This is a genomic window from Streptomyces sp. NBC_00322 (genome assembly GCF_036147535.1).
GTDB lineage: Bacteria > Actinomycetota > Actinomycetes > Streptomycetales > Streptomycetaceae > Streptomyces.
This window is the reverse complement of sequence record NZ_CP108019.1, coordinates 7,958,510-8,016,180: the sequence shown is the minus strand read 5'-3', so window position 1 is coordinate 8,016,180 and position 57,671 is coordinate 7,958,510. Positions and strand designations below refer to the sequence as shown.

Genomic DNA, 57,671 nt, shown 5'->3' with positions numbered 1-57,671 from the left:
TCTGCTGCTCTGACCGCGAGGCCGCTCAGCGCGGGATCCCGCGGCTCCCGCCGGGAAACAGGAGCCGCGGGACGTCCGGGCGGGGGACGGCTGAGGCGAGGAACGTCTCAGGCAAGGTCCTGTCCCCCCTACGGATTGAGGGCCGCGATGTCGGCCGCGTGCCGGAAGACATCGACGAGCATGGGCAGGGTCAGCCGCCCCGTGAAGGTGTTCTGCCGGCTCGGGTGGTAGCAGCCGAGCAGGTGCAGTTCCCGTCCGGTCCTGGCGCTGGGCAGCGTCACCAGGGCACCGTGCCCGAACACCGGGCGGGGCCGCGGCAGTTGCCACCCCGCATGACTCAGCACCGGCAGCACCGCCTGCCAGCCGAAGGCTCCCAGGACGACCACTGCGCGCAGGGAAGGGCTCAGCAGCTCCAGCTCTCTCGCCAGCCACGGCCGGCAGGTGTCCCGTTCACCGGGCGTGGGCTTGTTCTGCGGCGGAGCGCAGTGGACAGGTGCGGTGAGCCGCACGCCGTGCAGTTCCAGGCCGTCGCCGCGGTGTGTGGAGGTCGGCTGGGACGCGAGACCCACGGCATGGAGCGCCTTGACGAGAATGTCGCCGGAGGCGTCCCCGGTGAACATCCGGCCCGTGCGGTTGCCGCCGTGCGCCGCGGGCGCGAGACCGACCACCGCCACCGCCGCGTCCGGCGGACCGAAGCCCGGGACCGGCCTGCCCCAGTACTCCCATTCCTGGAAGGCCCGGCGCTTGGTGACGGCGACGTCCTCGCGCCAGGCCACCAGCCTCGGGCACGCACGGCACTGGGTCGCGGCCGCGTCCAGCTCGGCGAGTCCGCGGCAGCCCGGTGCACGGCGCGCGGGGAAGTCGCGGTCATCGGGGTGCGGCGGACCTGCGGTTTCATGCGTTCCCATGAGGTCACGCTAGTGCGGGTGCGGTGCGCCTGCGGCGGGCCTTGTCCCCACCCCGCCCCTTCCTCAACTGGGGGCAAGCCCTCGGACCCCCGTACGGGGGCTCCGTCCCGGACCCCCGCGCCTGAAGCGCCGGCGGGGCTGAGTGTGCGGCCGAACCGCAAATGTCACAGCGGGAAGGGGCGGGGTGGGGAACAGCCCGCCGCAGGCGCACCGCCCGTCCTCCACCGCGTGGGTCGATCGGCCGCTCGCCCCGGCCGTCATCCTCCGGACGGGCCGTCAACCGCCTTGCGCACATCCGGCCCGGCTTCCTCCACCGGTGCCTCCGCCGCTGCCGGGTCCAGGATCCGCGTCAGGAAGTTCCTGGTCCGCTCGTGCTGCGGATCGCCCACGACCTGCTCCGCCGGACCCTGTTCGACGATCACGCCGTCGTCCATGAACACGACCCGGTCGGCGACCTCGCGGGCGAAGCTCATCTCGTGCGTGACGACCATCATCGTCATGCCTTCGGCGGCCAGCAGCCGCATCACCGAGAGCACATCGCCGACCAGCTCGGGGTCGAGCGCCGAGGTCGGCTCGTCGAAGAGCATCACCTCCGGGCCCATCGACAGTGCCCGTGCGATCGCCACCCGCTGCTGCTGCCCGCCGGACAGCTGCGCCGGAAAGGCCTCGGCCTTGTCGGCGAGCCCCACCCGGTCCAGGTTCTCCTTGGCCACGGCGGCGGCCCGCGCCTTGTCCCGGCCCAGCACACGGCGCTGCGGCAGCGTGAGGTTCTCGGTCACATTCACGTGCGGGAACAGGTTGAACTGCTGGAAGACCATGCCGATACGGCGACGTACCGCGTCGATGTCCACATCGAGGTCGGTGACTTCCGTGCCACCGACGAAGACCTTGCCGGAGGTGGGCTCTTCCAACAGGTTCACACAGCGCAGCAGCGTCGACTTGCCCGAGCCCGAAGGGCCGATGACACACACGACCTCGCCCCGGGCAATCTCCAGGTCGATGCCGCGGAGCACTTCGTTGTCCCCGAACGACTTGTGCAGGCCCCGGATCTCGATCTCCGCGCGGCCCTCACCCATGCTGTCCACCGTCTCCGTCTTCTGTGACATCTGGATTCCTCACCTGGCCTTCTCGGCGCGCGCTTCCAAGCGGCGCACCACGAAGCTCAGCGGCACGGTCACGAGGAGGTAGCAGAGCCCGGCGACCAGGATCGGGGTGGAGTTGGCGGTCTGGCTGGCCAGGTCCCTGCCGAACTTGGTCAGCTCCCGCTCCTCCAGCGTGACGCCGAGGAACAGCACCAGCGAGGAGTCCTTGAACAGCAGGACGAGCTCGTTGGTCAGCGGCGGGATAACGATGCGGAAGGCCTGCGGGATGATCACCGACACCATGGCCCGGGCGTGCGAGAACCCCAGCGATCGGGCGGCCTCCATCTGCCCCTTGGGCACCGCCTGGATGCCCGCCCGAATCGTTTCTGCCATATAGGCCGCGGCGACCAGTCCGAGACCGAGCGCGACCTTGCCGTACGTACCGCCGGGAATCTGCGTCCCGGGGAACGCGAGCGGCACCGCCACGCCCACGAAGATGAAGATCAGCAGGGCGGGCAGGCCCCGGAAGAACTCGATGTAGACGGTGGCGACCCACCGGTAGGGAGCGACCGATGAGAGCCGCATCAGCGCCACGATCAGGCCGAGTACCAGACCGAAGGCGAACCCGGAGACCGTGTAGACCACCGTGTTGCGCAGCGCGGTGGTGATGATGTCCGGGAAGAGCTCCTTGGCCAGGTCCTTCTGCGCGAACTGGTTCTGCAGCCGGTCCCAGTCGGCCAGGAAGCCGATCGCGACTATCGCCGCGACGAATACGGCGTACTGGATGCCCTGCGATATGCGGCGCCGCTGGCGCCTGGTCAGCCGAGAGGTCACGACGTGGCCTGGGGCAGCGGCCCGATCCACTGCTCGTACAGCTTCTTGTACGTGCCGTCCGCGCGGGCGTCCGTGATCGCCTTGTTGATGGCGTCGAGGAGCTTCTTGTTGCCCTTCTTCACCGATATGCCGTACTGCTCACCGGTCGAGATGTTGTCCCCGAGGACGAACTCGGCGGCGTTGGCCTTGTCCTTGAGCCAGCCCTGGACAACCGGGTAGTCGATGACGACGGCGTCGACCTGGCCGGTGCGCAGTCCGTTGAGGACCGCGTCCGAGCTCTCGAAGGCGACCGGGTTGAAGCCCTGGTCCTTGGCGTAGCTCTCGCCGGTGGTCTCCGCCTGCGCGCCGAGCTTCTTGTTCTTGGCCTTGATGTCCGCCAGGGACTTCACGCCGCTCTTCTTGCTCGCGAGCAGCGCCTGCGTGGCGTCGAAGTACGGGACCGAGAAGTCCACGTTCTTCTTGCGCTCGGCGGTGATCGTCATGCCCGCGGCGGCCAGGTCGCACTCGCCGGAGTTGAGGAAGGCGCCGGTCTTGAAGTTCTCGAACGGCGTGTCCAGGATCTTCTGCTCGACCTTGAGGTTCTTCGCCACCAGGTCGATCAGGGACACGTCGAAGCCGACGACTTTGCCGTTCTGTTCGAACTGGAACGGCGGGTACGGCAGGTGGGTGCAGGTGGTCAGCTGTCCCTTGTGCACCACGGGGACGCCGCCCGCCGCCTCACCCGCTCCGTCGCCATTGGAGGAACAGCCAACGGCGAGGAACATCCCCGCCGCAACAGCTCCGGCGGTGGCGCGGGCACGGATACCGGTGCGGTGACTGCGCGATCCGCTGGCCGTCCAGAACACGGGTTGACCTCCATAGGTGCGTGGTGGGCGGCCGTCATGGCGGGCCGCCCGTCGGAGATCGTAAGGCACGGGACGCGTGGGGTCAGGTGCCTGTCCACGATGTGTACCACCATGTGGGACGGCGTGGCGCGGGAGGTCCTGTCCAGCCCGATGTGCCGGACAGGACCTAAGTGACCTGGATGATCAGCTCGGGACGGTCCCACATCACGGCGGGCGGATTCGCCGGCACGGTGCCGATCCGCCGCGCGCCCACGCTGAGGTAGAAGCCTTCGGCGGGCGGGTGCGAGACGATGCGCACGGCTGAGATGCCGGCATCACGCGCCTCACCGATCATGTGCTCGATGAGCAGGCGGCCGACGCCGAGTCCCTGGGCGGCATCGGCGACGAACATCAGGTCCAGCTCCGCGGGGCCAAGGAGGAGAGCGTAGAAACCGAGCACCCTGTCCTCGGCGCCGAGTGCCACGAAGACCTCGTGGGTCTCGATGTAGTCGGGACCCACCCGGTATCCGGCGATCATCGGGGCGTACGGGCCCTCATAGGCGCGGGAGTCGCGTACGAGCCTGGTGAGCCGCTTGGCGTCGCGGACGGTGGCTCGTCTGATCCGTCCAGCCTCCGCGCGGGCCCCGCGGGCGGCACCGGTCATATACGAACTCATGCAGAGAGTATTACCTGCCACTACCGACAGCGGCAGGCCTGCATATGTTGCCCCCGCCTGACGGGGGACATTTCCGGGCGCTTGTCCACCGTGAGCGGTAGCGCGAGTTGGCCCCGTGGAGTGACGCCGCGCCCTCACGCGCTTCCTAGGCTCCCCCTTCATAAGGCCGTCGCCCCATGCGCGGCCAACGGGAGAAGGGACCTCCTCAATGCCCCGAGTCCGTCATGCCGCCGTCGCCGGCGCTCTGGTGCTCTCACTGGCCGGCACCGGGACGGCGTTAGCCGCTCCGCAGCACGGTGCCGCCGCCCCCGCGCCCGCGTCCTCGGACGCCAAGGGGGTTCGGCTCACCCTGCCGCGCCCGACCGGGCCGTACGCCGTAGGACGCGAAACCCTGCACCTCGTCGACACGTCCCGCACCGACCACTGGGTGCCCGAGGCGGGCGCCCGTGAGCTGATGGTGTCGATGTACTACCCGGCGCGGCCGGGTACCGGCACGCAAGCCCCGTACATGACCACGGAGTCGGCCCGGCTCCTGCTGGAGTACCAGGACCTCGACAAGCTCGTCCCCGCCGAGGTTCTCAGCGGCACCCGCACCCACTCGGCCAACGGCGCGCGGCCCGCGCACGGCCGCTTCCCGCTGGTGGTCCTCTCTCCCGGCTTCACCGCTCCGCGCACGACGATCAGCGCCCTCGCGGAGGAGCTGACCAGCCGCGGCTATGTCGTCGCCACCGTCGATCATGCCTACGAAGCGGTGGGAGTGTCCTTCCCCGGCGGCCGGACCCTGCCCTGCACGGCATGTGAACTCGCCCATGACGAGGCCGATCACGAAGCCATCGCCGACGGACGGGCCAAGGATCTCTCCTTCGTACTGGACAGATTGACGGGACGTCACCCGGCCTGGCGGTATGCACGCCTGATCGACCCGAAGCGGATCGGGATGGGCGGGCACTCCATCGGGGGCGCGAGCACCGCCTCGACGATGGCCCTCGACCGGCGGATCCGCGCCGGGGTGAACATGGACGGCGGCTTCGCCGGCGCGCCCACCGCGGCCGGGCTGGGCGGACGTCCCTTCATGCTGCTCGGCACGGAGGCGGGTCACAGCCCGGGCGGCAGCAGCGACCCCACCTGGGACCGGGCCTGGCGCCGTCTCGACGGCTGGAAGCGCTGGGTGACGGTCGCCGGTTCCGGCCACTTCGCCTTCACCGATCTGCCGGTGCTCGGCGCGCAGTTGGGGCTCAGCGATCCGGCGGAGCCGCTGCCGGGGCAGCGCGCGGGCGAGATCACCCTCGGCTATGTGGGCGCCTTCTACGACCTGCATCTTCGGGGCATCCGCCAGCCGCTGCTCGACGGGCCTTCGCCGCAGAACCCGGAAGTGAAGCTGCACAACCCCTGATCTGCTGCGGGGGGACTCAGCCGTGGACGGGGTACGACGCCTGGAAGGTCAGGCGCGCGTCGGCGCCTTCGCCGATGCGCGCCAGGATCTCGTCGAGTTCCATGAACTCCTCCCAGACCGGCCGACCGCTCACCGCGGCCAGCCGGCCGTCGACCCCGTGGTCGAGCAGGAGTTGACGGCCTGCCTTCTCGTGGTCCGAGCCCGAGCCGCCGAGTTCGGCGACGTACAGGGTCTGCCCACATCATGGGTGGCCGCGCGGGCGCGCAGCAGCGGATCGGCGGTGGTCACCCCCTCACGCCGCGCGCCAGTACCCCAGGGCGTTGACGCGGTCCTTGGGCAGCCCAAGGTCCTTGCGTACGTGGGTGGTCAGCGCCCGGGTCGTCGCGGTGTCGCAGGCGATCCATACGTACGCGCCCGCCGTGTCGTCGAGCAATCCGGGTAGTGCTGCCTTCACCTCGTCGACGAGGTGGGCGCCCGCGTCTCGGCGCGGGACCCGGTGGAGCTCGTGGTGCGCCGGGTCCAGGCGCAGCGGCAGGTCCTTGTCCGAATCGTGCGTCGTCTCGAACCAGATCGTCGCCGGTACTCGCGGCAGCGCGTCGAGCAGGGAGTTGATCGCGGGGAGCGAGGCGGGGTCGCCGATGACGAAGAGCCGGGCCGGCAGCGGGTCGGGGGCGGTGAATCCGGTGCCCTGGAGGGTGGCCTCGATCGTGTCACCGGGCTGAGCCTTGCGCGCCCAGTCGCTGGCGCAGCCGTCGTGGAGTGCGAACTCCAGGCTGAAGGTCCCCGCGGCCGGGTCCGCGTCGACCAGGGTGTAAGCGCGCTGATGCGGCTTGCCGCCGTCGTCGAACCAGATACGGACCCACATGGTGGGGTGTACGCCGCTCAGCGCGAGCATGCCGCCGTCGGTGAAGTTCACCCTGCGGAAGTGGTCGGTGACCTCCTCGGCGCCGGTCACGGTGAACTCGAAGTCCTTGCCGCGCATCAGTTTGAGGACGACGCCCTCCCAGCCATGCCCCACAGCGGTCTCCTCCCCTGGGCCCGGGATTGTCACCCGAACAACCGTGCTTTAGGTTAGGCCAGCCTAACCTAAAGAGTCGGGGAAACAGAGTGAGCACAAGGATCTACCGGGACGCCTGGGGAATCCCGCATCTGCGGGCGGACAGCGCGAGCGAACTCGCCTTCGCCCAGGGGCGCAATGTCGCGCTGGACCGGGCCTGGCAGATCGAGGTCGAGCGGCACCGGTCACAGGGAACCACCGCCGCGTTCCTGGGCCGGGACGCCGTCGGCTGGGACAGCTTCGCCCGCCGGGCGCGGCTCGACGACACCGCCCGGCGCTGCTTCGGCAGCCTCGACGGGGACACCGCCTCGTGGATCACGCGGTACGTGGACGGGGTCAATGCCGGTCTCGACGAGGGCGCTCGCCGGGCTCCCCAGTTCGCGGCCGCAGGACTGGCCCCCGGACACTGGCGCCCCTGGACGCCGCTGGGGATCTGGCTCACCACCCACATTCTCTTCGCGGGCTTCCCCACCAAGCTGTGGCGCGAGGAGGTCGCCCGCGCCCTCGGCGACGAGGCGATCGAGCTGTTCGCCACCGACGGGAACGGCACATCGGGGAGCAACGGCTGGCTCGTCACCGGCGAGCGCACGGCCGGCGGGGCGCCGTTGATCGCGGGCGACCCGCACCGGTTCATCGAGGACCCGGGGCTCTATCAGCAGATCCATCTGGCCTGCCCGGAGTTCGACGTGGTGGGTCTTGCCGTGCCCGGCGTCCCCGGAGTCGCGCACTTCGGGCACACCGGGAGCGTGGCCTGGGCGATCACCAATGCCATGGCCGACTACCAGGACCTCTACCGGGAGCGGCTGCGAAGACGTGGCGCGGACGTGGAGGCGCTCGGCCCCGACGGCTGGTGTCCTGCTTCCGCGCACCGGGAGACCGTCGACGTGGCGGGCGGTGACCCGGTCGAGGTCGAGGTGATCGAGACCGCGCGCGGGCCGGTCGTGATCGGCGGCCCCGACGAGGATGTGGCGATCAGCCTGCGCGTTCCCCCTCGGGTGAGCGGGGACCTCGGCTTCGGCGCGCTTCCCGCGCTGCTGCGCGCGCGGACGGTCGCCGATGTGGACCGGGCCTTCGACCACTGGTCGGAGCCCGTCAATATCGTCCAGGCGGCGGACACCGCGGGCGGACTGCTGCACCGAGTCGCCGGCGAGGTGCCCCTGCGGCACCCGGACAACCGGCTGCGTGTCGTGCCCGCCTGGAAGGCCGCGCACACATGGCGCGGCCGGAGCGAACCGCCGCCCCGCGAGACCGTGGAAGGCGTCGCGGTGATGGCGAACCAGCGAGGTCTGGCCGGGTCGCTCGGTGTCGAGTTCGCGCCACCGCACCGGGCCGAACGCATACGGGCCCTGCTCGAGGAGTCTCACACCTGGACCGCCAAGGGCATCGCCACCGTCCACATGGACACTCGACTCGCCTCCGCCAAGCCCCTGTTGGAGCTGATCGCCACGCTCGGCGGGCTGAGCGCGGACGCCGCGGTGCTACGGGACCAACTGCTGGGCTGGGACCTCCGGATGGACGCGGACAGCGTGGACGCGACCACCTATGCGGAGGTGCGGTCCGCGGTGGTACGGCGCATCGCGGAGCATCCGGCACTGGGGGAACTCGCCGCACGGGTCGAGTCCGCGCCGTATCCCGAGCTGTTCCGGCCCTGGCTGGCGCTCGTCCCCCGCGTCGCCTTCGCACTGGAGGGGCTGCTGACGACCGCTGCACTGCCCGGCCTGAACCGCGCGAATGTCGTACGCGCCGCACTGGAGGAGGTCGCGGGCACGGTCCGTACGCCCACGCCCTGGGGTGAGCGGCACCGGCTCGCACCATGGCAGGCACTGCCCGACGCGGAGGCGGGCGCCGAGCCCGAGGTGTGGCCGGGGCTGTCCGGCGACCATGACTGCGTGCTGTCCACGTCGAGCGTACCGGGCATCACCGACCACAGCGTGCGAGGACCGGCTGCGCGCTATGTGTGGGACCTGGGGCGCCGCGACGACAGCCTCTGGGTGGTCCCCTTCGGCGCGTCCGGGATACCCGGCGACACCCATCACCGCGACCAGCTGCCGCTGTGGCTGCGCGGCGAACTCGCCCCCGTCGTCACCGACTGGAACCGACTCACCGAGGAGAGCCATGACGTCTGAATCCACCGCGCAGTCCCCCGCCCGCCAGGACGGCGCCCGGCCCCGCGAAGCCGTGTTCGAGCAGGTCGTCGACGGCTTCGGAACCGTACGCGTCGTCCCGGTGGATCCCGCCGCCGACGCCCGTCTGATCCACGGCTGGGTCACCGAGGAACGCGCCCGCTACTGGGGGATGACCGACCACAGCCGCGAGCAGGTGCTGGAGGTATACGAATACCTGGACTCGCTCACCACCCACCATGCCTTTCTCGTGGAGCGGGACGGTGAGCCGGTCGCGCTCTTCCAGACGTACGAACCGGACGCCGACCCCGTCGGCGAGTGCTACGACGTGCGGCCCGGCGACTTCGGCGTCCACCTCCTGATCGGCCCCGCGAACGGCGTCCCCCAGCGAGGCTTCACCGGCAAGCTGCTTGGCGCGTTCATCGCCTACGTACTCGCCGACCCGGCACACCGGCGGATCGTCGTCGAGCCGGACGCCCGCAACACGAAGGCCATCGAGCGTATGGTGCGGGCCGGTTTCGTGCTCGGACCCGAGATCGACAAGCCGGAGAAGCGGGCCCGGCTGGCCTTTCTCAGCCGCGACGCGATGGCGCCCCGCCGCTGAGCGTCCGGGCCGTCAGCCGGTCCGGTCGAGGAAGTCGGCAACCAACTCGGCGAACTCGTCCGGGCCGACGACCCGGGTGCCCAGCTGCTCGGCCTTCTCCCGCTTGGACCCCGCGTTTTCACCGGCGACAAGCAGTGAAGTGCGCTTGGAGACGCTGGAGGAGGACTTGCCGCCGGCCCGCTCGACGAGTTCGTTCATCTGGTTGCGGGAGAGCTTCTCCAGGACGCCCGTCATCGCGCCCGTGACCACGACGGTCATCCCTGCCAGCGGGCCCGCGTCCGCGGCGGCCGACTCGTCCCCGTCCTCCTCGGCCTCGACCGGCGGGGTCGCACCGGGCTCGGTCATATTGACGCCCGCCGCGGCCAGCCGGTCGATGAGCGGTCCCAGCTCGGCGAGTTCGGCCACCACCATCGTGGCCTTCTCCACGCCGATGCCGTCGACCCGCTGCAGGGCCTCGGCATCGGCGGCTCGTATGTGCTCCATCGTGGCGAAGTGGCGCGCGATGCGGCGCGACATCGATCGGCCGGTGCCGCGGACGCCGAGCGCGCAGAAGACCCGGGACAGCGGCCTCTCCTTCGCCGCCCCGATGGCGGCCAGGAGATTTTCGGTGCTGGTCTCCCCCATCCTCTCCAGACCGAGCAGTTGCTCCCTGGTGAGCGAGAACAGACCGGCGAAGTCGCTGACCAGGCCCGCCTCGACGAGCTGGACGACGCGCGTCGTACCGAGGCCCTCGATGTCGAGCTGGTCGTGCCCCGCGGCGTACGAGACGGAGGCCACCAGCCGGCAGTCACGTCCTCGCACACACCGCCAGCGCTGCTCGGAGGTGTCGATCTCCGAGCCGCACTGCGGGCACGCCTCGGGGAAATCGATCGGCTGCTCGTCCCCCGTACGCAGATGGGCGACCGGCGCCTCGATACGAGGGATGATGTCGCCCGCCTTGTAGACCATCACGCGGTCACCGATGCGCAGATCGCGGCGGGTGATGTCGGCGGGGTTGTGGAGGGTGGCATAGGTGACGGTCGATCCGTCGATCTCCACCGGCTCCAGGACGGCGCGGGGCGCGATGATGCCGGTGCGACCGACATTCCACTCCACACCGAGCAGGGTGGTCACCTTCTCCACGGCGGGCAGCTTGTACGCGATGGCCCATCTCGGAGCACGCGAACCGGAACCCGCCGCGGCCTGGTCGGCGGCAAGGTCGGCCTTGATGACGATGCCGTCAATACCGAACGGCAACTGAGGGCGCAGTGCACCTATCTCACCGACGCGCGCCTGAATCTCCTCGACGGTGCTCAGGGTGCGAGGCGCGACGGCGGTGGTCTCGGCGGTGTGCACACCGAGGCCTGCGGCATACGTCATGAGAGCGCTGTGCGGCCACTCCCCCAACTGCTCGGCGAGGCCGTCGTCGGAGTCGGCGAGCGACAGCGCGCCGTAGCCGAAGAACGTCATCTCGACCCGGTACTCGCGGTCCTTGGCGCGCAGCGTGCCCGCCGCGCCGTTGCGCGGGTTGGCGAAGGGGGCTCCGCCGTGCTCGGTGCGCGCCGTGTTGGCCTGCTCGAACTGCTCGTTGGTCATGAGCACTTCGCCGCGCACCTCCAGGGTGACCGGCTCTGCCAGCCGGTCCGGCAGGCCGGTGATGGTGCCGATCGCATGCGAGACGTCCTCGCCCGCGCTGCCGTCACCCCGGGTGATGAGCCGGACGAGCCGCCCGTGCTCGTAGCGAGCGGCTATCGCCAGGCCGTCCAGCTTGGGCTCGACACTCCACTGCTCGACCGGCCGGCCGATCCGGCGCTCCAGCGAGGCGGCCCACGACTGCAGCTGCTCGGCGGAGAAGACATTGTCCAGGGACAGCATCGGCACCGTGTGCGGCACATCCCCCACGGCCGCGCCTCCGGCCACCTTCCCGGTCGGCGACCGGTCCGCCGTCTCGTACGGATGCGCCTGCTCGTAGGCGGCGATGCCGCGCACCAGACGGTCGTACGCATCGTCGTCGAGGGTGCTCTCGCCCGTCGCGTAGTACGCGGCGGCGGCCTTCGTCGCGGTCTCGACCGCCTCGGCGTAGGCAGCGGAGTCTTCGAGAGTCGCGGCAACGGCATGCGCGGGAGTTGAAGTCGTCATGGCTCTCATACTGCCGCCCACCACTGACAACGGCCCCGGCCCGCGCTCCCGCGCCCGGCCGCCTACTCACCTCGGCCGCCTACTCCGAGCCGATCGGCGTCCCCTGATGAAAGTACAGCCGCCAGCCCTCGGAGTTCCTGCGCCACAGGGAGCTGCGGCGGGCCCGGCGACCGCTCTCGTCGGACACGTACGTCACCTGAACGAGCCCGGGAGCCAGCAGCGTGCCATGCAGGTCGCTGACGGCGACGGGCTTCACCGGCTCGCCCGGAACCGGTGTCGTCGCGCGCAGAATCGTCGTGCGGTCCCAGCGCTGCCCCGATGCCCCGAACTCGAAGAACTCCGGATCGAGCAGCTCCAGGACCTCCTCCGGCGAGGCTCGCACCACCGGATCGAGCAGATGCAGTTCCCCCTCGACCGCCGCGTCGACCGATTGTTCCGCCTCGTCATACATGGCGCGAGCCTTGTCCCGTCAGCGGTGTCCGTCAAGCGCAAAGCGGGGCACGGCGGGCAGTGTCACCTCGAAGGCGTACGACGCCGTCGCCGACCCACCCGGGCGGCCATTGGCATATGGCAAAGGCACCACCGTATCGAGTGTTGCCAAATCCCTTACGGGCCATCGCTCCCTGTGCAACAGTCGTAACCGGTCCATTTGTTGAGACCTGGCTGTGGCCGCGCCTGTATCGGAGTACGACATGCCGTCCCATGTGTTCGCGGACCGTCCCGCCCCGCAGCCGCCCGAGCGCGGCACCGTCGACGCGCTGATCACTCGGACGCGCCGGCTGCGCGGCGACGTGGACGCCGTCCGCCGGGACGCCGCGACGGACGAGGACGACCCGCAGGGTCGCTGGCAGCGTGCACTGTGTGACCTGGCCGTTCATCATCTCGACGATCTCGGCGCGCACCTGGGACAGCTCAAGGAAGGCCTGCCGCAGGAGCCGCTCGACGCCTTCGAGGACGAGCTCGCCGAGTACGAGGCGGACAACGCCCGGAGCACCGGATCGCTCCTGAGCCGGGTCGGCAGCGCAGAATGGAATCTCCTCACGGACGAGGTGAGCTGGTCCGACGAGCTGTACCAGATCCTCGGACGCTCCCCGCAGAGCGGCCCCATGTCTCTGGACGAGCTGCCCTCCATCGTCTTCGCGGAGGACCAGGGCCTGCTCACCGCGCTGGTGACGGACTGTCTGGTGGACGGCCGGCCCATCGACGGCGAGTTCCGTATGGTGCGCACCGACGGCCGGGTCCGCACCGTCCACATGATGGGCGAGCCCGTACTCGACTCCGACGGATCGACCGCCGCCATGTGGGCGGTGCTGCGGGACGTCAGCGAATTGCGCCGCAGCCAGCGCGCGGTCCGCGAGACCCGCGATTCCCTTCAGCGCCGGCAGCACTTCGCACAGACGGAGCACCGGCTCGCGGTCGAGCTCCAGGAGGCCGTACTTCCGCCCTGGCGGGGATCCTTACAGTTCCCGCTCGGCGGCGACGGGCCGACCGCACTGGATGTCGCAGCGCACTATCTGCCGTCCGCCAACAGCGCGTTGATCGGCGGAGACTGGTACGACGCGCTCCAACTGCCCTGCGGTGAGTCGCTGTTGAGCGTCGGCGACCTGACCGGCCACGGCGTGACCGCGACATCGGCGATGGCGATGCTGCTGGGCGCCCTGCGCGGAATGGCCGTTGCGGGGATCAGGCCCGGACCGCTCATGGCGCATCTCAACCAGCTTCTGGAGACCTCGGTGCAGCCCGCCCTGGGCAGTGCGGTGTGCTGCCGCTACAACCCGGTGAGCCGGACCCTGTCCTGGGCGCAGGCGGGGCACCCCGCCCCGCTGCTGTTCCGCAACGGGACGGGGCGCGCCCTGACGCCGCCCGACGGGGTGCTGCTCGGTGCGACGTCCGGCGCCGAGTACGAGCAGGCCGAAGTGCGGCTGCTCCCCGGCGATCTGCTCATCCTGCACACCGACGGCCTGACGCGCAGGAACGCTGCCGAGGAGGGCGACACGGACCGGCTGCTCGCGCTGGCACCGCGGTTCGCCGAGGCGCGCGACGCTCAGGAGTGCGTACGGACGGTCGTCGAGACATTCGGTGAGGACGGCCGTGAGCACGACGCCTGCGTGATGGTCGCGAGGATCGGCGCGTAGGAGACCCGCGTATGCAGGCCCGCAAGTGGGTCAGTAGAGGTCAGTAGTGGGGTCGGGTCCTGGGGCGCGAACCGCGCTGGACTTGACTAGATTTCCGCGCTCCTCGACTTCTTCGAGGGGCTGTTGGGCAGGGCCAGCTGGATCTCCTCGCGCAGATCCTGGATCCTCGGATAGCCGGAGTAGTGTCCGGTCAGCCGGTACATCTCCCGCAGCCTGTCCCACGTCCGGTGCGAGGAGGTCTCCCCCATCGAGACGAGTGCCAGCCTTGCGTAGCGGTCGGCCTGTTCGGGGTCGTCGGCGATGAAGCACGCCGAGGCCAGTGAGATGTAGTCGAAGATCTTCGAGCGCTGACGGCCGCCCTCGCGCAGCTCCAGCGCCATTTTGGCGTGGTTCTGCGCGGTGGCCGCGGCGGACGGGTCGTGTTCGGCGAGGGTGCGGTACGCCAGTGCCTGCATGCCGTGCAGATCCGCCTCGTCGAACATCTGCATCCAACTGGGCGGCGGCACATCACTCTTGTCGGAGACGAAGAGATCCTCCGCCTCACCGAGCGTGCGGCGCATGGCCTGGCCGCGGCCCATGGACGCCTGTGCCCAGGCCTCGATGGTGTGCAGCATCGCCTGGGTGCGCGGCAGGACCTGTTCGCCCGAGCCGGACTTGGCGAGCTTCATCAGGTCCAGGGCATCGTCGGGACGGCCCAGATGGACCATCTGCCGGGCAGCCCTGGAGAGCGCTTCGCCGGCGCGCGGGCGGTCCCCGCCCTCGCGTGCCGCGTGGGCGGCGATGACGAAGTACTTCTGGGCGGTGGGTTCGAGGCCGACGTCGTGGGACATCCAGCCGGCGAGTACGGCGAGGTTGGCGGCGACGCCCCACAGGCGCCGCTGGAGATGGTCGGGGTGGCGGTAGGCGAGCATGCCGCCCACTTCGTTGAGCTGCCCCACTACTGCCTTGCGCTGGAGCCCGCCGCCGCGGGCGGCGTCCCAGGCGCGGAACACTTCGACGGAACGCTCCAGTGCCTCGATCTCCTGCGACCCGATGGGGGCGGCCTCATAGCGGTCGAACCCAGCGGGGTCGGCGTGCAGGGGATGGTCGGTACGGGGAGCGTCCTGGACGAGTGCGGGGTCGGTGTGCAGCCAGTCGTGCATGGCGCTGCTGAGTGCTGAGCCTGCGGCGAGCGCGGCGCCCGCACCCACCAAGCCGCGTCGGTTGAGCATGAGGTCCATTCCCGTGAATTCGGTGAGGACCGCCGCCGTCCGTTCGGGCGCCCACGGAAGGCCGTCAGGGTTGCCTGCTCCCTGGACGGTCCGCCGTCTACCCGCTCGCCCGACTCGTACGAACCCGAGGTCCTCGATGGTCACGACACGACCGAGTCGCTCGGTGAACAGAGCTGCCAGCACTCGTGGCACGGGATCGCGCGGGGTCTCCCCCATGTCGATCCAACGCCGCACCCGTGAGGTGTCGGTCGCCAGCTGGGGGTGGCCCATGGCCGCCGCCTGCCGGTTCACGAGTCTCGCGAGTTCGCCCTTGGACCAGCCGGCCAGGCCGAACAGGTCGCAGAGGCGGGTGTTGGGTTCTCCGGTCACGTCAAGCCCCCAGGTTCTCGGCTGAGTTGACACTAACCCTCTGTCATAGGGCTGGCGACTATTCGCCAGGGTTCGCCAGGGTGCGCCAGATGGTGTGCCACCCGCGGCGGGGTGTGACGTAGGAACGCGCCACCTCGGCTCGGCAGCCGGAGGCATTCCCCAGGGTGTTGCCCGGCTGCCGGGGCGGGGCCGCGTACGTAACTTGTCGGCACACGAAGGGATCTGTCACCCCATGTACACAGCATCGTCCTCCGTGTCCGCCCCTCACCGGCCTCAGCGGACCGCTGTCCCGGCCGTCGGCACCGGGCCGTATCTCGACCCGACCCACGCCGGCCGGGCTCGACGGCCGGCGGGAGCCGTCGGCCAACCCCTCAGCGGGAGAATCGACTTGTCCGGCCCTCAGGGCGCACAGCTGCGCATGGCTGTCGCGTCGGTGCACCGGATCTGCCCGGAGTTCCATCCGGTGCAGGTGCTGCGCCGCAGCGGACGTTCCGTACTGATCGTCGGCACCACCGGACGGACGACGGCGGTCGCCAAGTGCTTACTGGACCACTCGCCCGTCTGGGCCGAGCGGCTCCGCCACGAAATAGCTGCATATCGCGCCTTCGTCCGGCACCGCCCACCAGTGCGGGTTCCGCGGCTCATCGCAGCGGATCCCGACAACTGCACACTGGTGATCGAGCGGATGCCGGGCCGGGCGGCGGCCCTTGCACGGCATCCGGCCGAGGCTCCGCCCCGTGCCGATGTACGGGCCGCCCTCGGCGCGATCGCGCGACTCAACTCCTGGCGCCCGCCGGCCGGGATGTTCGACACCCCGCTCGACTATGCGGCGCGCATCTCGCGCTACCACGAGCTGGGGCTGTTCACCGACCGCGACCTCGGGGACCTGCAGAAACTGCTGCACGGTCTGGCGCACGCCGGCGGACGGCAGGGCATGGGCCAGTTCTGTCACGGCGACGCTCTGCTCTCCAACATCCTGCTGTCGCCCACGGGTCCGGTGCTGGTCGACTGGGAGCACACCGGCTGGTATCTGCCCGGCTACGACCTGGCGACGCTGTGGTCGGTGCTGGGGGACGCGCCGGTGGCGCGCCGTCAGATCAGTCAGCTGGCACAGCAGGCGGGACCGGCCGCGCGGGACGCGTTCCTGGTGAATCTGATGATGGTGCTGACCCGGGAGATCCGTACCTACGAGACGGCCGTGCAGCGGACGATGCGGGACGCGCCGCCTGCGGGCGCCGCCCAGGTTCCGCCCGGCGGACTGTCGGCCGGTGAGGAACAGCGGCTGCTGCTGCGGCGGCTGCACGACGACTGCGCAATGGCCCGTCGGGCCGTGCGTGCGGCGGTCGGCACTCGCTGACCGACCGCCACAGAGGGGGAAGCGCGCTGCGCGTCCAGTGCCGACACACTGGGCGCGCAGCGCGCTGTGCTGCCCGATCCCGAAAGCATTCGGTACACCCGAACATGCCTTCCACATACGGACATTGGTCCACGCCACTGACGCACCGCAGGCCCGGGGCCCCGTCCCCTGGAAACTCGGCGACACGCGTGTTGACGTGCGAAATCCTTACCGCGAGCCAAGATTGACGGATCGTCCGGGAGTCGATACCCCTGTAGACGAACCCGACCCGGCAGGCTCGTCGCGCACCATCCGTCCCTGGAGGCCGCCTTGCAAGGATCCGCCCCCGTACGAGGAAGAAGCGTTAGCCGGCGCATGCTGAGAGCGGGGGGCGCGGTGGCGTCCGCCGCCCTGCTGCTGCCACTGGTCTCGGCCGGCCCTTCGGCCACCGCCGAACAGCGCGCCGGCCACACCCTGCAGAGCGACTTCGCCGCAGCCGCCGCGAAGTACCGGGTGCCGCAGAGCGTGCTGCTCGGCGTCTCGTATCTACAGTCCCGCTGGGACACGCACGGCGGCGCCGCGAGCGTCACGGGCGGCTACGGGCCGATGCACCTGACGGATGCCAGGACCGCGCTGGCCGAGGCGCCGCACCACTCGCACGGAGGCGAGGACGCGCGTGGCGACGACGCCCGACCGGCGCCGACGACCGCCGGGGCGGAGCTTCCGGAGGTGTCCGAACTCCCGGCCCGGCTAGGCCCTGTCCGGTCGATCAGGCCGGATCAGGGAGCGGGGTCTGGCGATGGGGGCTCCCTGGACCGCGCGGCAGAGCTGTCGGGGTACTCCGCCGAGCAGCTTCGGGACAATCCTGCCGCCAATGTGAGCGGTGGCGCGGCCCTGCTCGCGGACGCGCAGAAGAAGCTGGGCCGCCCGCTGAGCGAGGACCCGGCCCACTGGTACGGCGCCGTGGCACGTTTCTCCGGCGCCGACGACATCGCGACCGCGACGACGTACGCCAACGACGTGTTCGACCTGATCCGCACCGGCGAGTCACGGATCACGGACAGCGGTCAGCGGGTCGTGCTCGCGGCCGACCCGGCTGTGGCCACCGATCCGGCTCAGGCGGCACTCCTCGGGTTGCGGACGGCGGACGCGCGGAAGACGGAGTGTCCGCGGACGGTGGCCTGCGAGTGGATTCCCGCGCCGTACGAGGAGTTCGGCGACAACGACTACGGCAATCACGATCTGGCGGACCGGCCCGCGTCCCAGTCGGTGAAGTACATCGTCATCCATGACACCGAAGGCTCCTGGGACACCACGCTCAAGCTGGTCCAGGACCCGGCGTATGTCTCCTGGCAGTACACGCTGCGCTCCTCGGACGGGCACATCGCCCAGCACGTGCCCCTCAAGGACGTGGCTTGGCACGCAGGCAACTGGTACGTCAACGCCAAGTCGGTGGGGCTGGAGCACGAGGGCTTCCTGGTCTCGCCGGACGCCTGGTACACGGAGGCGATGTACCGCTCGTCGGCCCGGCTGGTGAGGTATCTCGCGAAGAGGTACGGCATCCCGCTGGACCGCCAGCACATCCTCGGGCACGACAATGTGCCGGGCACGACGGCCGCGACGATCCGCGGGATGCACACCGATCCGGGCCCGTACTGGGACTGGTCGCACTACTTCCGGCTACTGGGCCGCCCGTTCACGCCGAGCGCGGGACCAGACAGCGATGTGGTGACGATCCGCCCGGACTACGCGCGGAACCAGCCGGTGTACACGGGCTGTGTGAAGCCCGCCGACGCCTGCGTGCCGCACGGCTCGGGAGCGGTACGGCTGCACACCGCACCCGCTGAGGACGCCCCGCTGGTCAAGGACATCGGTCTGCGCCCCGGCGGCGAGGACTCCACCACCGGCGTCAACGACACGGGCGCCCGGGCCTCGACGGGCCAGCAGTACGCGGTCGCCGACCGCGAGGGCGACTGGACGGCGATCTGGTACCTGGGTCAGAAAGCGTGGTTCCACAACCCGCGCACACGGCCGACGGCGGTGGGCGCCCGGGGCGTGCTGCTCACGCCGAAGCCAAGCGCGCCACAGATCCCGGTGTACGGGCGTGCCTACCCGGAGGCGGCGGCGTACCCGGCCGGTGTCCCCGTGCAGGCGATCTCGCCGCTGCCGTACAAGCTTCTTGCCGGTCAGAAGTATGTGGTGGGCGACCGGACACCCGGCGAGTATCTGTACGCGACGACGTTCGACACCACCGGACACGCGGTGGTGCGCGGCCAGGAGCCGTACTACGAGATCCAGTTCGGGCACCGGGTGGCCTTCGTGAAGGCCGCTGACGTGACTCTGGTGCTGCGGTAGTACGTGAGCCGCGGTGCGCCACCGTTCGTGGGGTCCGGTGGCGCACCGCCCACGCTTCATGGGCTTGTGGGACTACTTGTCGTGACGGGTGGGCCGTACGGGGGACGGGTAAGGCTGGCCCGTCCATGACCGGTCCGCGCCCCGTGCGCGGATGCACACCGAAAGGCCCTGGCGCACATGGCACGGCCCTTCGTACTGCCGGACTTCTACGTCCCGTATCCGGCGCGGCTCAACGCGCACGTCGAGGAGGTACGGCGGGTCTGGCCGACCTGTGGGCCCGGACCGTGCCCAGCATGTCGCAGGCGTGGCGGGTGCGGTTCGCCGAGGCGACCGAGCATCTGCTGAACGAGTACGCGCAGAGTGAGACCGCGGCCCGTCGTGAGCAGGGAGCGGCGGGCCGTGCGGTCGCAGGCACGAAGGGGTCAGCCCTGCTGGAAGAGCTCCGCGGGCAGCGGCTTGAGCAGCGCGTACAGATCGTCGGTGATCGGCCGGTCCCAACTGGCGATCGTGACGAGGACATTGTCGCTGCGGTCGAACTGCACGCAGGAGATACGGCTTTCGGAGAGCTTGACGCGGCGCACGATCAGCAGGTTGTCGCCCTGCATCACCGGCGTGTCCTCCACACCCACAACGTCGACGGGCTCGTCGTTCTCCAGCGCCAGCAGCAGCTGGGCCACCTCGAAGGGAATCTGTCCCTCGTCGAGCTCACGGGCCGGCGAGCCTTCCGGCAGATTGCCGATGATCATCGCGGGGCCGCGACCGCCGAACAGGTCGTACCGCAGGAAGACGCCCTGGCAGGTCCCGTCGGGGGCGGGCAGCAGACCGGCGCCGAGATTGCCGGGCCAGTCGCCCGGATCCATGGCCAGGACGTCGAAGTCCGGGCCCGCGGGGGTGGCGGCGCTGCGGCGGCGGAGGAAGGACATACCGCCATGGTACGTGTCCGGGCGGGCCCGGCCGAGCCGGGGCCCGAAGCCTCTGGGACGCCGCCGGTCACTGTCCACGGCCGCCGTCCAGCCCCTCGGGCGGGCCGTTACGGATGGCGTCCGCCAGGCCCGCCTCGTCGGTGCCCGCCTTGCGGTAGACGGCCGAGAGCAGCCTGGTCACGGTCTGTTCGTCGACGTGGAGGGCGGCGGCGACGGATGCCCTGTCGCAGCCCTGGGCGGTGAGGACGGCGGCGGTCCGCTCGCGGGTGGTCAGCGCGTCGGTTTCGATGGCACGCAATCTGCGCGGGCGCAAGCCGGCCGCCGCCAGCTCGTTGCGGGCGGTGTCGGCGAGCCCGTCGGCGCCGCACTGTCCGGCGGCCTCCAGGCCTCGGTAGAGATACTCGGCGGCGTCCTTCGAGCGGCCCGTGCGGCGCAGCTGTGCGCCGAGGTCGACGAGGGCCCGTGCGAGTTCGTACGCGGCCGGTGAGCGCTCCAGATGGGTGACCGCCTCTTCGAGGAACGCGGTTCTTTCGGTGCCGCCGGAGACTTCGGCGGCCACGCGCAGGGCCTGGCCGAGGGCGGAGGCGGTGGCGAAGCGGCGGGCGCGCTGCACCGCCTCCAGGGCGGTCGCGCGAGCCCGCTCCGGCGCGTCGTGCACCTCGGCGAGGGCGAGGTGGAGCTGCCAGGGGCACCAGGCGGGGTTGCGCATTCCGCGCGGGTCGAGCCGCCTGCCCGCCGCTGCGAGTTCGACGGCCGCTTCTTTGGTACGGCCGCGGGCCAGCAGGAGCTCGCCGTACACGGTCTGGGAATCGGGGAAGGTCACCGCCGCGGGGAAGGGTTCGCCGAAGTCGTGGTCCTCGGCGACCTGCACCGCCTCGTCCGCACGCCCTCTGGCCAGCAGGACCTCGACGAGGGTGCCGAGTGCGTACCACTCGACGGGGGTGCGCGGCCCGACACGTTCGGCGAGCCGCAGCCCGGCCCGTACGAAGTCCTCCGCCTCGGCGAGACGCCCCCGCCGGAAGCGTATGTACGCGAGCAGGGTGTACGCGAAGGAGAGATGGGCGCCGCGCCAGCCCTGGCGCTCGAACTCCGCGGTCCCGGCGGCGAAGAGCTCCTCGGCGCGGCCCGGCCGGTCGCCGTACATGAAGGTGAGCGCGACCAGCACGGGGACTTCGAAGCCGCGGTCCTCGACAGCCCAGCCGAGGCCGCCCTGCAGGGCCCGTTCGGCGTGGGCCAGCGCGACACCCGCCGGTTCGGCGCGCAGCATGGCGTCCCAGGCGCGCAGCCCGATGATGTACCGCTCGGTGAGGTCGCGTCCGGTGAGCCGGTCGGCGAGCCGGGCCAGGTGGCGGGAGCGGGCGGGCGAGTCGGGCTCGTCGGCGCGGAAGGCGTCCCACATGAACTTCTCGGACTGCATCCGCAGCCGGGTGCGCGGATCGCTGGTGAGTCGGGCCTCGCGGGCGAGGGTGTCGGAGGCTTCGCCGAGGCGGTCGGAGTGCGCCAGCACCTGGGAGAGCCGGTAGACGATGCCCTGGCGCAGGGCGGGGTCGGCAATGGGCTCTTCGAGGGCGGCGCGCAGATGGTTGACGGTGGTGGCGGGCTCGGTGAGCAGCGATGCGCAGCCCAGTTCGTACAGGACGGCGGCCCGGTCGTCATAGGCCGGGGGTTCGCGCAGGGCGCGGGCGAGATGGCGGCGGGCGGCGTCGGGGGCTCCGGCGCGCAGCGTCTCGCGTGCGGCCTGGCGCAGATGGTGGACCACCCACGGGTCGCCCTCGGGGTGGGTCTCCATGAGATGGCGGGCGGCGGCCGTGGAGCCGAGTCCGGCGTCGACGACCGACCATGCGGCCTGGCCGTGCAGGGCGACGCGTACGGCGTCGGGGATGGCCCGGTAGACGGCGGTGGCGATCAGCGGGTGGACGAATTCGAGAGTGCCGTCGGAGGTCGCGGGACCGGTGAGGATACGGGCGTCGCGCAGCCGGTCCACGGCGTCGGCGGCCTCTTCGACGCCGAGGCCGGCGACGCCGGCGGCAAGGTCGGGCCGGATCTCGGTGCCGAGTACGGCGCCGGCCCAGGCGAGGCGCACGCTGGAGGTGCCGAGGCGTTCGAGGCGGTCGATGAGTCCGCTGCCCTTGACGGCGGTTGCGAGGTCGCGCAGGAGGTGGGCGCCCGACTCGTTGGGTTCGAGTCCGCGGTCGCTGATCTTGGCGGTGAGTTCGACGGCCTCGAAGGGGTTGCCCGCGGTGACGGCCCAGCATTCGCGGCAGAAGGCGTCGTCGGCGTGTGCGCCCAGCTGTTCGCGTACCAGTCGGCCCACGGCGGGCGCCGTGAGCGGTTCGAGGTCGATGGGGCGCTGTCCGGCCCGGCCGGGAAGACCGCGGAACTGCCGTGCGTGGTCGGGCAGTTCCTCGGGACGGTAGGCGACGACGAGCAGCATGGGCAGCTGTTCGGCCCGGGGCGCGAAGGCGGCGAGCCAGCTCAGCGACTCCGGGTCCGCCCAGTGGGCATCGTCGAGTACGAGGACGACCGGAGCACGCTGGACGGCGAGATGAGTGAGGACCCAGTCGAGGCCGTCACGCAGGCCCTGGGGGTCGGGCGGGGCGCCCGCCTCGGCGGTGCACAGGCCGAGTGCGGGCCCCACGATCGCGTACCAACTCCCCAGCCGGAGCCGCAGGGCGGCGTCGGACGAACCGGCGAGCTGGGGCTGGAGCAGCTGGCGTGCGACATGGAAGGCGACCTGCTGCTCCTGATCGCCGCCGCGTGCGGCAAGGACGGTGCAGCCCTTCGCCGCGGCACGGCGGCGCACCTCGGTGAGCAGGGTCGTCTTGCCGAGGCCGGCGTGGCCCGCGAAGGCGAGCAGAGCACCGCCCGGACGCTCGGGAGGGTCCAGGTCGTCCGCGCTGAGGCCCGTCAGCTCGCCCAATGCCTCGTCCACGGCAGCCAGTTCGGCTTCACGCTCGTAGAGTCGACGCCTGGTTCTGCCGGCGCGTCGCGTCATGGTGCACCCCCACGGCCGGGGCGTACGCCCGGCGCGGTGAAGGAGCTGCCGGACGGACGTCCTCAAGGCACCTCAGGGTACGCCCGCGAGGCCGCGTGGGGAGCGGCCTTGACAAATGCGTATTTAGGAATCCCCGGTGGGCATGTCAGGCCGACGTCTGGGTGGGGCCGATCCCGGGTGCGGCCGCACCGTTGATCTTCTCTATCGCCTGCCGGGCGTGCTCACCTGGGGTGCGGCTGGTCAGCGACGACACGGAGGAGGGCGCGGCGACCTGGCTCCGCTCCGCGGGCCTCGCGTGGCCGGCCGACCGCGTACGCAGCCGATGGCTGGCGGCCTCGTCCAGGCTCACGGGGCGCTGCATCTGGGCGGCCAGCCGGCTCGCCTCCTGCCCGAGTGCCGCGACGTCGTCCCACTGCAGGCGGACGACCAGGCGGAGTTCGGCCTCCCCGTCCGGGAGAGCTTGGAGGGGAGGATTGACGGAGTCGTTCATGGGCTGTCCTCACGGTCTCGGAACGGAATCCTCGCGGGAACTCTGCGCACCCCGGATTCCGGGGTGCGCAGAGTGATACGGGAAACGCCCGCCGCGTGTTCAGCCCCGGATCAACTGCGTCCCCGGGGCAGCGAAGTCCTCATGGGCGCGGCTCGCCCGGGCAGCGACGTTGATCCTCGGCTGCCGTGAGGTCGAACCTAGGTGAGGTCGAACTCCCCCCCGCGGGCGTTCAGGACGAAGGCGCGCCACTCGGCAGGAGTGAAGATGAGCGACGGGCTCTCCGGTCGGCCGCCGTTGCGCATCGCGATGAAGCCCTCGACGAAGGCGATCTGGACGTCTCCCGTTCCCTGACTGCTGGACTGCCAGTCGGCGTTGCTGAGATCCAGTTCCGGCTTGTCCCAGCCCGAAAACCTCTGCGTGGTGGTCGTGCTCTCGGCCACGTCCGTGCTCCTCCCGGGTCGTCTCCGCGCCTCAGACTAGCGATCGTCTCCGGCCCGGGACAGGCCACGGAAGCAGGACCGCGGCCTGTCCTCGCTGATGCGCCCGGCACGCGGCGGTCAGGTGGTGGGCGGTTCGGCGCCGACCAGCCACATGGAGAAGAACTGTGCCCCGCCGCCGTAGGCGTGTCCCAGTGCTCTGCGAGCCCCCTCCACCTGGTGCTCGCCCGCCAGGCCACGCACCTGGAGGGCCGCCTCGGCGAAGCGGATCATGCCGGAGGCCCCGATGGGGTTGGTGGACAGCACCCCGCCGGACGGGTTGACGGGCAGATCGCCGTCGAGTTCGGTGACCCCGGATTCGGTGAGCTTCCAGCCCTCGCCCTCGGCGGCGAAGCCAAGGTTCTCCAGCCACATCGGCTCGTACCAGGAGAACGGGACGTACATCTCCACGGCGTCGATCTCGCGGCGCGGATCGGCGATGCCCGCCTGCCGGTAGACATCGGCGGCGCAGTCCTTGCCCGCCTGGGGGGACACGAAGTCCTTTCCCGCGAACATGGTGGGCTCGCTGCGCATCGCACCGCCGTGCATCCACGCGGGCGGCCGCGGTGAACGGGCGGCGCCCGCACGGTCGGTGAGGATCATCGCGCACGCGCCGTCGGACGACGGGCAGGTCTCCGAGTAGCGGATCGGGTCCCACAGCATCGGGGACGCCTGGACCTTCTCCAGGGTGATGCCGTGCTCGTGGAGATGGGCGTACGGATTCTTCAGGGCGTTGCGGCGGTCCTTGTAGGCGACGAGGGAGCCGACCGTGTCAGGGGCGCCGGTGCGGCGCATGTACGCCCGGACGTGGGGGGCGAAGAAGCCGCCCGCGCCCGCCAGCAGGGGCTGCTGGAACGGGATCGGCAGGGACAGGCCCCACATGGCGTTGGATTCGGACTGCTTCTCGAAGGCGAGGGTCAGGACGGTGCCGTGCACGCGCGATGCCACCAGGTTCGAGGCGACCAGCGCGGTGGAGCCGCCGACCGAGCCCGCGGTGTGGACGCGAAGCATCGGCTTGCCGACGGCGCCGAGCGCGTCGGCGAGATAGAGCTCCGGCATCATCAGGCCCTCGAAGAAGTCGGGGGCCTTACCGATGACGACGGCGTCGATGTCCGCCCAGGTCAGCTGGGCGTCGTCCAGGGCTCGCCCCGCCGCTTCCCGGACGAGGCCCGCGAGGGAGACGTCCCGGCGGGCGGCGACATGTTTGGTCTGGCCGATGCCGACGACGGCCACGGGCTCCTTAGGCATCGGAGGCCTCTCCTTCGAGTACGGCGACGAGGTTCTGCTGGAGGCACGGGCCGGAGGTGGCGTGGGCGAGGGCCCGGTCGGACTCGCCGCGGTGGATACGGGCGGCGGCCTCGCCGAGCCGGATGAGGCCCGCGGCCATGACCGGATTGGCGGCGAGGGCTCCGCCGGACGGGTTGACCCTCACCCTGTCGTCGAGGTTGAGGGCCCGGCGCAGGACGACTTCCTGCGAGCTGAAGGGGGCGTGCAGTTCGGCGGTGTCGACGGGCCGCTCGAAGGCGCCGGCCCGTTCGGCGGCGAGCCGGGTGGAGGGCGAGTCGGTGAGATCGCGGACGCCGAGGCTGTGGGCCTCGATGCGGTGGTCGATGCCGCGGATCCAGGCGGGGCGTTCGCACAGCTCGCGGGCCCGCTCACCGGCGGCGAGGATCACGGCGGCCACGCCGTCGCCGACCGGCGGGCAGTCCCCGGTCCGCAGCGGCTGGACGACGTACTGTCCGGACGGGATCGAACCCTTCAGCTGGGCATGCGGGTTGTCCGAGGCGGCGGCGCGGCTGCGGGCGGCGATCCCCGCCAGGGCGGGTTCGTCGGCGAGTCCCGCGTCGATCAGAGCCTGCGCCTGGAGCGCGGCGAGCGCCACCGAGTCGGGCCAGAGCGGGGCGAGGTAGTACGGGTCGAGCTGTCGCGTCAGCACATCGCGGACCTCACCTGGCGACGATTTGCCGTACGCGTAGACGAGCGCGGTGTCGGCCTCGCCGGTGAGCAGCTTCACCCATGCCTCGTAGAGCGCCCAGGCGCCGTCCATCTCCACATGGGATTCGGAGATCGGAGGCCATGCGCCGACGCCGTCGAGGGTCATGGTGAAGGAGAAGGCCCGGCCGGCGAGATAGTCGCTGGAGCCCGAGCAGGTGAAGCCGATGTCGCTGGTCTGCAGACCTGTCCTGCGCAGCACCTCGTGCAGGACCGGCATCACCATCTCGACCTCGGAGAGCTCGTCGCTGCGCCGCGTATGGTCGCTCTGCGCGAAGGCGACGATGGCCACGTCCCTGGCGTATCGCATCACAGGAGCTCCTTGTAGGCGTCGTAGTCGGCGTCGGGCTCACCGGTGGGCCGGTAGTGGTCGGGGTGGCGGCTGCCGTCCGTCCACACCGGTTCGACGCGCAGGCCCATGCGTACCTGGTCGTAGGGAATTCCACCGATACGGCCGTGGAGTGCGAGGTCGGCTCCGTCGAGGGCGATGTGCGCGTAGACGTACGGCACTTCGATGTCGAGGTTCTTCGCCTTGATGTTGACGATGCAGTACGTGGTGACGGTGCCCCGCGGCCCGACCTCGACCTGTTCCTCCGTGGCGACCCCGCAGGTGGGGCAGGCGCCGCGGGGCGGGACGTACACCTTGCGGCAGCGGGGGCAGCGCTCGCCGACGGTCCTGCGTCCGGCGAGCGCTTTGATGTACGCGGTCTGGGCACGGCCGGGAGAGTAGGTGTAATCCAGCCGGGCGGGGGCGACGATGCCGGTCACGGCCCCGGCGAACTCACCGCTGTGTGCGGTCGGTTGGGTGGTGGGTTCGCTTTCGTACGGCTCGAAGCAGGCGATGTCGGTGATCGCTCCGGTGCGCTCCCCGGCCCAGCGGATACGGACGCGCATGCCGGTGCGTACGGCCTCGGGGCCGGGCGCGTCGAGGACGTGGAGAAGCGAGGTGTCGGCTCCGTCGAGCCTGACGAGCACCCAGGCGAAGGGGTCGGCCAGCGGCTGGTCGCGGCGCGGGGCGGGATTCCACGCCCACGTGGTGACGGTTCCGGTGTCTGCGACCTCGACGAGGTCGCGTATCTCCTCGGCGGTGACGGGGTCGTACTCGACGGGCGGCACGAGCACGGTGCCGTCGGCGGCCTTCACCCCGAGGACGGTGCGCTCGCGCAGCCCGGTGAGGAAGGCGGACTGGACGGGGCCGAGGGAACGGGTGAAGGGGAACTCGACGACGAGGGGGGCGGTGAGTAGGTGCGGGGCGGGGGGCATAGGGGCTCCTTCTTCTGGGGGTCGGCGTGGTGGTGGGCGGTGCGGTGCCGCTGCGCGGGGCTTGTCCCCTACCCGCCCTCCCCCTACGGCCTGGCGGCCGTGGGAGGTACCCCCTTCCCGAACTGGGGGCAAGCCCCCAGACCCCCGTATGCGACCTTCGGCCACATGTCCTCAAACGCCGGACGGGCTGAATGTGCGGCAGGGCCTCACACTCAGCCCCGTGGGGGTCCCCCCGGACGGAGTCTGGGGGAGATTGAGGCGCGGGGAGGTTGGGGGTCCCCCCGGACGGAGTCTGGGGGAGGGCGGGGTGGGGAAAACTCACCCCCGCCGATACACCGGCGCCCTCTTCTCCGCGAACGCCCGCGCCCCCTCCTTCGCGTCCGCCGTGTCGAACACCGGCCACCCCCGCGCCAGTTCCGCCGCCAGCCCCTCCGTCTCGGTCATCTCCGCCGTCTCGTAGACCGACGCCTTCACCGCCTCCACGGCGAGCGGCCCGCACGCGTTGATCTGCTCGGCGATGGCGAGCGCCTTCTCCAGCGCGGTCGTGTCGGGGACGACATGCCCGAGGAGCCCGATGTCCCTTGCCTCGGCCGCGCTGTAGGGCCGGCCGGTGAGCAGCATTTCCAGCGCGTGCGTGCGCGGGATCTGGCGCTGGAGCCGTACGGTCGAGCCGCCGATCGGGAAGAGGCCGCGCTTGACCTCGAAGAGGCCGAAGGTGGCGCTCTCGCCCGCGACCCGGATGTCCGTGCCCTGGAGGATCTCGGTCCCTCCGGCCACGCAGTACCCCTCCACGGCGGCGATCACGGGTTTGCGCGGGCGGTGGTGGCGCAGCATCGCCTTCCAGTGCAGGTCGGGGTCGGCCTTGAGCCGGTCCCGGTACTGCTCTCCTTCCATGCCATTGCCCGCAAGGGCCTTCAGATCCATTCCGGCGCAGAAGGAGCCTCCGGCTCCGGTCAGTACGACGGAGCGGATCTCGTCGTCCTCGTCCGCCTCCAGCCAGCCGTCGTACAGGCCGACCAGCATCGGCAGCGAGAGCGCGTTCTTGGCCTCGGGCCTGTTCAGGGTGAGCACCAGCGTGGCGCCTTCGCGCTCCACGGTGAGGTGTTCGGTACCACCACGTCGTTCCATGTGCGGACCTCCGTCTCAAGACCTAGAACAGGTTGCAGTAGGCCGGGGTCCAGTTCAATAGTTTTCTGACAGTCAGTCAGATTTCTTCTGCGGCAGCCCTTCCCAGTTGTGCCCACCGGCGCTCTAATGACCGCCGGGCCGAAGTTCGCCGGGGTCAGGAGGAATGGTGGAGTACAACCTTGCCGACCTGTTCGAGTCGGTCGTCGACGTGGTCCCCGACCGCGAGGCGCTTGTGTACATCGAGCATCCCGGCACGGGCGCGGAGCGCCGGCTCAGCTACGCGGAACTGGACGCGGCGGCCAACCGTGTCGCGCACCACCTCATCGACGCCGGCCTCAGGCCCGGCGAACATCTCGGCCTGCACCTCTACAACGGCATCGAATATCTCCAGTCCGTGCTCGGCTGCCTCAAGGCCCGGGTCGTGCCGGTCAATGTCAACTACCGGTACGTCGAGGAGGAGTTGGTCTATCTCTACCGGGACGCGGATCTCGCGGCCCTGGTCTTCGACGCCGAGTTCACCGGGCGGGTCGCGGCCGCGCTGCCGCAGACGGACAGACTCAGGCATCTGGTGCGGGTGGGCACACCCCCGGACGGTGCGCCGCAGTTGGCCGCAGTCCCCTTCACCGAGGCCGAGGCGGCCGCCTCGCCGGAGCGCGGCTTCGCGCCGCGCTCCGCCGACGACCTGTTCATCATCTACACCGGCGGCACCACGGGAATGCCCAAGGGCGTGATGTGGCGGCAGGAGGACCTGTTCTTCTCCGGCCTGGGCGGCGGCGCGCCGACCGGGGAGCCGGTCTCCTCGCCCGAGGAGCTCGCCGAGCGGGTGGCCGCGGGCGGCGAGGGCATCACCTTCTTCCCGGCTCCCCCGCTGATGCACGGCACGTCGACGCTGACTGCGTTCATCGGGTTCAACTTCGGCCAGCGGATCGTCATCCACCGCAAGTTCGTGCCGGTGGAGGTGCTGCGTACGATCGCGAAGGAGAAGGTCACCAGCGTGTCGCTGGTCGGCGACGCGATGCTGCGGCCACTGATCGACGCACTGAACGGCTCGATGAAGGGCACCGACCTCTCCTCGGTGTTCAGCGTCTCGTCGTCCGGCGCGATCATGTCCGAGACGGTGCGCGCCCAGTTCACCGCGCTCGCGCCGAAGGTGATGCTGCTGAACAACTTCGGCTCGTCCGAGTCCGGATTCAACGGCACCGCCACCGAGGACTCCAGCCCCGAGAAGGGCTTCAGGCTGCGGGTCAACGCCCGTACGGCGGTGGTCGACCCGGCGACGTACGAGCCGGTGAAGCCGGGCGAGCCGGGCCGCATCGCCCAGCGCGGGCACGTCCCGCTCGGCTACTACAACGACCCGAAGAAGACCGCCGAGACCTTCTTCCAGCGGGGCGAGGAGCGATGGGTGCTGCTCGGCGACATGGCCACGGTGGACGAGGAGGGCATCGTCACCGTCCTCGGCCGGGGCTCGCAGTGCATCAACACCGGTGGCGAGAAGGTCTATCCGGAAGAGGTCGAGCAGGCGCTCAAGTCCCATCCGGATGTGTACGACGCGCTGGTCGCGGGCGTGCCGGACGGCAGGTGGGGCAACCATGTGGCTGCCGTGGTGCAGCTGCGCACCGGCGCGCTCACACCGACCCTGGACGACATCCAGTCGCACTGCCGCACCCGGCTGGCCGGCTACAAGATCCCGCGGCAGCTGGTGATCGCACCGGAGATCCAGCGCTCACCGAGCGGCAAGGCGGACTACCGCTGGGCGCGCACGATCGCGGCGGAGGCGGTCGGCGGCTGAGCGCATCCCGGGCACGCGGCCGCAGGCCGGGCTCAGTCCCCGGCGCCCGCCGTCGCAAGGATGCGCTCGCCGTTGAAGACGCCGAGACGCTCCCGGTACAGCTCGAGCGGCACGCCGTTGGGGTCGCGGATGTAGAGGCTGTCCTCGACCCCTCGGTCTGGCCCGAGATACTCGGTCTCCGACTCGTCCAGCGCCTTGCGGGCCGCATCGAACTCCGCCGCGCCCACCGACAGGGCGAGATGCTGTACGCCGCCGATCGTCTCCATGATCGGCGGGTGCTCATGGCCGGGGAAGTCGAAGAAGCCGAGCAGATTGCCGTGGCCGATGTCGAAGAAGAAGTGCGTGGAGCCGCGGTAGTCGCGGTTCTCCACTATCTCGACCAGCGGGAAGCCCAGGAACTCCTGGTAGAAGCGGATGGTCTCCTCGACGTCGCGGCAGATGAAGGCCACATGATGGATACCGCGGGCCGTGGTCGGGGGCCGTTCCTCGATGGGGCGCAGATAGAGCTGCCGCAGCTCTTCCTGTCGGGCAAGGACAGCGTCGAGCTCGGCACCCTCGGGCTGGGGCATCACGGACTCCTTCTCGGAGGTTGTTTGCTGGTTTCAACTTCTATCCAGCATCTTCCCCCGTTACGCGCCACCCAGCGCGCCGGGGGGTCGCCCGGGACCGGTCGTCGCGGACGGATTTGCGGGGATCACCCCTTGCCAGGAGACCGGGAGAGGTGGATTACTGATCCAGGAGCAGCACGACCGAATGATCGGTCGTCCGGTTTGGGACGGGAGTAATCCGTATGACGGAAGCGGACCTGCTGGACTCGGCGGAGCGGCTGAGTCGCGAGGAGCTCGAAGCGTTGCAGTTGGAGCGGCTGCGGGCCACCTTGCGCCATGCGTACGAGAACGTCGGCTTCTACCGGCAGTCCTTCGACAAGGCGGGCCTGCACCCCGAGGACTGCCGTACGCTCGCCGATCTCGGCCGCTTCCCCTTCACCGCCAAGGCCGATCTGCGGGACAACTACCCCTTCGGGATGTTCGCGGTGGACCAGTCCCAGGTGCGCCGCATCCACGCCTCCAGCGGGACGACGGGCCGTCCGACCGTCGTCGGCTACACCGAGCGCGATCTGGACACCTGGGCGGACGTGGTGGCCCGCTCGATCCGCGCGGCCGGCGGCCGCCCGGGCCACAAGGTCCATGTGGCGTACGGATACGGGCTCTTCACGGGCGGTCTCGGCGCGCACTACGGCGCGGAGCGGCTGGGCTGCACGGTGATTCCGGCCTCCGGAGGCATGACCGCCCGCCAGGTGCAGCTCATCACGGACTTCCGCCCCGAGATCATCATGGTGACGCCGTCGTACATGCTCACGATCCTGGACGAGTTCGAGCGGCAGGGCATCGATCCTCGTACGACATCTCTCAAGGTCGGCATCTTCGGCGCCGAGCCGTGGACCGAGGAGATGCGGCGCGAGATCGAGGAGCGGTTCGCGATCGACGCCGTCGACATATACGGACTGTCCGAGGTCATCGGCCCCGGCGTGGCGCAGGAATGTGTGGAGACCAAGGACGGGCTGCACGTCTGGGAGGACCACTTCTATCCGGAGGTGGTCGATCCGCTCACCGGTGAGGTGCTGCCGGACGGGGAGCACGGCGAACTTGTCTTCACCTCGCTCACCAAGGAAGCCATGCCCGTGATCCGCTACCGGACCCGGGACCTGACACGACTGCTGCCCGGCACGGCCCGGGTCTTCCGGCGGATGGAGAAGGTGACAGGGCGCAGCGACGACATGGTGATCCTGCGCGGGGTGAATCTCTTCCCCACCCAGATCGAGGAGATCGTGCTGCGTACGCCGCATGTCGCGCCGCACTTCCAGCTGCGGCTGACCCGCGAGGGCCGCCTCGACGCGCTCACGGTACGTGCGGAGGCGCGCGCCGAGGCCACGCCCGAGCAGCGGGAGGCCGCCGGGCGGGCGATCGAGGCGGCCGTCAAGGACGGGGTCGGGGTCTCGGTCGCGGTCGAGGTGGTGGACCCCGAGACCCTGGAACGGTCGGTGGGCAAGATCAAGCGGATCGTGGACCTCAGGCAGAAGTGAGTCCGGCAGCGGTCGGTCAGGCGGCGGCGAAGCGGTCCCGCAGCTCACGCTTGAGGATCTTCCCGCTGGCGTTGCGCGGCAGCTCGTCCACGAACAGGACCTTCTTGGGAGCCTTGAAGTGGGCGAGCTTCTCGCGTGCGTGGTCGATGAGTTCCTCCTCGGTCACCTCGCCGCGCGCCACCACGACGGCGGTGACGGCCTCGATCCAGCGCTCGTCGGGCAGGCCGATGACGGCGGTCTCGGCGACGGCAGGGTGGGTGTAGAGGACGTCCTCGACCTGGCGTGAAGCCACCAGCACTCCCCCGGAGTTGATGACGTCCTTCACCCGGTCGACGACGGTGAAGTACCCCTGGGCATCCCGCACCGCCAGGTCGCCGGAGCGGAACCAGGCGTCGCGGAAAGCCTCTTCGGTCTCCGCGGGCTTGTCCCAGTACCCCTCGCACAGCTGCGGCGAGCGGTAGACGACCTCACCCGCCGTGCCGTCGGCGACTTCCTTGCCGTCCTCGTCGACGACCTTCGCCTCGACGAACAGCACCGGACGGCCGCAGGAGTCCATCCGGCCCTCGTGTTCGTCCGGGCGCAGTACGGTGGCGAGCGGGCCGATCTCACTCTGGCCGAAGCAGTTGTAGAAGCCCAGCTCGGGCAGGCGCTCGCGGAGCCTTTCGAGGACGGGCACCGGCATGATCGAAGCGCCGTAGTACGCCTTGCGCAGTCCGCCGAGGTCACGCGCCCGGAAGGCCGGGTGGTTGGAGAGGCCGATCCACACGGTGGGCGGCGCGAAGAGGCTGTCGGCGCGGCCCGCTTCGACGAGGTCGAAGATCTGCTCCGCGTCCGGTCCGTCCAGGATCGTGTTCTCGGCGCCGACCGCGAGATACGGCAACAGGAACACATGCATCTGGGCGGAGTGGTAGAGCGGCAGCGAGTGCAGCGGCCGGTCGCTCTCGCTCAGATCGAGGGCGGTGATGGCGCTGACGTACTCGTGGACGAGCGCCCGGTGGGTCATCATCGCGCCCTTGGGCAGGGCGGTGGTGCCCGAGGTGTAGAGCAGCTGGACCAGGTCCTCGGTCCCCGGCTCCCGCTCCGGGGTGAAGTCGCGGGGTGTACGCAGCTCGGCCAGCAGCGAGTCGTCCGCGTCACGCAGCGGCCTGACGGGCAGTCCGCCCGGCAGCCGGGGCGCGAGATCCGGGTCGGCGAGCACGAGGGCGCTGCCCGACTGCTCGATGATGTAGGCGAGATCGTCGCCGGTGAGGTTCTGGTTGACCGGGACATGGACGAATCCCGCCCGTGCACAGCCGAGGAAGCCGATGAGATACGCGTCGGAGTTGTGGCCGTAGGAGGCGACCCGGTCCCCCGTGCGCAGGCCATGGCCGGTGAGGACGGCCGCCGCCGTGGTGACGGCGGCGTCGAGTTCCGCGTAGCTCCAGGTCCGGTCCGCGTAGCGCAGGGCGGTGCGGTCGGGGGTGCGCTTCGCGGTGCTCCGTACGACGGAGTCGACTGTGTTGCTGCGTACAGCTGTCATGGCGCGATCCTCGGCGGCGGCGACCTGAGGGTCAAGGCCTCGGATACCGAACGGAATGTTGACACCGCACGCCCCGGCTGACTGCATGGACCAACCCGCTTTCACCGCAGTCCTGTTGGGAGGCACGTTGCTCTTCCGCACCCGCCTGAGACGGCTCGGGCTCGCTTGCATCGCCCTGGTGAGCGCAGCCGCCGTACTGCCGCCGGCCGCGGCCGCCGATTCCGGTGACCGGCACGGCCGGCATCCTTCCGGCGGTGGTCTGTCCGCCGTCATCCGCTATACCGAGCATGGCATTCCTCATATCGTCGCCAGGAACTACGCGAGTCTCGGCTTCGGCAACGGGTGGGCGCAGGCCGCCGACCAGGTGTGCGTCCTGGCCGACGGTTTCCTCACCGTGCGCGGCGAACGCTCGCGCTACTTCGGCCCCGACGCGGCCCCCGACGGCTCGCTCTCCTCGGCGACCAAGAACCTCTCCAGCGATCTCTACTTCCGTGGTGTACGGGACGCGGGCACGGTGGAGAAGCTGCTCGCGACGCCCGCGCCCGCAGGCCCGGGACAGCAGGTCAAGGAGCTGATGCGCGGCTGGGCGGCGGGCTACAACGCCTGGCTGAAGCAGCATCGCATCACCGATCCGGCATGCAAGGACGCCGACTGGGTGGGCCCGGTGACCACGCTGGACGTGGCCAGGCGCGGCTTTGCCGTGTCGGTGCTCGGCGGCCAGGGACGCGGCATCGACGGCATCACCGCCGCGCAGCCCTCTTCTCAGGCCGCAGTAGGCGCGCCCGACGCGGCCACGACGGCGAAGGCGGCCCGGGAGCTGTTCTCCGCCGAGAGCGCCGACATGGGCTCCAACGCCGTCGCGTTCAGCGGCAGTACGACCGCGAACGGGCGTGGCCTGCTGCTCGGCAATCCGCACTACCCCTGGCAGGGCGGACGCCGTTTCTGGCAGTCGCAGCAGACCATCCCGGGTGAACTGAACGTCTCGGGCGCCTCGCTGCTCGGCACCGCCGTCGTCAACATCGGCTTCAACGACAAAGTGGCGTGGAGTCACACTGTCGCGACCGGCGTGACGCTCAATCTGCATCAGCTGACACTGGATCCGGCCGACCCGACCACGTATCTGGTGGACGGGAAGCCGGAGCGTATGACGAAGCGGACCGTCACCGTCCCGGTGAGGGACGGCGCGCCCGTGACGCGTACGCAGTGGTGGACGCGGTACGGCCCGGTCGTCACCTCGCTCGGCCCGACGCTGCCCCTGCCTTGGTCGACGACGACCGCGTACGCGCTGAACGACCCCAACGCGAGCAATCTGCGTGGCTCCGACACCGCTCTCGCCTTCGGCAAGGCCCGCTCCACGAAGGACATGCTGCGGGCGCTGCGGCGTACGCAGGGGCTGCCGTGGGTGAACACCATCGCCGCCGACTCCAAGGGCCATACGCTCTTCTCCCAGTCGCAGGTCCTGCCGCGGATCACCGACGAACTGGCGCAGCGCTGCTCGACGCCGCTGGGCAAGGTGACGTACCCCGCCTCGGGCGTCGCCGTACTGGACGGCTCGCGAGGCGACTGTGCGCTCGGCTCCGACCCGGACGCGGTGCAGCCAGGCATCTTCGGCCCGTCGAAGATGCCGACGCTGAAGAATGCTCCGTACGCGGAGAACTCCAACGACAGCGCCTGGCTGGCCAATCCCGACCGACCGCTGAGCGGCTACGAGCGGGTCTTCGGCTCCTTCGGCACTCCCAGGTCGCTGCGTACCCGGGGCGCGATCGAGGATGTGGCGGCGATGGCCGCCAAGGGCGGGCTGACGGTCTCCGATCTGCAGAAGCAGCAGTTCGCGAACCGCGCGCCCGCAGGGGACATGGCGGCTGCGGACGCGGCGAAGGCGTGCACGGCCGTGCTGCCCGGCGACACCGAGGCGTGTTCGGTGATCGGGCGCTGGGACCGGACGATGAACACCGACAGCCGGGGCGCGCTGCTCTTCGACCGGTTCTGGCGGGGGTTCACGGCCAGGGTGCCGGCGGCGCAGCTGTGGCAGGTGCCGTTCTCGGCGGCGGATCCGGTCCGTACGCCCCACACGCTCAACACCGCCTCGCCCGGCTTCGCGCAGGCCCTGACCGCCGCCGTCGCCGAGCTGCGCTCGGCCCATATCGCGCTGGATTCGCCGCTGGGTGAACACCAGTTCGTCGTACGCAACGGCAAGCGCATCCCGGTCCCCGGTGGCACGGAGAGCCTCGGCGTCTGGAACAAGATCGAGCCGCTGTGGAGTCCTGCGACGGGATATACGGAGGTGGCCGCGGGCTCCAGCCATATCCAGGCGGTCGGCTGGGACGGCGGCCGCTGTCCGGTGGCCCGCACCCTGCTCACGTACTCCCAGTCGTCGAACCCGAACTCCCCGCACTACAGCGACCAGACCGAGCTGTTCTCGGGCGAGCGCTGGGTGACGTCACGGTTCTGCGAGCGGGACATCCTGCGCTCGCCCGCACTGAAAGTGGTGCGGGTCAGGGACTGACGCGGTTCAGGAGCCCGGACAGCAGGAGCGCTGTCCGGGCTCACATCGCGCGCTCGTGGCCCTCCCAGTACGGCGCGCGCAGCCTGCGCTTGTAGAGCTTGCCGTTCGGGTCGCGCGGCATGACCTCGATGAAGTCCACCGTCTTGGGGCGTTTGTAGCCCGCCAGTTGGCGTTCGCAGTGGGCCAGGATCTCGGCTGCCAGCGCGGCGCCGGGCTCATGGCCCTCGGCCGGTTCGACGACAGCCTTGACCTCTTCGCCCCAGTCGGCGTGCGGGATTCCGAACGCTGCCGCGTCCGCGACGGCGGGATGGGTCAGCAGCGCCGACTCGATCTCGGCCGGGTAGATGTTGACACCACCCGAAATGATCATGTCGATCTTGCGGTCGCGGAGGAACAGATAGCCGTCCTCGTCGAGGATGCCGAGGTCGCCGACGGTGAAGAAGTCGCCGATCCGGTTCTTCCTCGTCTTGGCCTCGTCCTTGTGGTAGCTGAAGCCGCCGGTGCTCATCTTCATGTAGACGGTGCCCAGTTCACCGGGCGGAAGCCGGTTGCCTTCGTCGTCGAAGACGGCGAGTTCGCTGATGGGCCATGCCTTGCCGACCGTGCCCGGCTTCTTCAGCCAGTCCTCGGCGGTCGCGAAGGCGCCGCCGCCCTCGCTCGCCGCGTAGTACTCCTCGACGCAGGTGCCCCACCAGTCGATCATCGCCCGCTTCACATGATCGGGGCAGGGTGCGGCACCGTGGATGGCATGCCGCATCGACGAGACGGCGTAGCGTTCCTTCACCCCGTCGGGCAGTGCGAGCAGCCGGTGGAACTGCGTCGGCACCATATGCGTGTGGGTGCAGTCGTACGCGTCGATGAGGCGCAGCATCTCCTCGGGCGTCCACTTGTCCATCAGGACCAGCGGATGCCCGATGTGCAGGGCGGCGCCTGCGAATTGGAGTACGGCGGTGTGGTAGAGCGGCGAGCAGACGAGATGGACGTTGTCGTCGAAGGGCCGGATGCCGAAGATACCGAGGAAGCCGCCGAGGTAGGTCTCCTCGGGGAGCTTGCCGGACAGCGGGCGGCGGATGCCGCGCGGCCGTCCGGTGGTGCCCGAGGTGTAGTTCATGACCCAGCCGAGCGCCCGGTCCTCGGGCACCGACTCCGGCTGCCCGTCGAGGAGTTCGGCGTACGGGCGAAAGCCGGCCACCGTGCCCACGGAGTAGCGGTGGCTCGCGGGGAGCTTCGCCTCGTCCGCGGCTGCTGTCGCGGCCTCCGCGAAGCGCTCGTGCGCGATGAGCACCTTGGCGCCTGAGTCGGCGACGATCCAGGCGATCTCGGGGCCCACGAGATGGTGGTTGACGGGGACGAGATACAGCCCTGCCTGGGAGGCCGCGAGATACGCGGTGAAGAACTCGACGCCGTTGGGCAGGACGACGGCGAAGGAGTCGCCCTGCTCGAGACCCGCCGCACGCAGGCCGTGGACGAAGCTGTTCACGGCCGCGTCCAGTCGCCCGGCGCTCCATTCCTCGCCGTCCGGTGCGATCAGGATCGTACGGCCGGGGTCGGCGGCGGCCTGGGCCCAGAAGCCGTTGAGCTCACTCACGACTGGCTCCTTCCGGCGATGTGGTTGATGCGGTCGACGGCCCGTTCGAAGCCCCGGGTCAGCTCGTCGAAGACCTGCTGCACGCTGCGTTCGGAGTTCATCCGGCCGACGATCTGGCCGACGGGGGTGCCGAGCAGCGGGCCCACTTCGTACTTCTGGATCCGCGATACGGCATCGGCGACGAGGAGGCCCTGCAGCGGCATGGGCAGGGTGCCGGGGCCGTTCGGGTCGTCCCAGGCCTCGGTCCACTCGGTCCGCAGCTGGCGGGCGGGTTTGCCGGTCAGGGCGCGGGAGCGGACGGTGTCGCCGGAGCCCGCCGCCAGGAGTTTCTCGGTGAGCGCCCGGGAGTGGAGGTCGGCCTCGGTGGTGGTGAGCCAGAGGGAGCCGAGCCAGGCGCCCTGCGCGCCGAGGGCGAGAGCGGCGGCGATCTGCTCGCCGCTGCCGATACCTCCGGCGGCGAGTACGGGAAGGGGGTTCACGGCGTCGACGACCTCGGGCGTGAGCACCATGGAGGCGATCTCGCCGGTGTGGCCACCCGCTTCGTAGCCCTGGGCGACGACGATGTCGATGGCGGCGCCGGCGTGGTGGCGTGCGTGCCTGGCGCTTCCGGCGAGGGCCGCGACGAGGACGCCCTGGTCGTGGGCGCGCTGGACGACGTCGGCGGGCGGCGAGCCGAGGGCGTTGGCGAGCAGCTTGATCGGATAGTCGAAGGCGACGTCGAGCTGGCGGCGGGCGACCTGCTCCATCCATCCGGTGATCCGCCAGCCGGAGGTCTCGCCCTCGGGGAGCTCGGGGACGCCGTGCTTGGCGAGAGTTTCCCTGACGAACTGCCGGTGGCCCTCGGGAATCATCGCCTCGACATCGGCCTCGCTCACGCCCTCGACCTTCTTGGCGGGCATGACGACATCGAGGCCGTAGGGCTTTCCTCCGGTGTGCTCCTGCATCCAGTCGAGGTCGCGTTTGAGGTCGTCGGGCGCGGTGTAGCGCACGGCGCCCAGGACCCCGAATCCACCGGCCCGGCTGATGGCGGCGGCCACCGCGGGGAACGGCGTGAAGCCGAAGATGGCGTGCTCGATTCCCAGTCTCTTGCTCAGCTCCGTCTCCATGGGCCGCAGGATGCCGCAGCCCGCCGGACGAGGGAAGAGATTTTCTGATGCTGTGTCAGATTCTTTGAGGTGGTTGACACCACCCAGCCTTGGCAAGAAAGTTTCACTGCCGTGGCAGTTCCCGAAAGATACTTTCAGGAGGGTGCTGGATGACTGAGGACGCAGCGGGCAGAGGGATCAGCCGGCGCAGGCTCGGCAGCGGGGTACTGGCCCTGGGCGGAGCGCTCGCGCTGGCACCGATTCCCTTCGCCGAGGCGGCTTCGGCCTCGGGAGGCGGACCGGGAGCGACCCCCGCCGGCGGGCTGGAAGGCGGCTCGGACAGCGGGCTGGAAGGCGGCTCGGGCGGCCTGTCCGGTGCCGGGCAGCCCACTCTGCGGCGCGGCTCCGCCGAGCAGGCCGGGCTGATCCCCGCCCATCTGGACCGACTCGTCACCGACGCCGAGAAGTTCCTCGGTCCATCCCCCAAGCACCCCTGGTACGCGGGAGCGGTACTGCTCGCGGGACGCGGTGGCACGGTGGCACTGCACCGGCCGATCGGCAAGGCGGTGCGCTATGCGGCATACGACGAGAAGACCGACTCGGGCGTGGAGTTCCCGGCGGAGCGGCAGATCGCCATGGCGCAGGACACCGTCTTCGATCTGGCGTCCGTCTCGAAGCTGTTCACCTCGATTCTGGCGGTGCAGCAGATCGAACGCGGCGCCCTGGCGCTGGAGGCCGAAGTCGCCTCGTATCTCCCGGATTTCGGGGGTGCGGGCAAGCAGGACATCACCGTGCGTCAACTGCTCACCCACACTTCGGGGTTCCGCGCCTGGATTCCGCTCTACAAGGAGCCGACGAGGGAGGGCAAGCTCCGGCTGCTCTGGAACGAGGCCCCTGCCAGTCCTCCCGGCACCAAGTACCTCTACTCCGACCTCAATCTGATCTCACTGCAGCTGATCCTGGAGAAGATCACCGGTCACACTCTGGATGTGCTGCTCCACAACGAGATCACTGCTCCACTCGGGATGCACCGCACTCGCTTCAACCCGCCCGCCTCCTGGAAGCCGAAGATCGCCGCCACCGAGGACGCACGGCTGCCCTGGTCGGGTCTCGACCGCGGTCTGGTCTGGGGCAAGGTCCACGACGAGAACGCATTCGGCTTCGGCGGCGTGGCCGGTCACGCCGGAGTCTTCTCCTGCGCCTGGGACCTCGCGATCCTCGCCCGCACCCTCCTCAACGGCGGTGTCTACGGACGGTCCCGCATTCTGCGCCGGGCGTCCGTGGAACTGATGTTCACCGACTTCAACACCGCCTTCCCCGGCGACGAGCACGGCCTCGGCTTCGAGCTCTACCAGCACTGGTACATGGGCGCCATGGCCACACCCCGCACCGCGGGTCACACCGGTTTCACAGGCACCAGCCTGGTGCTCGACCCGAGCACCGACTCGTTCCTGATCATGCTCGGCAACTCCGTGCATCCTGTGCGTAGTTGGCGTTCCGGCAGCGCACCGCGGGTCGCCGCCGCCAACAACATGGCCCGCGCGGTCGCCGTACGCCCGGAGCGCGGCCGCACCGCCTGGTTCTCCGGCATGGCCGGTGCCACCAACGCCGTTCTCGGTCTCCCCGCGATCGCCCTCACCTCGCAGCGGGCCCGGCTGTGCTGCTCGCTGTGGTGGGACACCGAGCCCGGGTCGGACGCGCTGTTCCTGGAGGGGTCGGCGGACGACGGGGTGACCTGGCGGGCGGTGCCGTTCACGACCGTACGCAAGGGGGCCGAACCGCAGCCGCACCCCACAGGGTCGGCGACCGGCTGGTCCGGGCGTGTCTGGCACCGGCTCACCGCGGATCTCTCGGCGTGGCGCGGCGGCACGGTACGGCTGCGCTGGCGGTATGCGACCGATCAGCTCTATGTCGGCCGCGGCGTGTATGTGGACACCCTGCGCGTCGAGGACGACGGCCGTCCGGTCTTCGACGAATCGCGGCCCGCGGACGCCGCCCGGATCGAGGCCAACGGCTGGGCGGCGTCGCGGGACTGAGTCCCAGGGGGTGTCCGGCGGACACCCCCCGGGACTGACCTACCGGCCGAGCACCGCCATCGCGGCGTTGTGCCCCGGCACACCGCTGACCCCGCCGCCGCGCACGGCGCCCGCACCGCACAGCAGCACATTGGCGTGAGCCGTCTCGACGCCCCAGCGCCCCGTCGCCTCGGTCGCGTAGGGGAAGGCGAGATCGCGGTGGAAGATATGGCCGCCGGGCAGTAGCAGTTCCTGTTCGAGGTCGAGCGGGGTCTTCGCCTCGATGCAGGGCTCGCCGTGCTCGTCGAGCGCGAGACAGTCGGCGATCGGCTCGTCCAGATACGAGTCCAGCTCGGCGAGGGTCGCCGCGAGCAGTTCGCCGCGCGCCGCGTCGTTGTCGGCGGCGAAGAGGCGCGCCGGGGTATGCAGCCCGAACAGCGTCAGGGTCTGATACCCCTGCGCCGCGAGCTCGGGACCGAGGATCGACGGGTCGGTCAGGGAGTGGCAGTAGATCTCGGACGGCGGCGCGCTCGGCAGCCGCCCCTCGACTGCCTCCCGGTACGCGGTCGCCAACTGCCCGTACCCCTCCGACACATGGAAGGTGCCGGAGAACGCGTCACGCGGCTCCACCGAGCGGTCGCGCAGCCGCGGCAGCCGGCGCAGCAGCATGTTGACCTTGAGCTGGGCGCCCTCGGCGGGCGCGGGAGGCTCGTCGCCGAGCAGCGCGGCGAGGGCCTGCGGCGAGGCGTTCACCAGGACATGGCCCGCCGCGACCGCGCCCTCGGCCCCGTCGGCGCGGAAGGCCACCTCGGCCCGCTCGCCGTCGGTCTCGATCCCGGTCACCTCGTGCAGTACGGCGATCTCGGCTCCCGCCGCCCGGGCCGCGTCGGCGAGCGCGTCGGTCAGCGCGCCCATGCCCCCCACCGGCACGTCCCAGTCCCCGGTCCCGCCGCCGATCACGTGGTAGAGGAAGCAGCGGTTCTGGAGCAGCGAGGTGTCATGGGCGTCGGCGAAGGTGCCGATCAGGGCGTCGGTCAGCACCACTCCCCGTACGAGATCGTCGGCGAACCGCTTCTCGATCGCCACGCCGATGGGCTCCTCGAAGAGGGTCCGCCACGCCGTCTCGTCGTCGATACGCGCGCGCAGGGCCTCGCGGGTGGGCAGCGGCTCGGTGAGGGTCGGGAAGACGCGCTCGGCGACGCGGCCCGTCATCGCGTAGAAGTCCTGCCAGGACTCGTACTCCCGGTCCCCGCCGGTGAGACGGGCGAAGGAATCCCGGGTGCCGTCGGCGCCGACGAGGAGGCCGCCGGTGCCCTTGGGGGTGTAGGAGGAGACGGTGCGTTTGCGGACGGCGAAGCTCAGCCCCAGGTCGCGCACGATCTTGTCGGGGAGCAGTGACACGAGATACGAGTAGCGGGAGAGCCGGGCATCGACCCCGTCGAAGGGGCGGGTGGAGACGGCGGCTCCCCCGGTGTTTCCGCGGCGCTCCAGGACGAGGACGGAGCGTCCGGCACGGGCGAGGTAGGCGGCGGCGACCAGGCCGTTGTGGCCGCCGCCGACGATCACGACGTCGTACGAAGTGTGTGCGGGCATGGCCGGACCCTAACCGCCAGATCCTGTTCGGTCGATCAGGCCGGATCAGTGAGCGGGGTCTGGCGATGGGGGTACCTCCCGTGCCCGAAGGGCTACGGGGGAGCATCGCAAGGCGGAGGATGGAGCCCACGCGGAGCGTCGGCGACTGACGCAACGCATCGTGGGGGCACCTCCCGTGCCCGAAGGGCTACGGGGGAGTGCCGTGCCAGGGCACGCGAGCCCGGCAAGATCGGCCGGACAGGGCCTAGCGCTCCTGTGTGCCTCGCTGCTGTCGTATGGCCGCCACGCGGCGGTACAGGTCGACCGCCTCCGTGTGTCTGCCGAGCTGCTCCAGGCAGTGCGCCTCGTCGTTGCGGCTGGCCAGCGCGTCGGGATGGTCCATGCCCAGAACCCGTTCCCGCGCCGCGGCGACCTCGCCGTAGACAGCCAGCGCGTCCGCCCAGCGGCCCAGCCAGCCCAGGCCCACGGCCACCTCGCGGCGGCTGACGAGGGTGTCGGGGTGGTCCGCGCCGAGGACGCGCTCGCGCAGGGCGCACACGTCGCGGGCCTCGGCGAGGGCCTCCTCCCAGCGGGCGAGACGCCCGAGGTTCACGCCGAGGCCGTGGCGGGCGCGCAGGGTCTCGGGGTCGGAGGGCCCGTGCAGTCGGGTGCGGTCGTCGACGAGCTCGCGGTACAGCTCCAGGGCCTGTGCACTGCGGCCGAGTCGGCCGAGGCTTATACCGACCTCGTAGCGTGCGGCGAGGGTGTCGGGGTGGTCGGCGCCCAGCGCCCTTGCCCGGGAGACCACCACCTCGCGATACGTCTGCAGGGCCTCGGCCCAGCGCCCCAACTGACCGAGTGCGTACGCGACTTCATACCGGGTGACGAGCGTGTCGGGATGTTCGGCGCCGAGCACCCGGGCCCGCGCCGCGGCGACCTCGTACGCCATCCGGTAGGAGTCCTCCAGGCGCCCCAGTCTGCTGAGGTTGAAGGCGAGGTTGTGGCGGCAGCGCAGGGTGTCGGGGTGTTCGGGCCCCATGGTGCGCTCACGGGACTCGAGCACCGCCGCGTACACCTCGTGGGCCTCGAAGTGCCTCCCGAGCTGGCCGAGGACGTACGCCGTCTCCTGGCGTGCGGCGAGCGTCTCGGGATGGTCGGCGCCCAAGGTCCGCTCGCGCCCTTCCGCGACCCGGACGAACTCCCGCAGGGCATCGACGGCGCGCCCGGTGCGGCTCAGGGTGAAGCCGACCTCGTAGCGGCTGGCCAGGGTGTCCGGGTGGTCGGGCCCCAGGGAGTGTTCGCGCTCCGCGGCGACCGCGCGATGCACCTCGCCCGCCTCCTCCCAGCGGCCGAGCCGGCCCAGGCTGAGGCCCGCGTTGTGGCGGCCGGCGAGGACGGCGAGCAGTTCGGGCGGCGGCGTGGGGCGCTCGGACCCGGCGCGCGGCGGCAGCAGCGGGCCGCCACGCGGATCGGTGTATGTCGTCCACTCGCCGGTCAGTCCCGCGGTGTGGTCGGGGGGCGCGGGCCGCAGGGCCGAGGTCCCGGTCGCCTTGTGGCCGGTCGTCATCCCGCGGGTCCAGGACGGGAGCCGCGGCTCACTTGACGGCGGCTGCTCGGGGCGCGGCCCCGGCACGACCCCGTGCGGCTGCCCCTGGCCCGCGGCCGAGCCGATCCGCCGTCGCAGGTCATTCGCGTCGTCGGGCCGTCCCTCGGGGGTCTTGGCGAGCAGATCGAGGACGATCCGCTGGAAGTACTCGGGAATCTCGGCGCGGTGGGTGCGCAGCGGCTGCGGCGGGGTGTCGCGGTGCCCGACGAGGACCGCCCAGGTGTCCTCGTGGTCGAAGGGCGGGACGCCGGTGGCGATCTCGTAGAGCACACAGCCCAGGGAGTACAGATCGCTGCGGTGGTCGACATGGTCGGCGCTGATCTGCTCGGGCGACATGTAGTGCGGGGTACCCATGGCGATGCCGGTGCCGGTGAGCTTGGAGGTGAAACCGATGTCCGCGCCGAGGCGGGCGATGCCGAAGTCGCAGATCTTCACGGTGCCGTCGGTGAGCCGCATGATGTTGGCGGGCTTCAAGTCGCGGTGGACGATGCCCTGTTCATGGGTGTACGCGAGAGCGTCCGCGACCTGTTCGGCGATGTCGACGACGTCGGCCACGGGCAGCGGATGCTGCTTGTTGTCTTCGAGCAGCTGGCTGAGGTTGCGGCCCTGGAGCAGCTCCATGACCAGGTAGAGCACGCCTTCGTGCTCGCCGAAGTCATGGACGACGGTCACCCCGCGGTGCTGGAGCGCGGCGGCGACCCGCGCCTCGCGCCGGAAGCGCTCCCGCAGGACCCGCGTGAAGGACTGGTCGTCGCGCTGAGGTCCCAGTGGTTTGAGGCACTTGACCGCGACATTGCGCCCGAGCGCCTCGTCACGGGCCCGCCACACCTCGCCCATGCCTCCGCGCCCGATGAGATCGAGCAGTCGGTACCGGCCTTGGATCAGCCTGGTTTCCGCCATCGCGTGCTGTCGCCCCCGTCGCTGAGCTGCGCCCTCCCCGGCCCGTCCAGTATGGCCTCCTGTCTGCGCAGTTTGTACGGGGCCGGGCGGCAGCCGGGGCCGAGTCGCGCCATCGCTTTCAAGATGTGACCTGGCGGGAGTTGCCAGCGTAGACGGGAGGGAACGCAGCGCAGCAGGTTACCGGTGGCGATGAGCTGATGCGTGACGCGTTCGGGGGCGGGGGCGGGTCTGCCGTAGAGCTCATGGGCGTAAGGGGGCAGTGCGTTGTAGGCGAGTGTGGCCACACGTCGCCACAGCAGTTCACGCGCCGGGACGAGCAGGGGGTTGATGGGCGGCCGTTGGAGAAAGTCGTCCACGTCGTGCGCCTCGGGTCCGGCGGCGAGCTTGGGGCGTACCCGGTCGAAATAGGCGTCGAGCTCTGCGACGGATGCCGGCACGCCCGCCGGGTCGAGTCCGACGAGGCGGGCCGCCTCGCGCTGTTCGTCGAGATAGCGGTCGGCCTGGGCGTCGCTGAGGGGGATGCCAGACCGGCGTCCGACGTCGAGATAGGAGCCGACCTCGGCGCAGTGCACCCACAGCAGGAGCTCGGGCTCGTCGACGCGGTAGCGCTCGCCCGTGACGGGGTCGGTGGCACCCAGGTGGGTGTGGATACGGCGGACCCGGGCACCGGCCCGCTCGGCGGCCGGGGCGGTGCCGTAGGTGATGGTGCCGACGAAGTTCGCCGTGCGCATGAGGCGTCCCCAGGCGTCGTGGCGGAAGTCCGAGTTCTGCATGACGCCTCGTACGGCGCGGGGGTGCAGCGCCTGGAGATAGAGGGCGCGTACCCCGGCGACCCACATCATCGGGTCACCGTGCATCTGCCAGGTCACCGAGCCGGGTCCGAAGACCCCGGGGTCCGGGTCCGCGTGGCTCGTGTCCGGCACGTGCGACTCCTTGCGATACATGTCACCTGCCCAAAGCCCCTGACCTGTACTGGTCTCAGTTCTGTGTGGTCCATCGGCGGCCCCGCGTGGGGGCTCAGTCGTAGGGTGTCAGGCAAGCAGCGTGCCGAACACCGTCTCGAAGAACATCTCGTAGGAGTCTTCCGAACGTTCGGCCCGGGCGGAGATGAGCGTCCCCTCCCAGGCATTCAGAATGAACCGGGCGAGCGTCTTCGCGTCCGTGGCCGCCGTCACCCGGCCCGACTCCTGCGCCTGGGCGATCGGAGCCGCGAGCGCCTGCTCCCAGCTCTCCAGGCTGAGTCGAACCGCCTCGCGGATCATGTCGCTGTGGTCGGCCATCTCGGCACCGAAGCCGCCGATGAGACAGCCGCGGGCGAAGTCCCGGCCGGTGTTCTCGTCGCGGAGGAACTCGAAGTGCTGCCTCAGCCTCAGCAGTGGATCGACGGACGCGTCGGCGAGCTCCCCGAGCCGGCGGCTCTCGCCGTACCGCTCCAGAGCCACCACGGCCAGCGCTTCCTTGCTCTCGAAGTGGTTGTAGAACGACCCCTTCGGGACCCCGGCGCTGTTGGTGATGTCTTTGACGCCGGCGGCGTTGAACCCGCGCGTATGGAACTGCTCGACCGCCGCCTCGACGATCTCCTCGCGCATGCTCATCCTGCCCACCGGAAGCGCCCCCTTGGCAATATGACCGATCATCTTAGGGCACAAAAGACCATATCACGCACCATTCATGGCACCCATGGTCATGAAGATCTACCATCACGTGTACGCACTATGCGCACTGCGGCCACACGGAGGCCGGTATGGCGAATACCGGATTCGGACAAGAGGGCGTCTCGCCCTATCTGCCCATAGCCGAGCACGGCCTCATCGGCGATCTTCACAGTGCGGCGCTCGTGGGCACCAACGGCACCATCGATTGGTACTGCTGCCCGCGCTTCGACTCACCCAGCGTGTTCGCCTCCATTCTGGACGCGAACCGGGGCGGATCGTTCGAGCTGGCCGCCGACGTGCCGACGCGAACCCGGCAGTTCTACTTTCCCGATACAAACGTTCTCATCACGCGGTTCTTCGCCTCCGACGGGGTGGCCGAGATCCAGGACTTCATGCCGATCACCGACGACCCGGGCGCGGCGGCCCCGCACCGGCTGATCCGGCGGGTGATCTGCGTCCGGGGATCGCTTCCGTTCACAGCGCGGGTGGCTCCCCGCTTCGGCTACGGGGCCGAACCGCATTCCGCGGAGCTGCAGGGCAACACCGCGCTGTTCCGGTCCGAGAGCCTGTCGTTGGCGCTGACCGCCACCGCGCCGCTGGAGTGCGACGGTCTGGACGCGCGCTCGCGCTTCAAGCTCCTCGAAGGCGAGTCCGCGGTGTTCGCCCTGGACCCGATCAGGGATGACGTCATCCCGCGAGCCTGCCCCCAGGCCGAGGCGGAGGACCAGTTCGAGACAACCGTCAGGTTCTGGCGCAATTGGCTGGCCGCCTCGCGCTACCACGGACGGTGGCGGGAGATGGTGCACCGCTCCGCGCTCGTGCTGAAGCTGCTCACCTACGCGCCGACCGGCGCGATCGTGGCCGCCCCGACGACCAGCCTGCCCGAGCAGATCGGCGGCGAGCGCAACTGGGACTACCGGTTCGTGTGGGTCCGTGACGCCGCCTTCTGTGTCTACGCCATGCTCAGGCTGGGGTTCACGGAGGAGGCCGAGGCGTTCATGGGCTTCCTGTCCGAGCGGGGCATCATGCGGGGCGGGGGTTCCGAGGGTCCGTTGCAGATCATGTACGGAATCGACGGGCGCAACGAGCTGCCCGAGCGTGAACTGCCCCACCTGGAGGGCTACCTGAGGTCAGCCCCGGTGCGGGTGGGGAACGCGGCCACCGGCCAGCTCCAGCTGGACATCTACGGAGCGCTCATCGACTCCGTCTACCTGTACGACAAGTGGGGACAGCCCATCAGCAGCGACCGGTGGGACGAGCTCGGTCTACTGGTGGACTGGCTCTGCGACCACTGGGACCAACCGGACGACGGCGTGTGGGAAACGCGCGGGGGACGCAGGAACTTTGTGTACTCGCGGCTGATGTGCTGGGTGGCGATAGAGCGGGCCATCCGGATGGCGAACCGGCGCGGCCTGCCCGCGGACCTCCCCCGGTGGCGGCAGAGCCGTGATGCGATCTACCGGCAGATCATGCAACGCGGCTGGTCCCCTGATCGAGGGGCGTTCGTTCAGCACCTCGACGATCATGTACTGGACGCCTCTGTGCTGATGATGCCGATGGCCAAATTCATCTCACCCACCGACCCGAAATGGCTCGCGACCCTGGACGCGCTCACCACGGACCTGGTGTCCGACTCCTTGGTCTACCGCTACGACCCCGAAGCCAGCCCGGACGGCCTGCGCGGAGCCGAGGGCACATTCTCGATCTGCTCCTTCTGGTACGTCGAGGCGCTCGCCCGCGCCGGACGGCTGGAGGAGGCCCGGCTCGCCTTCGAGAAGATGCTCACCTACGCCAACCACGTCGGCCTGTACGCCGAGGAAATCGGGCTGACCGGCGAACAGCTCGGCAACTTCCCGCAGGCATTCACCCATCTCTCACTGATCAGCGCCGCGTTCAACCTCGACCGCGCCCTTGGCTGACAGACCGTCAACTCGGGGCGGGTGCGCCGCCGCCGACCTGGTTCACACTGGGGCAGACCATTCCAAATCCTACAAAACTTGAACACCTTTCCCGCCCAGGCGGCACCGTTTGAACGATCAAAGTGGCGGCGGGTTAGCATATGAGCGCCGCCTAGCTCGAAAGATAAATCTGTGACTGTCAATGACGACTCGTTCACCAACTGGAAAAACCGCGAGGAGATCGCGGAGTCGATGATCCCCATCATCGGGAAGCTGCACCGGGAGCAGGACGTCACGGTCCTGCTTCACAGCCGCTCCTTGGTGAACAAGTCGGTGGTCAGCATCCTCAAGACCCACCGATTCGCCCGGCAGATCGACGGTGAGGAACTCTCGGTCACCGAGACGCTGCCGTTCCTGCAGGCGCTCACCACCCTCGATCTCGGCCCTTCCCAGATCGACATCGGCATGCTCGCCGCGACGTACAAGGCCGACGACCGCGGTCTTTCGGCCCAGGAGTTCACCGCCGAGGCCGTCGTCGGCGCCACGGGTGCCAACAAGATCGAGCGCTGCGAGTCGCGCGACGTCGTCCTCTACGGTTTCGGGCGCATCGGCCGTCTCGTCGCCCGCCTGCTCATCGAGAAGGCCGGCTCCGGCAACGGCCTGCGCCTGCGCGCCATCGTCGTCCGCCAGGGCGGAGACCAGGACATCGTCAAGCGCGCCTCGCTGCTGCGGCGCGACTCCATCCACGGCCAGTTCCAGGGCACGATCACCGTCGACGAGGCGAACAGCACGATCATCGCCAACGGCAACGAGATCAAGGTGATCTACGCAGGCGACCCGTCGGAGATCGACTACACGGCGTACGGCATCAACGACGCCATCCTGATCGACAACACCGGCAAGTGGCGCGACCGCGAGGGCCTGTCGAAGCACCTGCGCCCGGGCGTGGACAAGGTCGTCCTGACCGCGCCGGGCAAGGGCGACGTCCCCAACATCGTCCACGGCGTCAACCACGACATGATCAAGCCGGACGAGCAGATCCTGTCCTGCGCGTCCTGCACCACCAACGCGATCGTCCCGCCGCTGAAGGCGATGGCGGAGGAGTACGGCGTCCTGCGCGGCCACGTGGAGACCGTCCACTCGTTCACCAACGACCAGAACCTGCTGGACAACTACCACAGCTCCGACCGGCGCGGCCGCTCGGCGCCGCTCAACATGGTCATCACCGAGACCGGTGCCGCCTCCGCCGTCGCCAAGGCGCTGCCCGACCTCAAGGCGCCGATCACCGGCAGCTCGATCCGCGTCCCGGTGCCGGACGTCTCGATCGCGATCCTCAGCCTGCGGCTCGGGCGCGAGACCACCCGCGAGGAGGTCCTCGACTACCTCCGCCACGTCTCGCTGACCTCGCCGCTCAAGCGCCAGATCGACTTCACCACCGCCCCCGACGCCGTCTCCAGCGACTTCATCGGCTCGCGCCACGCCTCGATCGTCGACGCCGGCGCCACCAAGGTCGACGGCGACAACGCGATCCTCTACCTCTGGTACGACAACGAGTTCGGCTACTCCTGCCAGGTCATCCGCGTCGTCCAGCACGTCTCCGGGGTGGAGTACCCGACCTACCCGGTTCCGGTGGTCTGATCCCGGCGGACTTTCCCATCCGGTCTCCCGGCAGGCGGGCGGCCGGCTGGGTCCGTCACACGCTGTGACCTCAGTCATTGGTTGTCACCTCTTGCCGCCGCTGACCGGCTCTTTTGCCAACCGGCGGCGGCATCGCGCTGCACCGGCTACCGAGCTTTCTTGGCACATTGGTACATGCCGACGGCCCCCAGCTCACGGCTTCCTCCGTACCCACGGCACCGCTGCGTGCATGAGGCACCGCTCTGCGATCAGTACCTGCCGCGTCGGGGTGTTGTTCCCTGATGAACGCCAGGTGACGCTGCCGGATCGTCAGGGCCGGACCGGGAGGTTGGCCTCCCAGCCGTCGAGGAGTCGTTCGAGTCCCATTTCGAACCCGCGCTCGGCGCTGTCGGCCGCGTGGGGAAGCTCGGCATCACGAATGACCCGGGCGAGGAGCGGATGGCGCCCGCTCTTGACGACTTTGTCGAGGTAGGGCGCATGGGCGTCCATCCATTGCTGGATGCCGACTCCGGAGCGTCGGACGGCTTCCTGTTGGGCGAGCTCGCCGGTGGCGTAGCCGCGGACGAAGGCCTGCAGCGTGTCGACGACGGTGATCATGACGTCGATATCGAAGCCGAGGGGTTCGAGGGCGGCGAGTGCGTGTTCGATGGCATCGAGGGAGTTCGGTCCAAGTGATGGGCGCCCTGCCGCGAGGGAGGTCATCCAGGGATGCCGGTGAAAGGTGGCCCGGGAACGATGGGCCAGGCGTCGCAGGTCGCCGCGCCAGTCGCCGGTGGGGGCAGGCGGGCCGCCGTCTTCGGCCGCTACGGCGTCGAGCATGAGGTCGAGCAGGTCGTCTTTGGACGCCAGGTAGCGGTAGAGCGAGGCTGTGCCCGTTCCCAGCTCCTTGGCGACGCGCCGCATGGACAGTGTCTCGATGCCCTCGGCGTCGGCGATCGCGATAGCAGCGCTGGTGATCTCCGCCCGCGTGCGTGACGGCGCGGGGCCTTTCGCGGCCCGCTCCGGCCGGTTCCAGATCACCGTGTGAGCGTCGTCCATCGGTTTTCCTCCTCACTACTGCACTCACTGTTCGCAGTAGTGCTATCGTGGCGCCGGTACTGCGAACACTGTATCGCAGTAGAGCGGTGTCCAAGCGAAAGGGAAACCACCATGACCACTCCCGTCACGATCGTCGGCGCCGGGCTCGGCGGCCTGACCCTCGCACGGGTCCTGCACCTGCACGGCATCCCCGCGACCATCTACGAAGCCGAGATATCGGCGGACGCCCGCACGCAGGGCGGTCAGCTCGACGTCCACGAGTACAACGGGCAGCTCGCCCTCGAAGCGGCCGGCCTCACCGACGAGTTCCGCGCGATCATCCACGAAGGCGGCGAGGCCCTGCGCGTGCTCGACCAGCACGGCGCGGTACTGCTCGACCAGCCCGACGACGGCACGGGCGGTCGCCCTGAGGTGCTCCGCGGAGACCTGCGTCGGATTCTGATCAACTCGCTGCCCGACGAGATGATCCAGTGGGGACACAAGGTCACCAGTGTCCGCCCCCTCGGAGACGGCAGGCACGAGCTGACCTTCGCCGACGGGCCAACCGTGACGACCGGCCTCCTCGTCGGCGCGGACGGCGCCTGGTCGAGGATCCGGCCGCTGCTCTCCGACGCGAAGCCCGAGTACGTCGGCACCTCGTTCATCGAGACCTACCTGTACGACGCCGACCAGCGCCACCCCGCAGCGGCCAAGGCCGCCGGCGACGGTTCCCTGTTCGCCGTCACGGCCGGCAAGGGGATCCTTGGCCACCGAGAGGCCGACGCCGTTCTGCACACCTACGTCGCGCTCAACAAGCCGCAGGACTGGATCACCGCCACCCTCGCCAGCCCCGAAACGGCGGCGGCCCAGGTCGCGGCAGAATTCACCGGATGGGCGCCTGAACTCACCGCACTCATCACTGACGGGGAAACCGCCCTCGCCCCGCGCCCGATCAACGCCCTGCCGATCGGCCACCGCTGGGACCGCGTTCCCGGAGTGACGCTGCTGGGCGACGCCGCCCACCTCATGTCACCGTTCGCCGGGGAGGGCGCCAACCTCGCCATGTTCGACGGCGCCGAACTCGGCAAAGCCATCGCCGCACATCCCGACGACATCGAAGCCGCCCTTGCGGAGTACGAGCAGGCCCTTTTTCCCCGCAGTGCCCAGTTCGCCGCCGAATCCGACAAGAATCACCAGCTCATCTTCGGCGACAACGCCCCCGCCAGCCTGCTCGACCTGCTCATCGGCCAGGAATCGACCGAGTGAGCGAGATCGCCGGAGGGGAGAGGGAGTTAACGAGCCGAAGTCAGTAGTCTCCTTACGCCGGGCGACGCGCGTCGGTGACGTAGGCCGCCGGGCCGTGCTCACCAGACCAGCGGACCGTTGCGACGAGTCGTCGCAACGCGGCGGTGGCGGGGTGGACCCCAGGTGGCCTTGCCGCCGGGGCGCCCGTGGACGCCGGCCTCCCCGATGAGGATGCCGCTCAGAGCGCGCAGCACCGCCCAGCCGCGGGCGCGGCGCAAGGTCGCGGCGTCCGGGGTCGGCCGGTAGGCGCCATGAAAGCGGTCGGCGGCACCGTTCGGCAGCAGGATCCACGCCGCGGCGAGGTCGAAGGCTGGATCGCCTGCGAAGAGGTCACCCAAGTCGATCACGCCGCAGAAAGTGCCGTCTGCGGTGGGAACGTTGGCCAGATGCAGGTCGCCATGGAGCCACAGTGCCGGGCCCCCCCAGTCGGGCGCGGCGGCAGCGTCTTCCCAGACGCGCGGACGGCGTCCGGGTTGGGGATCAGCCCAAGCTCGCTGGCCAAGGCAAGAATTTTGGCGAACCCTTCGGCATGCTCGGCCGGCGGACTGGCGGATCGGGTCGATCAGGAACCGGTGTCGACAGGCCACTGTCCGGCGTGTCCATGTTCGACTCCGTGGGTAGGAGTGCCGCCATCACTCCGGGGTCGTGAGTGTAGACGGTCAGGAACGACTTCTGGTTCTCGCGTTGGACGTCCGACGCGTCGGCGTGGGCGTGGGGAGGCCCTCCCGCCCAGCAGACTGCCAGGCAGGGTCAACGCGCAAGCCCGAGGGCTGTTACCTCACTAGCCTTCTGGGCTGTAGCGCTAGGTTCAGCTTCGTTCTTGGCGTGCAGGCACTGCATCCAGCACCAGCTCCACTGTGGCGAGGAAGCTCTCGCGGGTGAAACCGATGGGTTCGATGCGGCGAGCGTAGTGAACCAGCGCGGGAAATTCTGCCGGGTCGGCGCCGAGCGTGATCACTCGGAAGGTTTCCAGTCTCCGCTTTTGCTCGGTCAGGCTGGAGGATTGGCTGGCCGCGTGCGCGGAGATCAGGGACACGGACAAGGTCACCAGCCGGTGGTACCACTCGGGGATGAGTTCCTCGGGCACTCCGGCGTCGCTGAGGGCCTGCAGGGTCTCCTCGATCACCAGCTGGCTGCCGGGCCCGGTGCCCGGATAGTGGCTGGCGTCCTTCGCCAGCTGCGGCAGCGCGGCGTAGGCATCCCATGAGCGCAGGATCAGGTCGACGAGCCGCGCACGCCAGGTCCCCTGCCGCCGGTAGCCGTGCATGGCCTGGACCAGCACATGGTCCACGATCGCGAGCATCAGCTCGGTGCGGTTGCGGAAGTGGCGGTACAGGCTGGAGGAGTCGGTACCCAGCTCGGCGGCCAGCTTGCGCATGCTGAACAACTCGTCCCTCTCGGAGCCGGAAATCAGCTCCACGGCAGTGTCCAAGATGGTCTGCCTACTCCACCGCTGACGCATGGCGACAGCTTAGTCGAGCGGAGCGGGCGCTCCACCACATGACGAAAGCGGTGTTGAACGCGGTGTTGAACGCGGTGTTGCGCGCAGTGCGTGCATGAGGTTCAATGAACCCATGACAGACCTGCACGAGCTGGTCACCCTGCGGAACGGGTTCGGCATCGCCCCGGGCGTTCGGAGTCGGCGTGACTCCGGCGAGATCTACCGGGTGCGATCGCCGCTGGGGCACGAGGCCACCCTCTTCAGCCGCTACGACGATGTCCGGGCCGTGCACAGCGATGCCGAACGGCTCCGACTCGACGCGATCGGCCCGTCACCCGGCTTGGCAGCCGAGGGCGTGGACGACGAAGAGATGAAGCAACGCCGTGCCGGGCGGCTGCTGATGCTGGATCCACCCGAGCACACCCGTCTGCGGCGGCTGCTGACGGCGACGTTCACGGTCCGGCGGGCCCAGGCGCTGAGCCCGCGGATCCAGGAGATCGTCGACGAGCACCTGGACGCGATGGAGGCCGCCGGTCCGCCCGTCGATCTGGTTTCCGCGTTCGCGTTACCAGTGCCTTCACTGGTGATCTGCGAGTTGCTCGGGGTGCCGTTCGCCGACCGGGCCGAGTTCGGTGCGCGCAGCAACCGGTTCTTCGACACGACCATGTCCCCGCAGGAACGGCTGCGGTTGGACGCCGAAGCTGACGCCTACATGCACACCCTGGTCGCACGGCATCGGGAAAAGCCAGGGGACGACCTGCTGAGTCTCTTGATCCGCGAGCACGGCACGGGCGCGCTTTCCGACGAAGAGCTGGTCGGCCTGGCGGACCTGCTGCTGATCGCCGGCCACGAGACCACTGCGAACGTGATCTCACTCGGAACGCTCGCGTTGCTGCGCCACCCCGACCAGCTCGCGCTGGTGCGCGACGATCCGAGCGCGGTCGAAGACGCGGTGGAGGAGTTGCTGCGCTTCACCTCGGTCCTGCACGCCGGCTTCGTCCGGATAGCTGTCGAGGACACCACCATCGGCGGGCACCTGGTCCGGCGTGGCGAACACGTGGTTACCTCTCTGCCCGCGGCGAACCGCGATCCGGCGCTGCTGGATGGCGGAGACGACCTCGACGTCACCCGTGGCCGCTGTCCGCATGTTGCCTTCGGCCACGGCATCCACCACTGCCTCGGCGCGACTTTGGCTCGCCTCGAACTACAGCTGACGCTTCCGGCATTGCTGCAGCGGTTCCCCGGGTTGCGCCTCGCCGACCCCGCCGCCAGACCCGCCTTCAAGCACCGTGCACTGATCTACGGTCTGCGATCCCTGTCCATAACCTGGTGACCATCCGGAAAGGAACAACCGTTGACCATCGACGAACAGTCCAACGTCGCGTTACTGGCCGAGGACGACTTTCCTGACCACCAGCAGGTGGTGCAACGGTTCGGCGACCTCGCACCGGACGGCACGACAAGCACGGTGGCGTTGTCGCGTCTGTTCGAGCATCCCCGGGTTGGTCTGCGCTTCTCGCGCCTCGACAAGCTCACGGCTGACGGCGGGTTCAAGCCGTACCAGATCCTGTTTGTCGGCCAGCATGTTGAACGGCAGACGGCGTTCGGCAAGGTCGGCGCGACCGTCCGGATCGGCACCGGTATCCGCGCGATCGGACGGTCCTCGTACACCTACGGTCAAGGCATGTTCGTCGACGGGCACCTCGTCGCCACGGCTGAGGCCACCATCGTCCTCGCCGACCAGTCCGGGCCGATCACCTTGCCGGACGAATTGCGCGCCGACCTTGAGGAGCTGCAACTGCCGCAAACCAGTGCAGCAGTCGCGTCGAAACCCGACCCGCGTCGCCGCGAGCGGCAGTACTACCCGGCCGCTGCCACCGTCCACAGCCGCGTCGGGGACGTCGACCTCAACCGGCACGTCAACTACATCGCCCAACTAGGCTGGTACGACGAGGCGATCGCGTCTTATGCACACCGTCTGCTGGGAGACGACGCTGCCAGGAAGCTCCCCCGATACCTCCCTTGGCGCTACCGCGTGACCTACCTCGACGAAGTCCTTCACCCTCGCTCCTACGACATCGGGATCGCCGTCAGCGGACACGACGAGCACACCGTGCACTACGAACTGGGACTGTTCGACGGCGGACAGTGCCTGGGGACCGCGGACGCCGCCGCACCACGCGGCAAGCTCTCCGCCCCCGCACTCGCCTGGTCCCGCCAATGGATCAGCTCGTGAATTCGCCGTCGCTGATGACCGGTACGCGCTCACCGTTCCAGAACACAAGTCGATCAAGCCGCAGGCAAGGGAGATCGTCGCTGGCCAGCCGATCAGAAACGTCCTGTCATACCGCTGAGCTCTCGGCCGCCGAACGCACTCTCGTGCCGCGAACCGGTCGTTCGCCGACACGGCCTGGCCGCCGGGTCCGGGGGCCAGGCCGCAGGTTCGGACGAATTGGGGCGTCGAGGTCTAGTGATCGCGGTCGGATCGACGAGTTTGACCTCCAGGCCGGCGACGCGGCGGTCTTGGAAGCGCAGGTTGGAGCGAGCGGCCTTCAGGCGTTCCTCCAAGGTGCGGTTGTCGGTGGTGAGCTGACGAACGCGCTGCTTGAGGGTGGTGTTCTCCGCGGTGATCCGCTGGATCGCGAACACGTTGCCGAGGGCGCCGTCGCCAAGGCCATCGACGACCTGATGGACTCCAGCGCCGGCTCTCATTTGGCCGGACTGGCGGCCCCGAGCGGTGAACTCGTGCGTGACTTCGTCGATCTCCAGGAACAGCGTTGGTCGACTGGTTCCGGAGGCAGTTGGTGATCAGCAGAGGTGCGGATGTCGATGCCAAATGACGGCATCGTCGTGTAACAGATCGAGTTCGCTCGGTGCCAGCACCCCCTGGACCTGGTGCAGCAGCTCGTGCACCTGTTCCCGGACGGCGATCGCATACGGCGTCGGGGTCATCGTGCGGCCGGTGCGGACCAGGATCTGATCCCCGGTCGTGCGCCGGATTCGGCCCAGATTCCGGCTCATCGCGGGGGCGGTGACATGCGGGCGCGCGGCCGCCCCCGGCCACACTTCCCTCCTCCAGCAGCGCGTCGAGCGCGTCGAGCAGGTTCAAATCCAATTGCATGTGAGTAATCCTAGGCGTGCTTGACATGCATTTGAAGTTAATTACGGGGCTGCATACCGTTGAGGCGAAAGCGCAAGACGGAACGCACAGTTCGGCCCTCGACCGGCCTCATCACCCCTCCTCACACGGGAGTACCACCATGTCCGAAACGCTTCAGACCACTGACGTCGCCGCCTCCGACGCCGACGTGCTCGCCCAGACCGCGATCGCCGTGCGTGAGGCCGGTTCGGCGCTGCGCGAGCGCTTCGGCGAGGTGGTCCGCTACCAGACCCGCGAAGAGCTGATGCGCGCGCTCGCCGCCAACGACGAGATGGCCCTCGACATCCTGCGCCCCCGCCTCACGCGCCTGCGCCCGGACGCCGGCTGGGTGGAGGACGAACTGGACGGCGGGGCGCTGCCGCCCGGCGAATGGTGGGTCGTGGATCCGGCCGAAGGCAACGTCAACCACCTGCACGCCCTGCCCGAGTGGGCGGTGACCGCCACCCTCGTACGTGAGAACCAGCCGGTGCTCACCGCCGTCCACCTGCCGTTGACCGGCGAGACCTACACCGCGCTCACCGGCGCGGGCGCCCACCTCGACGGCCGGCCGCTGCACGTCTCCCAGACCGCGGACCTCGGCCTGAGCATCGTGGCCACCAGCC

The 57,671-nt window shown here is 69.9% G+C and carries 46 protein-coding genes and 1 pseudogene (2 of these 47 running past the window's edge); 17 read left to right on the top strand and 30 right to left on the bottom strand.

Annotated elements, in window-relative coordinates; translation table 11 throughout:
* A protein-coding gene (locus OG905_RS36550) for a hypothetical protein (RefSeq protein ID WP_328681270.1) crosses the window boundary here: on the top strand, positions 1-13 show its 3' portion. The gene continues 887 nt to the left of window position 1, outside the view; 13 of the gene's 900 nt are visible here — the last part of the coding sequence; its start codon lies beyond the left edge, outside the window; the stop codon is at positions 11-13.
* Between the two features lie 115 nt (positions 14-128).
* On the opposite strand, the gene OG905_RS36545 is transcribed toward OG905_RS36550, so the two are convergent.
* From OG905_RS36545 to OG905_RS36525, 5 genes are all read right to left on the bottom strand, one after another.
* Complete coding sequence (locus OG905_RS36545; RefSeq protein WP_328681268.1) at positions 129-908, bottom strand: uracil-DNA glycosylase; 780 nt, start codon at positions 906-908, stop codon at positions 129-131.
* A 257-nt stretch (positions 909-1,165) separates the two neighbouring features.
* Positions 1,166-2,014, bottom strand: coding sequence for an amino acid ABC transporter ATP-binding protein (locus OG905_RS36540; protein WP_328681265.1), 849 nt, complete (start codon positions 2,012-2,014; stop codon positions 1,166-1,168).
* A 9-nt stretch (positions 2,015-2,023) separates the two neighbouring features.
* Positions 2,024-2,854: an amino acid ABC transporter permease gene (locus tag OG905_RS36535; protein WP_328681262.1), complete on the bottom strand. Its 831-nt coding sequence runs from the start codon at positions 2,852-2,854 to the stop codon at positions 2,024-2,026.
* Entirely contained in the window at positions 2,821-3,588 is a 768-nt protein-coding gene (locus OG905_RS36530; protein WP_328682788.1) for an ABC transporter substrate-binding protein, read from the bottom strand. Before OG905_RS36530 ends, OG905_RS36535 begins: the two co-directional genes overlap by 34 nt.
* A 247-nt stretch (positions 3,589-3,835) precedes the next feature.
* Positions 3,836-4,324: a GNAT family N-acetyltransferase gene (locus OG905_RS36525; RefSeq protein ID WP_328681260.1), complete on the bottom strand. Its 489-nt coding sequence runs from the start codon at positions 4,322-4,324 to the stop codon at positions 3,836-3,838.
* Between the two features lie 208 nt (positions 4,325-4,532).
* Between OG905_RS36525 and OG905_RS36520 the strand changes: the two genes are divergently transcribed.
* Entirely contained in the window at positions 4,533-5,717 is a 1,185-nt protein-coding gene (locus tag OG905_RS36520; RefSeq protein ID WP_328681258.1) for an alpha/beta hydrolase family protein, read from the top strand.
* Positions 5,718-6,009: 292 nt separating this feature from the next.
* Here the strand turns inward: OG905_RS36520 and OG905_RS36515 are convergent, their stop codons facing one another.
* A complete protein-coding gene (locus OG905_RS36515; protein WP_328681256.1) occupies positions 6,010-6,735 on the bottom strand; it encodes a siderophore-interacting protein in 726 nt (241 codons plus the stop codon).
* A gap of 89 nt (positions 6,736-6,824) precedes the next feature.
* On the opposite strand from OG905_RS36515, the gene OG905_RS36510 reads away from it, so the two are divergent.
* Together OG905_RS36510 and OG905_RS36505 are read left to right on the top strand one after the other, a co-directional pair.
* Positions 6,825-8,900, top strand: a complete 2,076-nt coding sequence (locus OG905_RS36510; protein WP_328681254.1) for a penicillin acylase family protein — start codon at positions 6,825-6,827, stop codon at positions 8,898-8,900.
* Positions 8,890-9,501, top strand: a complete 612-nt coding sequence (locus OG905_RS36505; protein WP_328681251.1) for a GNAT family N-acetyltransferase — start codon at positions 8,890-8,892, stop codon at positions 9,499-9,501. The genes OG905_RS36510 and OG905_RS36505 overlap by 11 nt, the downstream gene beginning before the upstream one ends.
* Positions 9,502-9,513: 12 nt before the next feature.
* Here OG905_RS36505 and ligA read toward each other — a convergent pair whose 3' ends face one another.
* A complete protein-coding gene (ligA, locus tag OG905_RS36500; RefSeq protein WP_443044030.1) occupies positions 9,514-11,628 on the bottom strand; it encodes an NAD-dependent DNA ligase LigA in 2,115 nt (704 codons plus the stop codon).
* A 70-nt stretch (positions 11,629-11,698) separates the two neighbouring features.
* Positions 11,699-12,070 carry a nuclear transport factor 2 family protein gene (locus tag OG905_RS36495; RefSeq protein ID WP_328681248.1) on the bottom strand — a complete coding sequence of 124 codons (372 nt, stop codon included), beginning with the start codon at positions 12,068-12,070 and terminating at the stop codon, positions 11,699-11,701.
* A 241-nt stretch (positions 12,071-12,311) separates the two neighbouring features.
* Between OG905_RS36495 and OG905_RS36490 the strand changes: the two genes are divergently transcribed.
* Positions 12,312-13,754 (top strand): PP2C family protein-serine/threonine phosphatase, encoded by a 1,443-nt coding sequence (locus OG905_RS36490; RefSeq protein ID WP_328681247.1) that lies wholly within the window; start codon positions 12,312-12,314, stop codon positions 13,752-13,754.
* A gap of 86 nt (positions 13,755-13,840) precedes the next feature.
* Here OG905_RS36490 and OG905_RS36485 read toward each other — a convergent pair whose 3' ends face one another.
* Positions 13,841-15,334, bottom strand: coding sequence for a DNA-binding protein NsdB (locus OG905_RS36485; RefSeq protein WP_328681245.1), 1,494 nt, complete (start codon positions 15,332-15,334; stop codon positions 13,841-13,843).
* Positions 15,335-15,566: 232 nt separating this feature from the next.
* Here OG905_RS36485 and OG905_RS36480 point away from each other — a divergent pair, with 232 nt between their 5' ends.
* Positions 15,567-16,691 carry an aminoglycoside phosphotransferase family protein gene (locus tag OG905_RS36480; protein WP_328681243.1) on the top strand — a complete coding sequence of 375 codons (1,125 nt, stop codon included), beginning with the start codon at positions 15,567-15,569 and terminating at the stop codon, positions 16,689-16,691.
* A gap of 354 nt (positions 16,692-17,045) precedes the next feature.
* Positions 17,046-19,025, top strand: coding sequence for an N-acetylmuramoyl-L-alanine amidase (locus tag OG905_RS36475; protein ID WP_328681241.1), 1,980 nt, complete (start codon positions 17,046-17,048; stop codon positions 19,023-19,025).
* Positions 19,026-19,447: 422 nt separating this feature from the next.
* Here the strand turns inward: OG905_RS36475 and OG905_RS36470 are convergent, their stop codons facing one another.
* From OG905_RS36470 to OG905_RS36435, 8 genes are all read right to left on the bottom strand, one after another.
* Positions 19,448-19,948: a hypothetical protein gene (locus tag OG905_RS36470; protein ID WP_328681239.1), complete on the bottom strand. Its 501-nt coding sequence runs from the start codon at positions 19,946-19,948 to the stop codon at positions 19,448-19,450.
* 67 nt (positions 19,949-20,015) lie between these two features.
* Positions 20,016-22,943, bottom strand: a complete 2,928-nt coding sequence (locus OG905_RS36465; protein WP_328681237.1) for an ATP-binding protein — start codon at positions 22,941-22,943, stop codon at positions 20,016-20,018.
* A gap of 145 nt (positions 22,944-23,088) precedes the next feature.
* On the bottom strand, positions 23,089-23,433 hold the full coding sequence (locus tag OG905_RS36460) for a hypothetical protein (protein ID WP_328681236.1): 345 nt from the start codon (positions 23,431-23,433) through the stop codon (positions 23,089-23,091).
* Between the two features lie 197 nt (positions 23,434-23,630).
* A complete protein-coding gene (locus OG905_RS36455; protein ID WP_328681234.1) occupies positions 23,631-23,873 on the bottom strand; it encodes a DUF397 domain-containing protein in 243 nt (80 codons plus the stop codon).
* Positions 23,874-23,990: 117 nt separating this feature from the next.
* Positions 23,991-25,157: a thiolase domain-containing protein gene (locus OG905_RS36450; RefSeq protein ID WP_328681233.1), complete on the bottom strand. Its 1,167-nt coding sequence runs from the start codon at positions 25,155-25,157 to the stop codon at positions 23,991-23,993.
* Positions 25,150-26,211: a thiolase domain-containing protein gene (locus OG905_RS36445; RefSeq protein ID WP_328681232.1), complete on the bottom strand. Its 1,062-nt coding sequence runs from the start codon at positions 26,209-26,211 to the stop codon at positions 25,150-25,152. Before OG905_RS36445 ends, OG905_RS36450 begins: the two co-directional genes overlap by 8 nt.
* On the bottom strand, positions 26,211-27,164 hold the full coding sequence (locus OG905_RS36440; protein WP_328681231.1) for a Zn-ribbon domain-containing OB-fold protein: 954 nt from the start codon (positions 27,162-27,164) through the stop codon (positions 26,211-26,213). The genes OG905_RS36445 and OG905_RS36440 overlap by 1 nt, the downstream gene beginning before the upstream one ends.
* Positions 27,165-27,482: 318 nt before the next feature.
* A complete protein-coding gene (locus tag OG905_RS36435; protein ID WP_328681230.1) occupies positions 27,483-28,292 on the bottom strand; it encodes a crotonase/enoyl-CoA hydratase family protein in 810 nt (269 codons plus the stop codon).
* A 166-nt stretch (positions 28,293-28,458) separates the two neighbouring features.
* On the opposite strand from OG905_RS36435, the gene OG905_RS36430 reads away from it, so the two are divergent.
* Positions 28,459-30,081, top strand: a complete 1,623-nt coding sequence (locus OG905_RS36430) for an acyl-CoA synthetase (RefSeq protein WP_328682787.1) — start codon at positions 28,459-28,461, stop codon at positions 30,079-30,081.
* 32 nt (positions 30,082-30,113) lie between these two features.
* Here OG905_RS36430 and OG905_RS36425 read toward each other — a convergent pair whose 3' ends face one another.
* Entirely contained in the window at positions 30,114-30,650 is a 537-nt protein-coding gene (locus tag OG905_RS36425; protein ID WP_328681229.1) for a VOC family protein, read from the bottom strand.
* A gap of 221 nt (positions 30,651-30,871) precedes the next feature.
* On the opposite strand from OG905_RS36425, the gene paaK reads away from it, so the two are divergent.
* Entirely contained in the window at positions 30,872-32,164 is a 1,293-nt protein-coding gene (gene paaK, locus OG905_RS36420; RefSeq protein ID WP_328681227.1) for a phenylacetate--CoA ligase PaaK, read from the top strand.
* A 16-nt stretch (positions 32,165-32,180) separates the two neighbouring features.
* Here paaK and OG905_RS36415 read toward each other — a convergent pair whose 3' ends face one another.
* The gene (locus tag OG905_RS36415) at positions 32,181-33,683 is read right to left on the bottom strand and encodes an acyl-CoA synthetase (RefSeq protein ID WP_328681225.1); all 1,503 of its coding nucleotides are present in this window, start codon (positions 33,681-33,683) and stop codon (positions 32,181-32,183) included.
* 85 nt (positions 33,684-33,768) lie between these two features.
* On the opposite strand from OG905_RS36415, the gene OG905_RS36410 reads away from it, so the two are divergent.
* A complete protein-coding gene (locus OG905_RS36410; protein ID WP_328681223.1) occupies positions 33,769-36,189 on the top strand; it encodes a penicillin acylase family protein in 2,421 nt (806 codons plus the stop codon).
* 40 nt (positions 36,190-36,229) lie between these two features.
* Here the strand turns inward: OG905_RS36410 and OG905_RS36405 are convergent, their stop codons facing one another.
* Both OG905_RS36405 and OG905_RS36400 read right to left on the bottom strand, forming a co-directional pair.
* The gene (locus OG905_RS36405; RefSeq protein ID WP_328681221.1) at positions 36,230-37,777 is read right to left on the bottom strand and encodes an acyl-CoA synthetase; all 1,548 of its coding nucleotides are present in this window, start codon (positions 37,775-37,777) and stop codon (positions 36,230-36,232) included.
* Entirely contained in the window at positions 37,774-38,883 is a 1,110-nt protein-coding gene (locus OG905_RS36400) for an NAD(P)H-dependent flavin oxidoreductase (protein WP_328681219.1), read from the bottom strand. The genes OG905_RS36405 and OG905_RS36400 overlap by 4 nt, the downstream gene beginning before the upstream one ends.
* Before the next feature lie 149 nt (positions 38,884-39,032).
* Here OG905_RS36400 and OG905_RS36395 point away from each other — a divergent pair, with 149 nt between their 5' ends.
* A complete protein-coding gene (locus OG905_RS36395; RefSeq protein WP_328681216.1) occupies positions 39,033-40,898 on the top strand; it encodes a serine hydrolase in 1,866 nt (621 codons plus the stop codon).
* 39 nt (positions 40,899-40,937) lie between these two features.
* On the opposite strand, the gene OG905_RS36390 is transcribed toward OG905_RS36395, so the two are convergent.
* From OG905_RS36390 to OG905_RS36375, 4 genes are all read right to left on the bottom strand, one after another.
* The gene (locus tag OG905_RS36390) at positions 40,938-42,470 is read right to left on the bottom strand and encodes a phytoene desaturase family protein (RefSeq protein ID WP_328681214.1); all 1,533 of its coding nucleotides are present in this window, start codon (positions 42,468-42,470) and stop codon (positions 40,938-40,940) included.
* 244 nt (positions 42,471-42,714) lie between these two features.
* The gene (locus tag OG905_RS36385) at positions 42,715-44,955 is read right to left on the bottom strand and encodes a serine/threonine-protein kinase (RefSeq protein ID WP_328681213.1); all 2,241 of its coding nucleotides are present in this window, start codon (positions 44,953-44,955) and stop codon (positions 42,715-42,717) included.
* Positions 44,937-45,812, bottom strand: a complete 876-nt coding sequence (locus OG905_RS36380) for an oxygenase MpaB family protein (protein ID WP_328682786.1) — start codon at positions 45,810-45,812, stop codon at positions 44,937-44,939. Before OG905_RS36380 ends, OG905_RS36385 begins: the two co-directional genes overlap by 19 nt.
* A 174-nt stretch (positions 45,813-45,986) precedes the next feature.
* On the bottom strand, positions 45,987-46,550 hold the full coding sequence (locus OG905_RS36375; protein WP_328681210.1) for a TetR/AcrR family transcriptional regulator: 564 nt from the start codon (positions 46,548-46,550) through the stop codon (positions 45,987-45,989).
* Positions 46,551-46,699: 149 nt separating this feature from the next.
* Here OG905_RS36375 and OG905_RS36370 point away from each other — a divergent pair, with 149 nt between their 5' ends.
* Positions 46,700-48,529 carry a glycoside hydrolase family 15 protein gene (locus OG905_RS36370; RefSeq protein ID WP_328681208.1) on the top strand — a complete coding sequence of 610 codons (1,830 nt, stop codon included), beginning with the start codon at positions 46,700-46,702 and terminating at the stop codon, positions 48,527-48,529.
* Positions 48,530-48,700: 171 nt separating this feature from the next.
* The gene (locus OG905_RS36365) at positions 48,701-50,146 is read left to right on the top strand and encodes a glyceraldehyde-3-phosphate dehydrogenase (RefSeq protein ID WP_328681206.1); all 1,446 of its coding nucleotides are present in this window, start codon (positions 48,701-48,703) and stop codon (positions 50,144-50,146) included.
* A 309-nt stretch (positions 50,147-50,455) separates the two neighbouring features.
* Here OG905_RS36365 and OG905_RS36360 read toward each other — a convergent pair whose 3' ends face one another.
* On the bottom strand, positions 50,456-51,184 hold the full coding sequence (locus OG905_RS36360) for a TetR/AcrR family transcriptional regulator (protein WP_328681204.1): 729 nt from the start codon (positions 51,182-51,184) through the stop codon (positions 50,456-50,458).
* 111 nt (positions 51,185-51,295) lie between these two features.
* Between OG905_RS36360 and OG905_RS36355 the strand changes: the two genes are divergently transcribed.
* Positions 51,296-52,429 carry an FAD-dependent oxidoreductase gene (locus OG905_RS36355; RefSeq protein WP_328681202.1) on the top strand — a complete coding sequence of 378 codons (1,134 nt, stop codon included), beginning with the start codon at positions 51,296-51,298 and terminating at the stop codon, positions 52,427-52,429.
* Positions 52,430-52,527: 98 nt separating this feature from the next.
* Here the strand turns inward: OG905_RS36355 and OG905_RS36350 are convergent, their stop codons facing one another.
* Both OG905_RS36350 and OG905_RS36345 read right to left on the bottom strand, forming a co-directional pair.
* Positions 52,528-53,055: a phosphotransferase gene (locus OG905_RS36350; protein ID WP_328681200.1), complete on the bottom strand. Its 528-nt coding sequence runs from the start codon at positions 53,053-53,055 to the stop codon at positions 52,528-52,530.
* A 221-nt stretch (positions 53,056-53,276) separates the two neighbouring features.
* Positions 53,277-53,930, bottom strand: coding sequence for a TetR/AcrR family transcriptional regulator (locus OG905_RS36345; RefSeq protein WP_328681198.1), 654 nt, complete (start codon positions 53,928-53,930; stop codon positions 53,277-53,279).
* A 112-nt stretch (positions 53,931-54,042) separates the two neighbouring features.
* Between OG905_RS36345 and OG905_RS36340 the strand changes: the two genes are divergently transcribed.
* Positions 54,043-55,242 carry a cytochrome P450 gene (locus tag OG905_RS36340; protein WP_328681196.1) on the top strand — a complete coding sequence of 400 codons (1,200 nt, stop codon included), beginning with the start codon at positions 54,043-54,045 and terminating at the stop codon, positions 55,240-55,242.
* 21 nt (positions 55,243-55,263) lie between these two features.
* The gene (locus OG905_RS36335) at positions 55,264-56,145 is read left to right on the top strand and encodes a hypothetical protein (RefSeq protein ID WP_328681194.1); all 882 of its coding nucleotides are present in this window, start codon (positions 55,264-55,266) and stop codon (positions 56,143-56,145) included.
* 92 nt (positions 56,146-56,237) lie between these two features.
* On the opposite strand, the gene OG905_RS36330 is transcribed toward OG905_RS36335, so the two are convergent.
* Positions 56,238-56,621, bottom strand: coding sequence for a hypothetical protein (locus tag OG905_RS36330; RefSeq protein WP_328681192.1), 384 nt, complete (start codon positions 56,619-56,621; stop codon positions 56,238-56,240).
* A gap of 144 nt (positions 56,622-56,765) precedes the next feature.
* Positions 56,766-57,030, bottom strand: a pseudogene (locus tag OG905_RS36325) (LysR family transcriptional regulator); the annotation flags it as partial.
* A 139-nt stretch (positions 57,031-57,169) separates the two neighbouring features.
* Between OG905_RS36325 and OG905_RS36320 the strand changes: the two are divergent.
* Positions 57,170-57,671 carry the 5' portion of an inositol monophosphatase family protein gene (locus tag OG905_RS36320; RefSeq protein WP_328681189.1) on the top strand. Its footprint extends 317 nt past the window's final position, so the window shows 502 of its 819 coding nt (coding positions 1-502); it begins with the start codon at positions 57,170-57,172; its stop codon lies off the right edge, out of view.

What these genes read in the sequence shown, in the direction of transcription:
- OG905_RS36440 (WP_328681231.1), bottom strand. Translation starts at nt 27,164, where the DNA reads ATGCCCCCCGCCCCGCACCTACTCACCGCCCCCCTCGTCGTCGAGTTC.
- OG905_RS36480 (WP_328681243.1), top strand. Translation starts at nt 15,567, where the DNA reads ATGTACACAGCATCGTCCTCCGTGTCCGCCCCTCACCGGCCTCAGCGG.
- OG905_RS36475 (WP_328681241.1), top strand. Translation starts at nt 17,046, where the DNA reads ATGCTGAGAGCGGGGGGCGCGGTGGCGTCCGCCGCCCTGCTGCTGCCA.
- OG905_RS36530 (WP_328682788.1), bottom strand. Translation starts at nt 3,588, where the DNA reads ATGTTCCTCGCCGTTGGCTGTTCCTCCAATGGCGACGGAGCGGGTGAG.
- OG905_RS36545 (WP_328681268.1), bottom strand. Translation starts at nt 908, where the DNA reads ATGGGAACGCATGAAACCGCAGGTCCGCCGCACCCCGATGACCGCGAC.
- OG905_RS36445 (WP_328681232.1), bottom strand. Translation starts at nt 26,211, where the DNA reads ATGCGATACGCCAGGGACGTGGCCATCGTCGCCTTCGCGCAGAGCGAC.
- OG905_RS36370 (WP_328681208.1), top strand. Translation starts at nt 46,700, where the DNA reads ATGGCGAATACCGGATTCGGACAAGAGGGCGTCTCGCCCTATCTGCCC.
- OG905_RS36435 (WP_328681230.1), bottom strand. Translation starts at nt 28,292, where the DNA reads ATGGAACGACGTGGTGGTACCGAACACCTCACCGTGGAGCGCGAAGGC.
- OG905_RS36450 (WP_328681233.1), bottom strand. Translation starts at nt 25,157, where the DNA reads ATGCCTAAGGAGCCCGTGGCCGTCGTCGGCATCGGCCAGACCAAACAT.
- OG905_RS36340 (WP_328681196.1), top strand. Translation starts at nt 54,043, where the DNA reads ATGACAGACCTGCACGAGCTGGTCACCCTGCGGAACGGGTTCGGCATC.
- OG905_RS36355 (WP_328681202.1), top strand. Translation starts at nt 51,296, where the DNA reads ATGACCACTCCCGTCACGATCGTCGGCGCCGGGCTCGGCGGCCTGACC.
- OG905_RS36360 (WP_328681204.1), bottom strand. Translation starts at nt 51,184, where the DNA reads ATGGACGACGCTCACACGGTGATCTGGAACCGGCCGGAGCGGGCCGCG.
- OG905_RS36465 (WP_328681237.1), bottom strand. Translation starts at nt 22,943, where the DNA reads ATGACGCGACGCGCCGGCAGAACCAGGCGTCGACTCTACGAGCGTGAA.
- OG905_RS36385 (WP_328681213.1), bottom strand. Translation starts at nt 44,955, where the DNA reads ATGGCGGAAACCAGGCTGATCCAAGGCCGGTACCGACTGCTCGATCTC.
- OG905_RS36415 (WP_328681225.1), bottom strand. Translation starts at nt 33,683, where the DNA reads ATGACAGCTGTACGCAGCAACACAGTCGACTCCGTCGTACGGAGCACC.
- OG905_RS36540 (WP_328681265.1), bottom strand. Translation starts at nt 2,014, where the DNA reads ATGTCACAGAAGACGGAGACGGTGGACAGCATGGGTGAGGGCCGCGCG.
- OG905_RS36410 (WP_328681223.1), top strand. Translation starts at nt 33,769, where the DNA reads ATGGACCAACCCGCTTTCACCGCAGTCCTGTTGGGAGGCACGTTGCTC.
- OG905_RS36505 (WP_328681251.1), top strand. Translation starts at nt 8,890, where the DNA reads ATGACGTCTGAATCCACCGCGCAGTCCCCCGCCCGCCAGGACGGCGCC.
- OG905_RS36470 (WP_328681239.1), bottom strand. Translation starts at nt 19,948, where the DNA reads ATGTCCTTCCTCCGCCGCCGCAGCGCCGCCACCCCCGCGGGCCCGGAC.
- OG905_RS36425 (WP_328681229.1), bottom strand. Translation starts at nt 30,650, where the DNA reads ATGCCCCAGCCCGAGGGTGCCGAGCTCGACGCTGTCCTTGCCCGACAG.
- OG905_RS36330 (WP_328681192.1), bottom strand. Translation starts at nt 56,621, where the DNA reads ATGAGAGCCGGCGCTGGAGTCCATCAGGTCGTCGATGGCCTTGGCGAC.
- paaK (WP_328681227.1), top strand. Translation starts at nt 30,872, where the DNA reads ATGACGGAAGCGGACCTGCTGGACTCGGCGGAGCGGCTGAGTCGCGAG.
- OG905_RS36490 (WP_328681247.1), top strand. Translation starts at nt 12,312, where the DNA reads ATGCCGTCCCATGTGTTCGCGGACCGTCCCGCCCCGCAGCCGCCCGAG.
- OG905_RS36395 (WP_328681216.1), top strand. Translation starts at nt 39,033, where the DNA reads ATGACTGAGGACGCAGCGGGCAGAGGGATCAGCCGGCGCAGGCTCGGC.
- OG905_RS36345 (WP_328681198.1), bottom strand. Translation starts at nt 53,930, where the DNA reads ATGCGTCAGCGGTGGAGTAGGCAGACCATCTTGGACACTGCCGTGGAG.
- OG905_RS36525 (WP_328681260.1), bottom strand. Translation starts at nt 4,324, where the DNA reads ATGAGTTCGTATATGACCGGTGCCGCCCGCGGGGCCCGCGCGGAGGCT.
- OG905_RS36495 (WP_328681248.1), bottom strand. Translation starts at nt 12,070, where the DNA reads ATGTATGACGAGGCGGAACAATCGGTCGACGCGGCGGTCGAGGGGGAA.
- OG905_RS36460 (WP_328681236.1), bottom strand. Translation starts at nt 23,433, where the DNA reads ATGAACGACTCCGTCAATCCTCCCCTCCAAGCTCTCCCGGACGGGGAG.
- OG905_RS36380 (WP_328682786.1), bottom strand. Translation starts at nt 45,812, where the DNA reads ATGCACGGTGACCCGATGATGTGGGTCGCCGGGGTACGCGCCCTCTAT.
- OG905_RS36390 (WP_328681214.1), bottom strand. Translation starts at nt 42,470, where the DNA reads ATGCCCGCACACACTTCGTACGACGTCGTGATCGTCGGCGGCGGCCAC.
- OG905_RS36520 (WP_328681258.1), top strand. Translation starts at nt 4,533, where the DNA reads ATGCCCCGAGTCCGTCATGCCGCCGTCGCCGGCGCTCTGGTGCTCTCA.
- OG905_RS36375 (WP_328681210.1), bottom strand. Translation starts at nt 46,550, where the DNA reads ATGAGCATGCGCGAGGAGATCGTCGAGGCGGCGGTCGAGCAGTTCCAT.
- ligA (WP_443044030.1), bottom strand. Translation starts at nt 11,628, where the DNA reads ATGAGAGCCATGACGACTTCAACTCCCGCGCATGCCGTTGCCGCGACT.
- OG905_RS36400 (WP_328681219.1), bottom strand. Translation starts at nt 38,883, where the DNA reads ATGGAGACGGAGCTGAGCAAGAGACTGGGAATCGAGCACGCCATCTTC.